Below are 57,671 nucleotides of genomic sequence, written 5' to 3'. Positions count from 1 at the left end.
ATGCCGAAGGAGCTTGCCTTTCGTTTGCTGCAGGAATTCACGTCAAGCAATCCGCAGCCTTCGAAGCGGCAAGCAGGCACAGGGCAGTCGCTGGACAAGCATGCGGCAGTCATAACGACCCCGTTGACGGAAAGAGAAAAGGAAGTGCTGGAACGCGTCGCAACGGGTGCCTCTAACCGCGATATTGCCGGTGTGCTGGGCCTTTCCGAGCATACGGTCAAAAACCATCTCAAAAATATATTGCAAAAGCTGCATCTCGACAATCGGGTACAGCTGACACGTTACGCGCTGGAGCAAGGGCTGGTCGTGTAGGAGGAGCGTTTGACATGATTGTTGAACTCCTCTCACACTCCATTATTTTTATGTTTCTAAATATAAGCACACCTAGCCCGGTCTAAAACAAAGGCGAGAGCAACCGGGCGAAAACTTCTTTCATCTTCTGAATTCCAGGCCGCTTTTCGAATTCTGGCAGCAAAATCTCCTGGCTTAGGCTAAGATCCCTGAAAAAATCTTGTACCAAGCGGTCAATTACCTTTCCGTCAAAAAAGACCGCATTGAGTTCGAATTGGCCGCAAAAGCTGCGTATATCCATATTTGCGCTGCCAGAGCAAGCCAAGTTATCGGAAATAATCACTTTGGAATGGAGGAACCCTTTCTGATAGCAATAAAATCGGGCTCCCGCCTGCAGCAATTCCTGGACATAGGACAAAGATGCATAGTATACAATTTTTTTGTCAGGAACGTCTGGTATAATAATGCGAACATCGATTCCGCTGATGACGGCCGTTTTTAGAGCCAATAAGATGCCGGGATCGGGAACGAAATAAGGCGTCTCAATATAAAGCCGCTTCTTCGCTGAAACGATGAGGGAGAAAATAAGCTCCAGGATCGTCTCGTCCGGACCGCTTTTCACGATTTGCACAAATTCTCTCCCTTGACTTTCCTGAACAGGATAATAGACAGAATCGGTTATTATTTGTTCTTTGACCAAATACCAATCTGTCAAAAAGGTATATTGGATCCACAGTACCGCATCGCCTTTCATACTGAAATGAGTATCCCGCCAATAACCGAATGCCGGATCTTTCCCCAAGTATTCATCCCCAATATTCAATCCGCCCAAAAAACCGATTTTGCCGTCCACAACTACAATTTTGCGGTGATTGCGGTAATTGAGCCGCTTATCGAAGAATGCGGCTACCGGGGGAAAAAAGCACCCCGTTTCCACGCCGGCATCCTGCAGCCTTTTCAAAAAGGCCTTTCCCAATCGACGGCTGCCGAATCCGTCATATAAAAGCCGCACTTGGACCCCTTCCTGCGCTTTCCGGATCAACAACCGCTCAAATCGGGTACCGAGATTGTCGTCGCGGATAATGTAGAACTCAATATGGATATGGTGCCTGGCCCCTGCTATCGATTCGAGCATCGCTTCAAACGCTTGTTCTCCTTCGGCATATATCGTCGTTTCATTGCAAGCGGTAATGGGGATGGACGGCATGTTTTTGAGTAATGCATGCAAGTTGTCCTCTTGGCAAACGGTTTCCTCAACCATATCAATCGCTATTCGCTGCTTGCATCGATGAATGAGGTCTGACTTGAATGATTCCCAGTGCCTGTTTTTTTTCCGCCGAAGGGTACGGTGGCAAAAATATTCTTTCGCTACAAAATAATACAGCAGAAAACCAAATATCGGAAAGAGGAACAAGATGATCAGCCAAGCAATCGCTTTGTTCGAACGGCGATATTCGAGGATGATGATGGATGCGATTTGGATGATAAACAACAAGAGAGCCGCAATGATCCAAAGCAATTGCAATCTCGCCTCCTTAAAAACGCATATTTAAGCATAAGCTTAAGTTTCGAATAACCTTGAAAGGGAATTCCGTTAATTGTTCTTTGTATAGAATGCCTAATTTATACACAAAATACTAACTATGATTTTAGAAAAGGAGCATTGGGATGGAAAATAATTCAAAGCTTTCAGACAGTATAATCATCGGAGTTGACGTCGGTTCGACTACTGTCAAAGCAACCGTAGTCAACCCGGCAAGCAAAGAAATCGTATGGTCGGATTATCAGCGCCACCATACGAAGCAGGCGGAGAAGGTATTGGAATTACTGGTTACGATCGGAAATGAATTTCAAGACGTCAAGCAGGAGAACATTCGTGTGTTTATAACGGGCTCCGGAGCAGGACCGATTGCCGAGCATATCGGAGCAAAGTTTGTTCAGGAAGTGAACGCCGTTTCGATGGCCGTCGAACATCTTCATCCCGATGTGGGCAGTGTCATTGAACTTGGAGGACAGGATGCTAAAATCATCATTTTTAAAGTGAACGAGGAAACCGGCAATAAACAAGCGCTGACGTCCATGAACGACAAGTGCGCATCCGGTACCGGCGCCACGATCGACAAGTGCATGATTAAAGTGGGAATGCCTATGGAAGAAGTGGGGAACCTGCACTTTGACGATTCGAAACTGCACCATGTGGCTGCCAAGTGCGGGGTATTTGCCGAAACGGATATTGTCAATCTGGTGAAGAGCGGTATTCCTTCAGCCGAAATTATGTGTTCTTTGGCTGATGCTATCGTCATGCAGAATCTTTCCGTTCTGACCCGGGGCAATACGCTGCGGCACCGTGTTTTGCTGCTGGGAGGACCTAATACATACCTGCCGTTTCTGCAGGAATGCTGGCGGATGCGCATACCGCAAACTTGGAAGGACCGGGGATATGATTATCCCAAAGACATCCCGCTTGAGGAATTGATTTTCGTACCCGACAATTCCCAGTACTACGCTGCCTTTGGAGCCGTCATGTACGGCATGCATGAACCGGCCGGCGTAGGCAATTACACAGGATTGGAAAAATTGAAACAATTTATCGCGCACGGCCGGAAAGCGAAGTTGGGTGAAAACGCGGGCCCGCCGTTGGCAAGCGGCGTAACGGAGCTGGAACAATTCCGCAAGACGTACAAGATTCCCCGCTTTACGCCGGCAACCTTCGCACCCGGGCAGAAGGTAAGGGCGGCGATCGGTCTGGACGGCGGTTCCACTTCGTCCAAAGCCGTTCTCGTCGATGAAAGCGGAGAGATTCTGCTTAAGGAATATCAGCTTTCCAAAGGCAACCCCCTCGAAGATACGAGAGAAATGCTGAAACGGATCCGCGATAGGGTAACGGGGCAGGGAGCCGAATTGGAAATCATCGGCTTCGGCGCCACCGGATATGCGGCGGATGTATTGGAGAAAACGTTAAAGGCGGACGTCAACATTGTCGAGACCGTTGCGCATATGATGAGCGCCGTTAACGAATTCGGCGATATTGATGTCATTTGCGATATCGGCGGTCAGGACATTAAAGTGTTGTTTCTGAAAAATGGGGATTTTCGGGATTTTAGGCTGTCCAATCAATGTTCCGCCGGGAATGGGATGCTGCTGCAGGCGATGGCGGATCAGTTTGGCATACCGGTACAGGATTACGCGGATACAGCGTTCGCGGCAGACCTTTCACCAAAATTTTCATACGGATGTGCCGTATTTCTCGATGCGGACCGGGTTAATTTTCAGAAAGAGGGGTATTCCAAAGAGGAATTGCTGGCCGGACTCGCGCTTGTCCTCCCGAAGAACATATGGCAGTATGTCGTGCAGATCCCGCGCATGGCGGAACTAGGCCGTAAATTTGTCCTGCAGGGAGGGACGCAATACAACTTGGCAGCCGTAAAAGCGCAGGTGGATTACATTAAACAGCGGGTTCCCGATGCTGAAGTATACGTTCATCCTCACCCGGGGGAAGCGGGTGCGATCGGGGCGGCGAGGGAAACGCTGCGTGTGGTGAAACGGCGCGGATATTCCACGTTTTTGGGCTTGGAAGCGGCGATAATGCTAAGCTATGTATCGCGCAACGACGAATCCACCCGCTGTACGTTCTGTCCCAACAACTGCAGCCGGACTTTTATCGACTCTCAGACGCCGGACGGACAAACCGCCCGTTACATCTCGGGTTTCAGCTGCGAGAAGGGAACCGTGGAAGATCAGGAAGCTGTCACCACATTAACCAAGAAGCGGCAGGAGCTGAAAAAACATTATCCGAATCTGGTGGAATACGAAGCGCGCCGCATGTTCCAGCATTTTTACGATCCGGAGCCGCTGCCCGAATCAGGCGAACAGGCAAATGACCACCTGCCGCAGCGCAGCTGGTTTGGACTGCGCAAAACATCGCACCGGCCGGATTTTGAACGTTCCTCCGCCGAGGCGGCGGAGCGTCGGAACCGTCTGCGCATCGGCATTCCGAAAGTCCTTAACATATGGTCGACTGCGCCTTTTTGGCGGACCTACTTCGAGACGCTTGGCATCGAGCAGCGGAACATCGTGTTCAGCGACAATACGAGTGAGGAAATGTGGCAGGAAGGCGGTAAATACGGATCGATCGATCCTTGCTATCCGTCGAAAGTCGCGCAGGCGCATGTTCACAATTTGTTGTTTAAACATCATGAGAAAAAACCTATCGACTATATTTTCTTTCCGTGTATCACCCACATTCCGACCCATGTGCAGAATGTGATGGATTCGACGAGCTGTCCGATTGTGGCCGGCGCCCCGAATGTAATCAAGGCTGCTTTTACCAAAGAAGTAAACTTCTTTGAAACCAGAGGGGTAGTCTATCTCGATCCGGCGATGACCTTCACGGAACCGAATCTTTTGAAGAGACAGCTATTTGAGGCATTCGGCGACTATCTGTTGATGACGGAGGATGAGAGCGATTTTGCCGCCGATCAAAGCTGGAAGGCGATGGAATTGTTCGATGCCGAAATGCAGGAGAAGGGACGTTTGATTCTGGAACAGATGGAAGAAGAGAACCGTATAGCCATTCTGTTGACCGGCCGCCCTTATCACTCCGATCCGGGCATGAATCACAACGTTTTGGATGAATTTCAGGTGCTTGGCTATCCAATTTTATCCATGCGCTCCATCCCCAAAGATGAAGCATGGCTTCGCCGGTTTTTCAGTGACGACCTGCAAAGCGGACGGGTGGAATATGCGCTCGAAGTGACCGACGTGTGGCCCGAGAACTTCAGTTCCAACAGCGTGCAAAAAGTATGGGCTTCCAAATTTGCCGCGCGCCATCCTCATGTTGCAGTGCTGGACCTATCCAGTTTCAAATGCGGGCATGACGCTCCGACCTACGGTTTAATCGACTCGATCATCTCTGCGTCGGGAACTCCGTTCTCGGCATTACATGACATCGATGCGAACAAACCAAGCGGTTCAATTAAAATACGCGTGAAGACATATGCCCACAGCCTGGGGCTGCATGAAGAACGGCTGCAGGATTTGGCCGCGAGAAAAGCGGAGTTGCAGCTTCGTTTAGAGCAAAAACGTTCCGAACTTTTGAAAAAAACCATTTAAAAGTTCGTACCTCTAAAACATTATAAAACAAGGAGTGAAATCAGTTATGGTGGCAATGGAGAAAAATGTGCTTGAGGACGAGCTCCGCAAGTTTCAGGAGGAACAGGAAAAGGAACTCGGTTTGATTCAGGCAGGCAAGCACCAGTGGTTCGATCCTGTTCCCCGCCGGTTTCTAACCAAAGACAAAGCGTCTACAACCATTTTGTTCGGCGGGCTGACGATGGCTCATGACTACTTGGTGGAGGGCGCTTTGTCCGGGCTCGGCTACCGGGTTCGGCACATGGATTGTCCGGACAGCGATTCGCTGCGTTATGGCAAGGAATTCGGCAACCGCGGACAGTGCAATCCGACATATTTCACGGTCGGAAATTTAATCAAATACTTGCACCATCTCCGCGACGTGGAAGGGAAGTCTAAGGAAGAGATTGTCAGCAATTACCTGTTCGTGACGAGCGGCTCCTGCGGTCCCTGCCGTTTCGGCACTTACGTCACGGAATACCGGAAAGCGCTGCGCGATGCGGGCTTTGACGGTTTTCGAGTGCTTTTGTTCCAACAGACAGACGGTTTGAAGCAGGCGACCGGCGGAGAATCGGCGCTTAAATTGGACACTTCGTTTTTTATCAGCTTCCTGAAGGCCGTCCTGCTCGGGGACATCTTGAATGCGATCGGTTATCGCATTCGTCCGTATGAAGTGGAGGAAGGTACAACCGACGCCGTTCTTGCGCGCTGCAAGCAGCTTATGCATGACGCTTTAAGCCGGCGCAAATCGCTCATTCCGACGCTTATCCGGTGCCGCAAAGAGCTGCAGGCCGTTAAAGTGGACCGGACGCGTGTGAAGCCGAAAGTCAGCATCATCGGGGAATTTTGGGCCATGACGACGGAAGGTGACGGCAATTATCATTTGCAAAAGTTTCTCGAAACCGAAGGGGCCGAGGTTGAAGTTCAATCGGTTACCGCTTGGATCCTGTTCCTCATTTGGTCGGGGCTCTACGATACCCGGAAGCGGATAGGCTTGCGGAAAGCGGATGCTGGAGGTAAAGGTTTGAAAGGTAAGAATCCCGTTAAAACGTTACGTATGCTGGCGCTTGCCGACCGGGGCATTCGGTTGATATTCCATACGTATGCCCGAATGATCGGTTTGCGCGGCTATCATTTGCCCGATATGGAGGAAATCGCCCGGGTTGCGAATGACCACTACAACAACCAGCTGCGCGGCGGAGAAGGGCATATGGAAGTGGGCAAGCTGATTCTGAACGTGGTCAAACGGAAAGTCAACATGACCATCTCCGTCAAACCTTTCGGATGCATGCCGTCTTCCGGCGTATCGGACGGGGTTCAATCCTTGATTACCGAGAGATACCCCGACGCTATCTTTCTCCCGATCGAAACGACGGGTGACGGGGCGATCAATGTATACAGCAGGGTACAAATGATGCTGTTCAAGGCAAAACAGGCGGCACAGAAAGAGTTCGACGAAGCGCTTGCGAGAAAAGGCTTTGCTGCGGAGTCGTTACCCAGCAGATCAACAGTGAACAATCCACTGCGCGCAAGCCGTCACGTCGTAGCTAGTACAGCCGCAAATGCCGTATACGAAATGCCGGGAGGTTTTTTCAACCGGCTTTCCTTCCGAACCAAGAAGAAGGGAATGGAAAACGCATAGCAAAATTGATATTCTAAAGGTCGGGCCAACCAGAGTATACTGGTTGGCCTATTGTGCGCTTTGAAATTGGCGAACGGATAAGTTGGCAAGGCATGTGATTGCACTATCTTAATTGTTGCAACGCTTCAACAGATTGCATATAATAAAGATTAATGTTTCATATTTGCAATAAAGCGATGATGGAGAAAAGTAAGCAGTGCTTTCGCACAGGGAGAAGACGCCGCAGATTGAGAGCGTCTTTCGCGAAATTAGGCTGTCGAAGTTCACTCCTGAGCAGACTCCTGAAACGCCGCAGCGGCTTGCCGCGGGGTGCATGTAGGGATTGTCCGGTTCCCGCCGTTATGGGGCTAAGGAATTACGATTCCCCGACTTAATGCAAGCGGCGGCCGATTATACAGGTTAGCAGTCCGTAAGCAGAGCGGAGCGTAATTCGAATTAGGGTGGTACCACGGTTCTTTCGTCCCTTTAGGGAGAGAGGGCCTTTTTTTTTGTGACATGATGTAAGGATGATGATATGGAGGCGAAGAGGAATGAAGGAAAGATTGGAAGGACTGCGCGGAGAAGCGCTGCAGGAGCTGCAGCTGGTAGACACCCCGCAGCAGCTGAATGATTTGCGCGTGAAGTATTTAGGGAAAAAAGGCGCGTTAACGGAAATTTTGCGTGGAATGGGTGGTCTCAGCGCCGAAGAACGTCCCATAATCGGGCAGGTGGCGAATGATGTTCGCGCTGCGATCGAATCCGTTATCGATAAGAAGCAGGAGGCATTCCGGCAGGCGGAAACGAATAACCGGCTTCTGGCCGAAACGCTTGACGTTTCGCTGCCGGGCAAGCAGCTGCCGAGCGGAGCGGTACATCCGCTTCATAAAGTAGCGCAGGAAATCGAGGATATCTTTATCGGACTTGGCTATACAATCGCTGAAGGACCGGAGGTCGAGGAGGATTACTACAACTTCGAGGCGCTTAATTTGCCGAAAAACCACCCGGCGCGCGATATGCAGGATTCGTTCTACGTGACGGATGAGATTTTAATGCGTACCCATACTTCGCCGGTGCAGGTTCGCACGATGAAAGCGATGAACGGACAAACGCCGGTAAAAGTTATTTGCCCGGGCAAGGTCTATCGCCGCGATGATGACGATGCAACGCATTCGTTCCAGTTCAATCAAATCGAAGGCCTCGTCATCGGCAAAAACATTCGGATGAGCGACCTTAAAGGTACGCTGCTGCAATTCGTGCAGCAAATGTTCGGCGCGCAGGCGCAAATCCGTCTCCGTCCAAGCTTCTTCCCGTTCACGGAGCCAAGCGCCGAGGTTGACGTAACCTGCGTGCAATGCGGCGGCAACGGCTGCCGGATGTGCAAGCATACGGGCTGGCTCGAAATTCTCGGCTGCGGGATGGTGCATCCGCGCGTGCTCGAGATGGGCGGATATGATCCGGAGGAAGTAAGCGGATTTGCCTTCGGAATGGGCGTGGAGCGCATCGCGCTATTGAAATACGGCATTGACGACATTCGTCATTTCTATACGAACGATCTGCGGTTCTTGAACCAATTTGCAAGAATGTAGCGATGAGAGAGGGGAAGAAGCGAAATGAACGTATCCTATAAATGGTTAAGTGAATATATCGACCTGTCCGGTTATACGGGGCAAGAGCTTGCGGAGAAAATGACGCGCGGCGGCATTGAAATTGACGTGGTGGAATCTCTCAACAAGGGCGTAACCGGCGTTGTAGTCGGTTATGTGAAATCGAAGGAGAAGCATCCGGATGCGGATAAGCTGAACGTTTGCAAGGTTGACGTTGGTACGGATGAAGAGCTTCAAATCGTCTGCGGCGCCAAAAATGTAGATGCAGGCCAACTCGTGCCCGTTGCCGTGATCGGAGCGGTGCTGCCTGGCGATTTCAAGATTAAGCGCGCGAAGCTGCGCGGCGTAGAGTCGCAGGGAATGATCTGCTCGGCGAAGGAGCTTGGCCTAAACGACAAGCTGCTGCCGAAGGAGCAGCAGGAGGGTATTCTTGTCCTGCCGGCCGCAACGAAGATCGGTGCGCCGATCGGCGAGGTGCTAGGCATCGACGATGAGGTGCTTGAGCTTGATCTGACGCCGAACCGTTCGGACTGCCTAAGCATGCTGGGCGTGGCCTATGAGATCGCCGCATTGACGGGCCGCGAGGTTAAGCTGCCGAAACATGCGGTTAATCATTCTTCCGAACGCACAGACAGCCTGGTGAAGGTGAGTATCAGCGCAGCAGAGCAATGCTCGCATTACTCTGCTCGTTATATTAAAGGGGTCAAGGTCGGTACATCTCCTTTGTGGCTGCAAAATCGATTGATCGCTGCCGGCATTCGTCCAATCAATAATGTCGTTGACGTAACGAACTTCGTTATGCTGGAATATGGCCAGCCGCTGCATGCATTCGATGCGGATCGCGTGAATAGCGGACGCATTGACGTTCGCCTGGCGAAAGCGGGCGAGACGCTTGTCACTCTGGATGATCAGGAGCGTAAGCTGGAGCCGCATATGCTCGTCATTACCGACGGCAATGAGCCGATTGCGCTGGCGGGCGTCATGGGCGGGGCGAGCACGGAGGTAACGGGCGAGACCGTTAACATTTTGCTGGAATCGGCAAAATTCGATGGCGGTACGGTTCGTAAAACATCGCGTCAGCTAGGCCTTCGTTCGGAATCGAGCATCCGCTTCGAGAAGGAGGTTGATCCGGCTGGAGTCATTCCGGCACTGGACCGTGCGGCATCACTTATCGCGGAGCTTGCGGAAGGACTCGTTACGGAAGGCATCGCAGAAGTGAAGGTCGGAAGCGCACAGCCTGTAAATGTGGATGTTTCACTCGATAAAATTAACGGCTACCTGGGAACGGAGCTTTCGAGGCTCGAGGTACAAACGATTTTCGGCCGCTTGAGCTTTGAATATGACCTGTCTGACAGCAATGTTTTTACCGTCCATGTACCGTCGCGCCGCGGCGATATTACACGTTCGGTCGATCTGATTGAGGAGGTAGCCCGCTTGCACGGCTACGATAACATTCCAACGACGCTTATCCATGGGGATGTGGTGCCGGGATCGTTGACGAAGCCGCAGGCGATTCGCCGCGAGCTTCGCAAGCGTCTGACGGATGCGGGCCTTCATGAGGTCGTCAACTATTCCTTCACCGGACCTGGACGGACGAAGCTGTTCCCGGCTCTGGCGCAGGATACGAATGCGGTTCGCTTAGCGATGCCGATGAGCGAGGATCGCAGCGCGCTTCGCACGACGCTCATCGCGCAGCTGCTCGAAACGGCGGCTTATAACCGCAATCGTAAAAATGAATCGGCCGCGCTTTTTGAAATCGGAAGCGTGTTCCATACGGACGAGGAGCAGCTGACGCGCTTGCCCCGGGAGAAGCATCGCTTTGCCGCTCTGCTCACAGGCAACCGTTCGGAAGCACAGTGGAACGTCAAGGCGGTACCGGTTGATTTTTACGATGCGAAGGGTATTTTGGAGACGGTGTTTGCGGTGCTTGGCTTGACGGCAAGCGTATCGTACGAGGCGGCTCAGCCGGAGCACTTCCATCCGGGAAGAACGGCCGCGGTACTCATAGACACGCCGAATGGTTCGGAAATTATCGGTTATGTGGGTCAACTTCACCCGGCGCTTCAATTGGAAGCGGATCTTGCCGATACGTACGTGCTTGAGATCGGCTTGGATCTGCTATATGAATTGGCTTCCTCGGATATCGAATACAAGGTGCTCCCTCGTTATCCGGCTATGCAGCGCGATATCGCGGTAGTCGTTGATCAGGATGTAGCGGCTGCCAAGCTGACCGGTACGGCATGGAGCATTGCGGGCGAGTTGCTCGAGTCCGTCCGCGTCTTTGACGTGTATACCGGCGAGAAGCTGGGCGCAGGCAAGAAGAGCGTCGCAATCTCCCTCGTATACCGTCACGGCGAGCGTACTTTGACGGATGAAGAGGTTACGGAGCTGCACGGAAAGGTTGTTTTACAATTCGAACAATCTTTTGCAGCGGAATTGCGCAAGTAGGCAGGAAACCCTTAAAGCCGCATCGAAATAGTTCCTAGTGAGCTGAGATGCGGCTTTTTTGCAGCGCTCTACTTGGACAAGGGGAGGATTTTCCTTAATGGATGCTGAACAATTGGTCGTAACGGTTGATATATATGGAGTGCAGTATAAGCTAAAAGGCCACAACAATGTGGAATATATGAAAAAGGTTGCAAGCGCGATCGATGAAAGCATGAAGAAGCTGGCAAAAGGCTACCCACGCCTCGATATGCCGAAGCTGGCTGTGCTCTCCGCCGTGCAGATTACGGAGGAAGTATTCCGGTTGCGCCGGGACAATACGCGGCTTCAAGAAGAGGAGGCCAAGCTGCATGTAATTGAGAAGCAGCTTGAGCAGGCAAGCCGGCAGACGGCCGCGCTTCAGTATGAATTAGCGGAATTGAAGCGCCATGCAGAGACGGAATTGCAAGCGGCCAAAGCTGCTGCCGAAGCAGAGCTGGCCGATATGCTGGCCCTTGCGGAGGAGCAGGCGGCAGCTCAGCAGACTGCGGCTGCCGAGGCGATCAAGGTACAGGAAGAGACGATTTTGCGTTTAACGCAAGAAAATGTAGAGCGGCTAGCCGCGCTTAGAAATAAGAAGGATGAGCAGCTTGCGCAGCTCGACAAGGAAAAAGAAGAGCAGCTTTCAACGCTGCAGCGCGAGAAGGAAGCGGAATTGGCGGAGCTGCTGCAAGCTTTGGATACGCAGCGCGCCGAGCTTATGCGCGAGAAGGACGAGCAGCTGACAGCACTGTTGCAAGAGCAGGAAGAACGGCTGGCGGGATTGGCGGCTGAGCGTGCAGCAGCGCTGGAAGCGGTTCAATCGGAGAAAGAGACGCAGCTCTCCGAGCTGGCTGCCGGCTGGCAGAGCAAATGGGAGGCGCGCGAGCAAAGCTGGGAGGCGGCAGCCGAGGCTGTTCGTTTGGAACAAGATCGCTTAAACGAGGAGCGGGAGCAAGCTTGGAAGGCCGAAGCGGCCGAGACTGAGCAATCGTTCCGCGCTGACCTGGAGCGTCGAAGAAACGGCTGGCTGGAGGAGAGAAGCAGGCTGCAGGCGCAGATTGCCGAGCTTCAGCAAAATTGGGCCGCGGATAAATTGACTTTGGAGCTTCGTATTGCTTCAATGGATGAGCAGCTTTTATTAGCTATGGAGCAGGAGGAGAACTTCCGTACCTCATACGCGCAGCTTGAGCAGCAAAGCCTGGAGCTTGAAGGGCAATTAGAGGTTCTTAACGGCCAATTGGCTGCCGCGAATGATCACCTTACCGAGCTGCAAGGATATAACGGTCAAGCCGAGCTGCACATTCAAGAGCTCGAACAGAAGCTTGCACATGAGCGTAGTCACGTATCAGCCGCGGATAAGCGCTCAACTGAATTGCAGCTTCGTTTGAAAGAGGCGCAAGAGAAGGATATGCAGCAGGCAGGCAAGCTGCTTCAGTACGAAGAGCTGCAAAAGCAGCAAGAGGAGCAGCTTCTGCAGCTGCAGCTGGAGCAGGAGGAATGGGGGTTTATACGCGAGAAGGAGCAGGAGCAATTCCAAAGCCTGCTGCGCGAAGAGCTGGAGAAGCAGCGCGAGTCGATGGAAGAGGCGTATGAACGGCAGCAACAGTTGCATGAGCAGGAGAAAGCTGAGCTTAGTCGTTCTTTGCGCGCGGAGCAGGAGGAGCGGCTGCGGCTCGTAGAAGCGGAAAATGACGAGTTATTCAAGCAATTGGCAGCGGAAAGCAAGGAACGCTGCGAGCAAATACTGGCGGAGCAGCATAAGCAACAATCGGCTCAGTATGAAGAACAGCAAAAGGAAACAGAGCTATATATGTTACAAGCGGCCGAGTACGAGGAGCAGCTTAAGCAGCTTGCGGCGAATCAGGAGGAGCAGCTGCTGCAGCAGCGTCATGATTATGAAACTGCAATACATAAGCTGAAGGCCCAGTTGGAGCAGATCGAGATGATAGCGGCCTCAGCGGCTCAAAGCGAGCAAAGCTATAAGGCGGAGCTGGAGAAACAGGAGGCTAGGGAACTAGAGCTGGTGGAGCAGCTGGAAGTTACGGCAGCCCGCGAACGAATCGCGTCGCAGCAGCTCGAAGCGCTGGCGGCGCGCGAACGAATGGCAGCGCAGCAGCTTGAAGCGGCAGCGGCCCGTGAAAGCGAATTGAGCGAGCGGCTGCAAATGCAGCAGCAGCATATAGAACAAACCGCCGCCGAGGCGAAGCGGCTTGAGCTTGAGAAGCAGACGAAGGAAGCAGACGAGGAAGCGCTCCGGGATCAACTCGAGCGTGCCCTGCGTGAGGCTGCGGCAGCCTCGGAGCTGAAGGAGGAGCTGAGTGAGCATACTTCACAGCTCGCCCATGAGCGTGATGAGGCGGCCCGGATAGCCGAGAAGTTGGCATTTGAGCGTGACGAGGCAGCTCGCGCAGCCGAATCGTTAGTCTATGAGCGTGATGAATCTGCACGTTCCGCAGAGAAGCTCGCTGAGGATCATAAGCAGCTGCTTGAACAGCATCACAAGCTGAAAAATGAGTATTCGAAGCTCCAAACCGAATACAATGAATGGATCGAGCTGATTGAGCAAAGCTAATGAAGAAAGATTCAAACGAATTTCACCCCTGCTGCGACAGCAGGGGTTTTATTGCGTTGTTGAGGTTGAAAGATCATAAGTTTGACGTCCGAAGACTATGAGTTCGTTGATCACGATTTTTACAAACAAAAACGCGACAAACTCCGAACAAAATAGAACCCTAACCGCTGCATGCAACAAAATGGCGAAATGGCAGAAACAACTGTCGGTTCTTCAGCAGAGCTCCTTTAGGTACAATGAAAGCGCATACTGTCCGTAAAGGAGCTAAACGATGAACTTTGACCTGAACGTTGTGCCTTTCAGCCGGAGAGAATCGTTTCTGGCGATCTCTCTTCTGCCTGAAGCAAGCGATAGACAGCAAGGCCTATATCTTCGCACGGTGCGCGGCGGAGATGACAAATTCGGCGAGGCGTTCCTTATTGAAATGCTGGATGAGGGCCGAAATCCAGTGCCGTTCACGACAGAGGCTTCTCCGGAGCTGGTCCGTCTTGAAACGCCGGCAGGCTATGCGGAGATTTGCATTTCCGACTGCCGGACATTCCGGTTCCGCACGAGCGGCTGCGGAATCCGGCTGACGTTCCGTACGGCCGCTTACGATTATGCTTACCAAGACGCTGCGGATAGCTGGGAAGTGAACAGCTTCACCCATGAATGCCGGTTTATGCTGACAACGCTTGTCGGCGGTCTTCAGATGGAAGTGCCGTGGGACAAGATCAAAAGCTCCCGCGTTATCGCCGAATTTGCCCCGGACGCGAATGTCGGAACAGCGGAGTTCGCAGTGGAAGAGTTCCGGACGGTCTGGGAGCCGCGGGCATCATGGGAATCTTTTGACGAGTCGGTCAAGCAAGTAAAAGCGGAATTCGCCGAATGGCTGACTCGCACCCTTCCAGTCCCTGACCGTTTCCAAGAGAGCCGCGAGCTGGCCGCTTATATCACTTGGTCTTGCATCGTTCCGGCCGAAGGCTGTCTAACAAGACCGGCTATGTATATGTCCAAAAATTGGATGACGAACATTTGGAGCTGGGATCACTGTTTCAATGCGATGGCCCTTATCCGCCATCATCCGAAGTTGGCGTGGGATCAGTTCATGATCTTCTTCGACCGGCAGGATGAAAGCGGCTTGATTCCCGATTTCGTCAACGATAAGTACGAGCTTTGGAACTGCAACAAACCGCCGATACACGGATGGACGCTTGCCTGGATGATGGCGAGAACGGACTATATTCAGGAGGAGCAACTGCGCGAGGTTTACGGGCCGTTATCCAAATGGACGAGATGGTGGTTCCGGTACCGCGATGGGGATGGAGACGGTATTCCGCAATATAATCACGGCAACGACTCCGGCTGGGACAACAGCACGGCGTTCAATAACGGAATTCCGGTGGAAAGCCCGGATTTAGCCGCCTTTCTCATCCTCCAAACGGAGCTGCTCGCAGAAATCGCCGAACGTCTCGGGAATACCGAAGAAACGGCTGAATGGCTGCAGCTTGCTAAGAACACACTGGAGAAGATGATTAACCATTTCTGGAAGGACGGCCGATTCACGGCATGCCGTTCCGGTACGCATGAAACATCCGATGGCGATAGCTTGCTTCTGTTCGTGCCCATCCTGCTTGGCAAGCGTCTGCCGGAATCAATTCGCACTGCCCTGCTCGAAGGGCTAAGGGATGAAGGTCGTTTCCTGACGTCGAATGGATGGGCGACCGAGAGCGTGAACAGTCCTTATTATTTGCCGGATGGTTATTGGCGGGGCCCGATCTGGGCGCCCTCGACAATGCTGCTCGTTGAAGGGGTTGCCGCAGCGGGGGATCAAGAGCTTGCGAAGCAAGTCGCCCGCCGGTTCTGTACGATGCTGGACCGCAGCGGAATGGCTGAGAATTTCGATGCGCTTACGGGCGAAGGTTTGCGCGACAGAGCATTTACCTGGACGTCGAGTGTCTTCCTGATTCTGGGCAACGAGTATACAACCTAATTAATATCCGCACTTCCCCTTGCTTTAGCTGGCAGAGGGGAGGTGCTTTTGCGTTTCGGGAAATTCATTCGGAAGGGGCTGGGGGGAAGATACATTGTTCGCTCGAACCGGTCCATGCTACACTTTGAGTATGTTTTTTATGGGGAAGTGAGGGGACAACACAGTCATGATGATCCATTTGCTTAAGCAGCTAAACGTCCGCCTATTGTCCGGTTCCTACCGAAGCATTCGTACCAAGATGCTCTTCTGTTTTCTTATTGTGACGATCATTCCGCTCCTTTCTCTAGGAGCCTTGTCTTATTACCAGTCCGGGAAAGTTATTAATTCTCAGTTTGGCAAGTACGGAGAGAACGCGGTGGCGCAGCTGGAACAGCAGACCAGCTCCTATCTGAACCGGATGAATCAGACGACGGAGACCATATATTCGTACTTGCTTGATCCTGCCCGGGCCGATCTGGGGGACAATATTCCGACAACCTATAAAGAGATTATGGACAAGGATGATTTCGAGGTTCTTCTGAAAGCGCTTAAAACAGATCGGACGTCAGGCATCTATGTCATTACCCGTTCCGGTTATTATTATGGGGAAAATAATCTCGATGTCTCGAAGCTCAGCCGTATTCCCGCTTGGAAATCCATGTCGGATATCCCGGAAGGGAAATACTGGCTAGGATTCTACCTTCAGAATCACGGTATGAATGACTCGGATAGTACTGAACAGCCTGTGCTAGGCTTGGCCGTTCCGATCAACAACCCGTATGGAGCGCTGCGTGGCAGCAAAATTTTGGTTGAGGAAAATGCGGAAGACCTGCTCCATATGTTCCGGCTGTTCGAGAACGATACGAAAGCCCACTTGAAAATATCCGACCTGCAGGGACGGATCGTTTATGAGACAGCATCCGTGTTTTCACCGCAAGACAGCGATATCGTATGGAATAAAACGCTTGCTCTCAACCTCTGGACCATTGAGGCGAGGCTGCCCGCTAAAGCGTTCTATCGTTCTTCAGGTATAATCCGATCCAATACGATTATGGTGGCCGTCGCTTCTTCCCTGCTCGCCTTCGGGCTGGCTTACCTGTTCTCTTCCCGTTTTACGGCACGGATCCGCCGCCTCAAGGATGCGATGCAGAAGGTCAGCTTCGGCAAGCTGCATACGAGGACGCAGGTAGAGGGCAAAGATGAGCTGGGCAGTCTGGATACGAGCTTTAACAGCATGGTGGGCGGCATACAATCATTGATTCAGGAGGTTGAACGGAGCGAGCGGCAGAAGAAGGAAGCGGAGCTGAAAGCCTTCCATTATCAAATTAATCCGCACTTGCTGTTCAACACGTTAAACTCCATTCAATGGAAAGCGAGACTGCAGGGAGCGGAAGATATACGTCAAATGCTGTATCACCTTACGATGGTGCTGGAAGGGAATCTGGACATCTCGCAGGAGCTGATACCGTTCGGAAGAGAGCTCCGCATGATTGAGCATTTTCTGAAAATCCAGGAGGTTCGCTATGGTCCGGTATTCGAATATGAACTGGAATGCGAAGAGCCGCTGAAGCATTATCTTATTCCCCGCATGACGTTGCAGCCGTTGTTTGAGAACATTTTCTTTCACGGCTTCGAGGATGGCAAAGGCGCTATCCGCTTAAACGTACGGGAGGAAGGCAACCATTTGCTGCTCACGCTATCCGATAATGGAGCCGGCATGGCACCCGATAAGCTCGAGCGTTTACTTTTGCCGGGCAGCGCGAAGCGAAAGGGAAGAGGAGGACTCGGCGTGCAAAATGCGAATCAGAAATTCAAGCTGCATTTTGGCTTGCAGCATGGCTTGACGGTGTATTCGACCAAGGGGGAAGGTACAACGATCGTCATTCAGTGGCCCAAGAAGGAGGAGAGTCCGCATGGAAACAGCGCAAACCATTAAAGTGTTGATTGCAGATGACGAAAGCATCGTGCGTAAAGGACTTAGATCCACCGTGCCATGGCAAAAATACGGGATGGAAGTGGTGGCGGACGCCCCTAACGGCCGCAAAGCCTGGGAAGCTTTTCTCGTTCACCAACCCCAAATTGTCATTACCGATATCGTCATGCCCGAGATGGACGGCATTGAATTATCCCGCAAAGTAAAGGGAGCTGCCCCGAATACGAGAATCATCCTGCTCAGCTGTCATCGGGATTTTGATTATGCGCAGCAGGGAATGAAGCTGGGGGCTTCCGGTTATTTGCTCAAAACCGCTTTCGAGGACGAAGAGCTGGAAGGGATGCTGGAGAAGTTTCAAAAAGAGCTCGCGGTTCCTGCCCCGGTTGTTTCCGGGGAAAGTGAGGCGAACGGAGAGCGGCTCAGCCATTTGCTGTATGCTTGGTTGAACGGGCACAGCGACAAATTTATTAACGAGATGCAGAAGCGCTCCGAGGAAGAGTGGCGCTTTGACGGACAGCCGGTTTATGTATACCTGATTAAGACATCCGGGTGCGAGGGAGCTTGGCTGGATCTCTTGAAGGATGCCGTTTATGACGGTCGTCAGCTCTGCGAGCGGGCGGTGATTCCTTTCGGAGAAGAGCGCTTCTACTGGATTTTGCCGGAATCGCATATAGATGCCGCCGAGAGCTTGCTGGTTGAGAAGAAGAGCGCGAGTGCGAAGCTGCAATGGGCCAAAAGAGGACCGCTCACAGGTGCTGAGGAACGGCTGCAAGCCTTCTTATCTTTGCATAAAGAAGCGGAATTGGAGAAAGCCTACGGCGTGTCCGCAACCGATTGGCCGGATCCGATCTGGAAAGCGGTGAAGCTGCTGTACGATCACCCTGCGGCCGAATGGTCAGTCAGTGACGTTGCGGGACAGGTCGGCCTCAGCCGGAGCCATTTCTCTATCCTGTTCAAGAAAGCGGTGGGAGAAAGCTTTGTCGCTTTTCAATATAAAAGGAAACTCAAGCTGGCATACGGATTGCTGAAAGACACGACGCTTACGATGCAGGAAATTGCCGAGCGGACGGGACTTGGCGACAGCAAATATTTCAGTAAATGGTTCAAGCGCTGTACAGGCCAAACGCCAAGCCACTATCGCGCACAACAAAAAGACGGTGTATCTCGAACAGAATGACACCTGTCCCTCATCATCGAACAAAATCGCACAAACAATCGAATAGATATCGGTGTTGAACCGCTTTCATTTCCGATACAATGAAAGCGGTTCAATTATTATCTACTCATTAGATAGGGGAGCTGCCAAATGAAGAAGAAAATTTCTCTCTTTGTCCTTGCAACGACGCTCACGATAACGATGTTGACGGCTTGCGGCGGTAACAATGAAATCGCAAACGGCGGCAAGACGCAGCCTGCGGGCGGTAACGAATCCGCCGAAACGAAGACACTTCGTTTCGCGACCTGGGACACGGGCGACGCGCTCAAGATTCAGCAGGACATCGCCATGAAGTTCGAAGCGAGCCATCCCGGAACGAAGGTGCAGGTGGAAGCTTACGCGGATGGTTTCGACCAGAAGCTGGCCGCGGGCTTTGGCGCGACGAATCCTCCGGATGTGATGTACATGTGGGACTTTCCGACCTACCACCAGTCGCTCGAACCGCTCGATAGCTACGCCTCCGAGGATAAAGACCTTAACAAGGAAGACTTCTATGCCGGCTTGTTCAATTATGGCACAATCGACGGCAAGCTTTACGGCATACCGGCTGGCTTCACGACTCGCGTTATGTACTACAACAAAAAAATGTTCGATGACGCGAATATCCCGTACCCGCAAGACGGTTGGTTATGGAGCGACTTCCTGGATATCTCCGAGAAGCTGACAGACAAAACGAAGAAGCAGTATGGCTTCGGTGTTCGTGCCGAGAACGATACGTATGATCTGCAAGGATTTGTTTGGAGCAACGGAGGCTCTTATATTTCCGATGACGGGAAGACCATAAATGGCTACATGAACAGCAAAGAAACAGCTGAAGCCATTCAAATGTTTGGCGACATGGTGAAGAACGGTTCGGCGGTGCTGACTGGCGGCAAAGGACAGCAAAGCGGAGAGGATATTTTCAAAGGCGGCAAAATCGCCATGTGGGAAAGCGGTATATGGCCGTTGGAATCATTCAAGCAAGCGGGCATTGATATAGGAACCGTGGAAATGCCAGCTTTCCCGGGCAAACCGGTCAAAGGTGTGGTTGCCGAATCGGCTCTATCGATTGCCAAAGATTCGAAGCAGAAGGATTTGGCTTGGGAGTTTATTAAATATTACGTCTCTAACGAAGCCATCAAGATGCGCGTCGCCGATTTACCGGTAAGGATCAGCGTCGTAAACGAGCTCAAGAAGGATCAGGATCCTCTATACAAGCCTTATTACACGATGCTGGAGCGATCCGACAATACGCCGGCGTTCTTGATGAATACCAAGTGGAATGAAGTAAACCGGCAGCTGTCGGCGGCAGTGGAAGCGGTCGTGCACGGCAGCGATGCGCTGGATGCGCTGAACCAGGCGGTTAAAGATAGCGAACGGTATTTGAAATAACGATTTCAGTTTCAGAAAGAAGGTTGGGAGATGGCTCAGACCTACCCGCAGGTTGCAGGGGAACTAACGGTCAGCTTCAAGCCTAAAAGGAAACGCAGATGGGGTGGAGTTGTTCCCTGCCTCTTCATCTTCCCTTGGATCTTCGGATTCCTCGTTTTCACTTTAGGGCCGTTGTTGTTCTCGCTCATCATCTCTTTTTTCGATTGGCCGATTGTAGGGAAGGTGCGCTTTATCGGTTTAGGCAATTACGTCGACATGTTTACGGACGATCCATTGTTCTGGAAATCCTTAGGTGTTACGCTCAAGTTCGCAGCCCTGTTCGTTCCGCTCAATATTATTGTTGCGCTCGGACTCGCCATGTTGCTGAATCAGAAGACACGAGGCAGTGCGATATTTCGAACAGCGTTCTATTTGCCCTCGGTCATTTCGGGAGTTGCGCTCGCTATGATCTGGTCTTGGGTGTACAGCGGAGACTACGGAATTTTTAATTATTTTCTGTCTTTATTGGGTGTGCAAGGTCCTGACTGGTTGAACGATATACACTGGTCTCTGGTGGCGATGGTCGTCGCCAGCCTGTGGGGACAAGGCTCGATGATGCTGGTCTTTCTGGCCGGACTCAAAGGGATACCGAAAGATCTTTACGAATCCGCTTCGATTGACGGCGCCGGGATGCTTAGGCAGTTTGTCAGCGTAACGATTCCGATGCTCAGTCCAACGATTCTATTCAATCTCATTACTTCTATTATCGCGGCCTTTCAACAGCTGACTCTCGCGCTATTGCTCACGGGAGGCGGCCCGATGAAAGCAACCTATTTCTATGCCATGTACATGTACGAAAATGCGTTCAAATTTTTCAAAATGGGCTATTCCGCTGCAAACGCATGGTTCATGTTTCTGATTGTGCTCAGCCTGACTTTTCTTGTATTCAAATCGTCGGAGGCTTGGGTGTTCTATGAAGGAGAAATGAAGCGGAAGCCGCATAAGAAGTCTAAGCCGGACGGAAGGAGGCGTTCTGCATGAGAAAAACGATCGTGTATGCGATGCTTATTTTCTGTACACTGCTATTCGTCGCTCCGCTGTTCTGGGCGGTAACGACAGCGCTGAAATCGCAGTCCGAGCTGTACCTTTTTCCGCCGAAGTGGATTCCTTCCGTTTGGAAGTTCGGCAACTTCGCCGAAGCGTGGACGGTTCAGCCCTTTAACCTGTTCCTGAAAAATACGGTCGTGGTGACGCTGATGTCGACGCTCGGCCAACTCCTATCGTGTACGCTTGTCGCTTACGGCTTCGCGAGGTTTCAATTCAAGGGGCGCGACTTCCTGTTCCTCGTCGTGCTCGCGACGATGATGATCCCTTGGGAAGTGACGATGATTCCGCTGTATATGGAGTTTAATTATCTCGGGTGGATCAATACACTTAAACCGCTTATTGTTCCGTCGTGGTTCGGCTCGGCTTACTTCATCTTTTTGCTGCGGCAGTTTATTCTGACCCTGCCCCGCGAGCTCGATGAGGCGGCGACGATTGACGGGGCGAATAAGCTGGGCATTCTCGTAAGGATCATTGTTCCGCTCATGGCTCCCTCGCTTATTCTCGTCGGGGTGTTTCATATGATGAACAGTTGGAACGATTATTTGGGGCCGCTCATCTTCCTGAACGATCAGTCGAAGTACACGCTGACGCTTGGTTTGTCGCAGTTCAAAGGAATGTTCGGCGTAGATATGCAATCCATTATGGCCATCACCTGCCTGATCTCGATCCCGCCGCTGGCCGTATTCTTCTTCGCTCAGCGTTATATTGTCGGCGGAATCGCAGGTACGGGGATTAAGGGATAGGAGAAGGAACGATGCGAAACGAAAAGATCGGGCGCGATTGGGACAACCTTGAGGTGCTGGAACGCAACCGGGCGAAAAGCCGGGGTTACTTTATCCCGTACTCCGATCGTGACGCTGGATCACCTAAATGCGCATTGGAGCGTGACGGTAGATGGGCGGACGGTTCAAAGCGGTGTGCTGGCACTTCCGCTAATCGGTCCAGGCGAAAGCGCGGAGCTGGACGTACAGCTTCATGCGAAGCAGCCGCTTGTCCCATTCGAGCACGGCGCGGAGGGATGGCTGAATATCGGCTTTACACTTGCGGCGGATTGCATTTGGGGAGAGCAAGGGCATGAGCTTGCTTGGGCTCAGTTCGCTATGCAGGCAGTCTGGCAGGATGATACGAGTGACCGAGAAACACAAGAAACAAACGCAACCGGCAGCTTGCCAATAACTCGGAGTTTGTCTTGCACAGAGGAAGGACTTCAGCTCGTGCTGGCGAATGATATGTTTCGAATCGCTTTCGACACCTTGCGGCCTGGGATCGCCTCGCTCCGGATAAACGGGAAGGAGCTTGTTAACACGGGACCCCGACTCAATTTCTGGCGGGCACCGATCGAAAACGATATGTATGTTTTGGCTGGCTGGCGGAAGGCGCACCTTGATAGGCTCACAGAGCGGATCGACGGTTTTCGTTGGAACCGGCTGGATGAAGGGACGATTCGTTTAAGCTGGAGTTCGCGCATTGCACCGCCGGTATACGATTGGGGCTTTCGTTGTGAAACGACCTATACCGTCACTGGATCGGGACTTGTCGTTATCGATTTGCATGGCGTTCCCGAAGGATCACCTCCGTCCATGCTGCCCTAGATTGGGCTCCAAATGGAGATACCGGGAGACATGGATTTGGTTAAATGGTACGGCCGCGGTCCTGGGGAAAGCTATTCCGACAGCAAGGAGGCGGGCCGGTTCGGGGTTTATAAGAAATCCGTCGACGGATTGTTCACGCCTTATATTTATCCGCAAGAGAACGGCAATCGCACCGATGTCCGTTGGGTGTCGATCACGGACGGAGCCGGCATCGGCCTGCTTGCGGCGGGTGCACCGACGCTTGAATTCAGCGCACGCCGCTATACGGACAGTGACTGAGAAGCAGCAAAGCATGCAAGTGACCTTGTTCCGCGGGATTTCATTACGCTTAACTTGGATTACCGGCAGAATGGTCTAGGCAGCAATAGCTGCGGACCTGTGCAATCACCGGAAAACACAGTCACGTCAGAGCCATTCCGTTTCCGCATGCTGCTTAAGCCTTATCTATCGGAAGACGCCGCTCCCGAGCGGCTCAGCCATCACATGAGTTTAGAAGCGAAACAAGTACAAAAGGAGGAAACAAACCATGCTTAGCGCACATGATGTTTTGAATTTAACGGGGAAAGTAGCGGTCATAACCGGCGGAGCGTCAGGCATCGGCCTGGCGACAGCCGAGCTGCTCGCCAGCTTTGGGGCGCTCACAGTCCTGCTCGATATTAACGAGGCGCAGGGGATACAAGCGGTAACGGGCATCAAGGAAAAGGGCGGCCGAGCGGGCTTTTATCGCTGCGATGTGTCCTCCTCTGCGGATTGCGAGCGCGTCGCATCGGAGATTGCCGGGTCCTATGGAAGAATCGATATTCTATTCAACAATGCCGGAGTCATACGTCGCAAAACGGTTGTCGAGCTGGAGGAACGCGATTGGGACCTCGTCTTGGACGTCTCGCTGAAAGGCGTATATCTGCTTTCTAAATATGTCATCCCCATCATGGAGCGTAACGGTGGAGGCAGCATCATCAACTCGGGCTCAGGCTGGGGCCTTAAGGGCGGAGACCGTGCCGCTGCTTACTGCGCCGCCAAAGCCGGCGTCGTGAATCTAACCCGGGCGATGGCCATCGATCACGGCGTTGCCAACATCCGCGTGAACTGTGTATCGCCTGGCGATACGGACACGCCATTGCTGCGCGATGAAGCCAAGCAGCTCAAGCAGGACGAAGCTGCGTTCCTGGTAGCCTCTGCAGGCGGACGACCGCTTGAACGGCTTGGAACACCGCGGGATATCGCCAATGCGGTACTGTTTCTGGCTAGCGATCTGTCGTCTTGGGTAACCGGAAGCGTGCTTGTGGTCGACGGCGGAGGAATTGCTTAAGACCGCAGCCATTATAACTTGGCAGCTGCGAATCAATGCCTGGCAACTGAGACCGGCGATTTGGCTGCACAACATAACCTATACTGACCATTATGATTGGAGGCGTTAACCTTGTCTGAGAACAGAACTTATGCCCATCCCTATATTCCAAACACGGTGCCGGAGGTTCGGGATGCGATGCTGAAGGAAATCGGCCTCGCGTCGATGGAACAGCTCCATGATGCTATTCCTGACAGTTTGAAGCTGAAGCGGGAGATGAATCTGCCGCCTGCTATGACAGAACACGAGCTTCGCCGGCATATTGACGGCTTATTGGCCAAAAACAAGCATGGCGCTGCTTATCTCAATTTTCTCGGAGCCGGCTGCTGGCAGCATTTTATACCCGCCATCTGCGACGAGGTTAATCAACGGTCCGAGTTCGTGACGGCTTATGCCGGCGAACCCTATGAAGACCATGGACGATTCCAATCCCTGTTCGAATACCAAAGCTTGATGGCAGAACTGGTCGATATGGACGTTGTCAATGTTCCTACCTTTGACTGGTCGCAGGCAGCCTCGACGGCGATTCGGATGGCCGGCCGCATCACTGGTCGCACTGTCGCATTGCTTCCTAAGTCCGTCGATCCCGACAAAGTAATGATTATCCGCAACTACTGCACGCCAGTGATGGAGCTGCGGTTCGTTGAAATCGACGCCGAGACCGGCCGCATGGACTTGGATGATCTGCGAAGCAAGCTTTCCAGCGACACGGCGGCGGTATACTTTGAGAACCCGGGGTACCTTGGCATTATCGAAGATCAAGGTAACCAGATTTCCAGCCTTGCCCATTCCGTGAATGCTGTCTCTATCGTTGGTGTGGATCCGATTTCGCTCGGCGTGCTTGAGCCGCCGAGCCGATATGGCGCCGACATCGTTTGCGGGGATTTGCAGCCGCTGGGGATGCACATGAATTATGGCGGCGGGCAGGCCGGATTTATTGCAACGCGCGACGAGGAAACCTATGTGATGGAGTACCCTTCCCGGTTGTTCGGCATCGTGCCGACTGAGGTCGAAGGCGAGTATGGCTTCGGTGATGTAGCTTACGAACGCACGTCGTTCGCCCATCGCGAGAACGGGAAGGAATCGGTCGGTACCCAGACGGCATTATGGGGGATAACGGCAGGTGTATATTTGTCCCTGCTTGGGCCAAGCGGCATGCAGGAGGTCGGCGAGACTATCATGCAGAAATCGCAGTATGCCGCGAAGAAGCTTTCCGCCATTCCAGGCGTCTCCCTTCGTTTCGGTGGAACGGCTTTTTTCAAGGAGTTTGTCGTTGATTTCAACGATACTGGGCTAACTGTCGCCCAAATCAACCAACGGTTGACGGCGGCAGGTATTTTCGGAGGAAAAGATTTGTCCGACGCTTACCCGCATTGGGGCCAATGCGCGCTCTATTGCGTTACTGAAATTCATTCTCAAGCGGATTTGGACAGGCTTGCAGATGCCATTCAAACCATCGTTCACAAACCATAATTGACCTATACAGAGGAAGGATTGAATGCCATGAAACGGATTCGCAGAGACCATAAGGTTCGTCAATTCCATCAAGCCAAATGGGATGAGCCAGTCATTTTTGAACTTCACCGTCCAGGCGAGCGGGGCGTAATCCCGCCTGCGGCGGAAGCGGGTATTACAGCTGAGGTTGGTGACGGAATCGGACGCATTCCGTCATCCATGCGACGCAGCATCGCGCCGCGTCTGCCTGAAATCGGCCAGGCAAAGGTGCTCCGGCATTATTTGCGGCTGTCCCAGGAGACGCTGGGATCGGATCTGAACGTGGAGATCGGACAAGGAACCTGCACGATGAAATATATTCCGCGCATCAATGAAATGCTCATTCGTAACCCGAATATGACGGAGCTTCATCCGCTGCAGGACGGGGAATCGGTTCAAGGGATGCTGGAAATTTTCTATAAGCTTGATCTTGCGATGCGGGAGATTTCAGGGATGGACGCCTTTTCGTTTCAACCGAGCAGCGGAACGCAGGCGCTGCTCGCCATGGCATCGATCGTCCGCGCGTATCATGATTCGCGCGGCGAGGGTGACAAGCGGGATGAAATCATCACGACTATTTTCTCCCACCCTTCCCAAGCCGCGACCGCTGCCGTCAAAGGATACAAAATCATTACGCTGCATCCGGACGAGGACGGCTTCCCAGATTTGGAGAAGCTGAAGGATGCCGTCTCCGAACGGACGGCCGGTTTTGTCGTCGCGAACCCGGAGGATACGGGAATCTATAACCACCGAATCCGTGAGTTTACCGAAATCGTTCATGAAGCGGGCGGGATCTGCTTCTATGATCAGGCGAACGCCAACGGTTTACTCGGCATTACCCGGGCGAAGGAAGCGGGCTTCGACATGAGCTTCTTCAATCTTCACAAAACGTTTGCTGCGCCTCATATGTGCGGCGGTCCCGCTACAGGCGCTCTTGGGGTGACGGAGTCGCTCAAACGTTTCTTACCCGGGCCGCTCGTGGACTTTGACGGCAGCCGTTACGTATGGACTAATCAAACGGACGAAAGCATCGGCAAAGTCCGCAGCTTTCACGGCGTTACGCAGACGGTGCTGCGCTCCTACGCCTGGATTATGAGCCTGGGGCCGGATGGGCTTAAGGATGTCGCCCAAATAGCTGTACTGAACAACAACTATCTCTATCATAAAATCCTGAAAATCCGCGGAGCGAGCGCACCTTATATGAAAGGACGCCGCCTTGAGCAGGTCCGCTACAGCTGGAAGCAGCTTACGGATGAGACGGGTGTGACGACGGAGGATATCACTCGCCGGATGTGTGATTTTGGCCTGCACTATTGGACTTCGCACCATCCGTATATTGTGCCGCAGCCGTTCACTTTGGAGCCGACGGAGTCGTATTCCAAGGAGGATTTGGACGAATATATTCATGCGCTTGAGCATATCTCGAATGAAGCCTATACACAGCCTGATATCGTGAAGTCGGCTCCGCATAACAGCACGGTTCACCGGAATGACGAATCGTCCTTGGACGATCCGAAGCAATGGTGCATTACTTGGCGGGCCTATTTGAAAAAGACACAACCGGAATAATCGTACGCAGCGATGCCTCTGCCGTCATCATCTATCAATTTTCGCTGAGAGGACTCCCACTTCTGCAAGTGGCGAGGTGAATCAGCGATCTCCTGAATACGCTCACAAGATGTACTTTCCTTCCTCATTATTTAGCGGTATAATAAAAAGGAACATACATTCGTATTTTTTGGTTGGAAGGAGGTGAAGTCATGTCAGATTCAAAGCCCATGTATAGGACCCATCAAGTGTGGATCAAACCCGGTCATCGGTTGTTTGCGTACCTGGATCAAGCGTTTCAGAACGCCAAGATGAAAGCGCATTATACCGGTATTCTTCGTCAAGGCAATGAACCGCACGAAGGGGCGCATTTGTCAAGACGATTGGAACGATTGCATCTTAAGCGCCATCGCCGGATCAAAGACTTGTTCCACAAAGCAAGTCATCACATCGTCAAGCTGGCCGTGGAGCAACATATCGGCACAATCGCCACCCGCGCATAACGATGGATGGAAGCAACCGTCTGCTATGGGACGGCGAAACAATCTGTCCTTCTGCCACATCCCACACCGGATGCTCATCGCGATGATCCAGTATAAGGCGGCTGAACAGGGGATAGCGGTCCTCCTGACCGAAGAAGCATACACCTCGAAAGCCAGCTTCATAGATCAAGACCCATTGCCGCGTTATGACGGAAAGGGGGCATGGACCTTCTCCGGCAAGCGAATATGTCGCGCGCTGTATACGAACACGAAGGGCTTGATTCATGCCGATGTGAACGGCGCCGCCAACATTTTGCGCAAAGTATTCCCAAACGTATCCGCCAAAGGAACCGATGGGATAGAGAGGTTGGACGGTAAACAGTCCGTCAACGTGTCAACTCCACTGGTGTTAAGCATCCTGAAATAAGTAAGGACGATACATCAGAAACCCCTATTTCAGCCGAAGCGATAGCATCGGTAAGTGGTGGGAGTATTCATAGTTATTCCTTATTGAAGAGAAGGGCTCCGTGCGGAGCCATTTCTGTTTGTGATCAGAACCGCATGAACAAGCCCAAGCACGAAATCATGCATGGGCTTTGAAGATCTGCCAGCGGATAGAAAAAAATAGCCTTATACCAAGCCGAATGGGATAGAGGATAAATCCTAAGGCTTTGGTTAAAAGGCTATTAACTCCGCTTCATTAAAGGAATGAGTCTACCCGTAGGAAACGATCGTGCCTGTAGGGCCGCCGATAGGCAAGCTGGCGAGCCGGATCAGGTCCGGCGTTACGATAGCGGGATCCTTGCCGGTAGCATGCATTTCCGTGCGCAAGGTGCCGGGATTGTAGAGATTAACGAGAATGCCGTGCTCATGCTCCTCGTCTGCCAGCGTTCTTGTCAAGGATTCCAAGCCGGCTTTAGCAGCGCTGTAGGCAGCGTATCCGCCTGCTCCGTTCCAAGACAGCCCCGAGGTTATATTAATAATTCGTCCGTATTTCGCTTTGCGCATAGCCGGCAGCACCGCCTTCGTCAGCAGAAATGGGCCTGTTAAGTTTATTGCAATTTGATTTTGCCATTCATTCGATGTAAGCTCAAGCACGGTGCCCGGCTCGAAAACGGCAGCGTTATTTACGATGACATCAATTCGGTTGAAGTGGCGAATAGCAGCGGCGATAGCCTCTTGGACCTGCGCTTCATCGGATACGTCCGTCTGCAAAATAAGCGCTTCCTTGCCCGTACGCTCCTTCACGGCAAGAGCCGTTTCCTCGAGCTTCGCTTTGCGCCTACCCAATAGGACGACATCCGCGCCGGCCGAAGCGAAAGAAATTGAAGCAGCGCGGCCCAGCCCCGTACCGGCTCCGCTAATAATGGCAACTCGATCTTGTAAGGCTCCCATCACCATTCCTCCATTCACTGTTCGTATTGTGATTATCTTATCAGAGGCAGAGCGACAGGGGAAGAGGAATATCCATCAGACTTTTTTACTTAAAAGGTAAGGAATGTTTATAAAAGCAAGTTAAGTTATATAGAAGAATGACGAATCTAACTGGAAAAAATCCCGCTAAACTTGCTTCATCAGCGAATATTCTGGCCTAACTGGAATTTGTCCCGCTAATACTTTACCCGCTAGCCCACCATTAGGCGCTCTATAGTGGATTTATCCAGTAACTTAACTCACGAGCACACCATCTGATGCTTTGTGCTATTTATATGATCGTCCGGCACTAAATAAGAAGGGACTGCCCCAAAGCAGCAATTAGCTGCTTATGAGACAGTCCCTCCTCCGTAGGTTATTCAACTATCAGCTTGGCAACCATAGTACGGTGACCTTGTCCGCAAGGCAAGCTGCAAATCATATCGTATTCGCCTGGCTCGCTAAAGTTCACGGATACCGTTTTGCCATTATCAATTTCATATTTGGTTTTTTTGATTTGCACACCGTGCATGCCGTCGATGGAATCAAGCTTAAGGTTAAAGGTTTCGCCAGCCTTGATTTTATATTCCGTTTTGTCGAATTTCCAGTTCGAAGCCGTGATCACAAGCTCGGAAGTCGCCGCTCCGCTATCGGCAACGGACGTATTAACCTGCTGGTTTGCTCCGCTGTTCGCTCCGCATGCCGCAAGCACAATGACAAGACAGATAGCGCTCGCAAATAATAACCATTTTTTCATCTGAATGGATGCTCCTTTCTATTGCTCAACCTTATTTTGCAACTAAAGTATGTCTATTGTAACGCATCTTTCCCAAGAATGCAGTGACCGCCCTATGACAAACTGATGAAAAACCTGTGAAGAATGTATCGAAACTGCTTCTATCTTCATACGCAGCAAAGCCCTTGACCGCCGCTATCGGGCAATCAAGGGCTGCCGCTTGCTGATTGATTAATTGCGCGTGCGTCTGCCTGCTTCGTACGGGGTCCTGACCGGAATGAACAGGTCGATAAGCCCGATAACGAGAGCCGCTAAAATTGCGCCAAGCATCGTTATCGTCACGCCTCCGACGATGAATTGCGCAATCCAAATGACCGCTGCGCTGGCAATAAAGCCGACGATTCCGCGGCCGAACGGCGTAACCCTTTTGCCGAAAATGCCTTCAATGATCCACCCTAGAGCGGCGATTACGAGAGCGAGAAAAAATGCGCTCCAAAATCCTCCGACGTTAAATTGCGGAACGATAAACCCGACTAGCATTAATACTAGCGCGGCAACGATAAATCGTACGATATGCCCTAAAAAAGTCATACCCTAAACCCTCCTTAGCGTTAATTTCCTTTCATATTGCTAAAGTGACATTGTAAGGCGGTTCAATCGTTTATATTGTGACCAAATGAGCATCATTTATGTATGAAACCGTTGCTTAAGATCGTGCATCACGATCGCGGTTCGGCTATAATAGGAATGCGAGAGGAGTGTTAATTGTTGGACACTAAAATTTTGGCGACACTTGAATTTCCAAAAATCATATATAGATTGTCGCAGCATGCCGCCACGTCTTTGGGCAAAGAGGTTGCCGAGGCGCTGCAGCCCGTTTCCGATTTGGAAGCGGTTAAGAGCTTGCTTCAAATAACGGACGAGGCATATGCGGCAGACCGGCTGAAGGGAAGCGCTCCTTTCGGCGGAGTTGCGGATATTAAAGCACCGCTGCACCGCGCGCGTATCGGAGGCACGTTAAATCCCGCCGAGCTGTTGGATATCGCCGCTACGGCGCGCGGCGGCCGGCGCGTAAAGAAGCATATCGGCGTATTGCATGAAGAACATCCGATTCCGATGCTTCAGCAAACAGCGGATCAAATAAGCGAGCATAAGCCGCTCGAGGATGCGATCTTCGATTGCATCGACGATCAAGCGGAGGTAATGGACAGCGCCAGCGCGGCTTTGGCCTCGATCAGACGCGAGCTTCGCAGCGGCGAATCGCGCATACGCGAGAAGCTGGAGCAAATGATTCGTTCTTCTTCCGTGCAGAAGATGCTGCAGGACGCGATCATCACGCTGCGCAACGACCGTTATGTTATTCCCGTTAAGCAGGAATACCGCTCGCATTTCGGAGGCATCGTCCATGATCAGTCGGGCTCCGGCGCGACCTTGTTCATCGAGCCGGAAGCGTTGGTCGCGATGAACAACAAGCTCAGAGAGCTTAAAGCGGGAGAGCTGCGCGAGATCGAGAAAATTTTACAGAAGCTTTCCGCTTTAGCCGCCGACCATGTCGAGGATCTCGTTATCAACTTGGATTTACTTGGCCAGATCGATTTTGCTTACGCAAAGGCCAGGCTCGCCCATGAAATGAAAGCGTCGCTGCCGCGAATGAATGATAGGGGTTTCATGAAGCTGAAGCGCGGACGGCATCCTTTGATTGCAGCGGATATGGTCGTTCCGATCGATGTGGAGCTAGGCAATAACTACTCGGCGATCATTGTTACGGGCCCTAATACAGGCGGTAAAACCGTCTCTCTCAAAACGATAGGATTACTCAGCCTTATGGCCATGTCGGGCTTGTTCGTGCCCGCTGAGGACGGAAGCCAGCTGTGCGTGTTCGATGCCATTTACGCCGATATCGGCGACGAGCAAAGCATCGAGCAAAGTCTCAGTACGTTCTCCAGTCATTTGAAGAACATTATTCGCATTCTGAGTTCCATGACCTCCAAGAGTTTGGTGCTGCTTGACGAGCTTGGCGCAGGAACGGATCCGGCTGAAGGCTCGGCGCTTGCGATTGCCATATTGGAGCATGTCCATGCGCTGGAAAGCCGAATTGTCGCTACGACGCATTATAGCGAGCTTAAGGCTTATGCTTATAATCGGAAGGGCGTTATTAACGCAAGCATGGAGTTTGATGTCGCGACGCTAAGTCCAACCTACCGATTGCTTGTAGGCGTACCAGGCAGAAGCAATGCTTTCGCCATTGCCGAGCGGCTGGGGCTGCCCCGTTCAATTATTGATCATGCGCGCGGCGAGGTGAGCGAAGAGGATCAACGGGTCGAGAATATGATCGCTTCTTTGGAAGAGAACCGGTTGGGCGCCGAGAACGAGCGTCAGACTGCGGAATCGCTCCGCCGTGAGGTAGAGACGCTTCGAGCTCGCCATGAGGCGGAGCGTCAGCGATTCGAAGAGCAGAAGGAAAAGCTGCTGCTCAGGGCGCAGGAAGAAGCGCGTGAAGCCGTCGTGAAAGCGAAGCGCGAGGCCGAGCAAATTATTTCGGATCTGCGCAAGCTCGCTATGGAGGAGGGCGCTTCGGTCAAAGAGCATAAGCTTATAGAAGCCCGCCGTAAGCTTGACGAGGCTGCGCCTGAGCAGCAGAAGGCGAAGCGCGGTGCGGCGAAAGCATCGAATAAACCGGCTAATATAGAAGCCGGCGACGAAGTAACGGTGTACAGCCTGAATCAAAAGGGAACGGTGGTCGAAATTCATGGCTCCGATGCGACCGTACAGCTTGGCATTATGAAAATGAAGGTGGCTCTGGATGATTTGGAGCTGTTAAAATCGACTGCTGCCGTGAAGGCGAAGCAGCCGAAGCAAGCGGCTAGCCTGAAGCGGTCCCGCGATGAGAACGTGAAGTTGGAACTCGATTTGAGGGGTGAGAATTTAGAGGAAGCGATCCTTGAGGTGGATCGTTTCCTGGACGAAGCCTTTTTGTCCGGGCTGGGTCAGGTCGCGATTATCCACGGGAAAGGTACCGGCGTTCTTCGCGCCGGCATCCAGCAGTATTTGCGGAAGCACAGCCATGTAAAAAGCTTTCGGTTAGGCAATTACGGCGAAGGCGGCGTTGGCGTTACGGTTGCAGAACTAAAGTAACGGAATGAAGCGGTCTTGCAATTGACGATAATGCTTGACGATGGAGGTTAACAAGGAATGGAACATGAAGTCGATAAGCTGCTCAGCAATCCGTATGCCGCGTCGCTCGTTTACGTGTCGGTAACGGTATTATCTCTTATCGTGTTTTTATCTGTCTTCGAGCTGGTTACAAGGTATAGATGCTGGAGTGAAATTAAAAAGGGGAATTTAGCCGTAGCGTTAGCCACGAGCGGTAAAATATTCGGCATTTGCAATATTTTCCGCTTCTCAATAGAAGCAAACGATTCCGTTTACCAAAGTTTGATATGGGGGACGTTCGGATTCGTTATACTAATGGCCGCTTATTTTCTATTTGAGTTTTTGACGCCGGTCTTTCGAATAGACGATGAGATCGTACGCGATAACCGCGCCGTCGGGCTTATCGCGATGATTATTTCCGTTTCACTCTCCTATGTGATCGGAGCGACTGTCATTATTTAAATGGGGGAAGTCCTTATGAAATACTTATGGAAAATATTAGCCGTTGTTTCTGTTTTATTTTTTGTGTTCGGCATCGTTTATATCTTGAACAATTAGAGAGGAAGTACAAGAATGGAAGAGCATGTAATTTGTCCGTGGTGCTTGACGGAAATCGTATGGGATGAAGAGATCGGTCCGGAGAAGCATTGCCCGCATTGTGACAATGAGCTCAGCGCGTACCGAACGATTGAGCTCGGCTATGACGAGGATGAGGTCGAAGCTGACGAATATGAGCGGGCTGTTCAGACGCTGAAAGCGAGTGATGCTCAAAAGGCGGCCAAACAGCATCAGGGTAATTGGCTTGAGGATGAGGTATCCGAAGAAGAGGATGAGGATGATTCGGATCACCCTAATCATAAGCGCTGGACCGAGCAAGGCGATGGCTTCCGAAGCGCAGACAGCTCCAGATTCGCAGTCGAAGAGAAGGTCCAGCGCATTCTCGATGATCAGGATGAAGTGCCGGAATGTCCGTCTTGCCGTGAATATATGCTGGAAGCAGGCACTCAGACGGTAAACGATCAGCAGTTTGAGCCGAAGTTCGCGCCATCCATTGTCGGTCCGGTATTGACAACTCCTTTTCAGCTAACCTTATATGTTTGTCCTTCCTGCTTCCAAACCTCAACATGGCTCAGCCAAAAGGATCGTGATCATTTGCTGGCGCGCCTTGCTCCGAACGACTAGTGCGCTGCTGGCAAAAATGGACGGGCATGGCTTGCCGCGGATAAGGGAATCTTACAAAACGTAATTCTAACCACGTGAACGGATAGCAACGCTTAATCGCGTTCTATCTTACGGAAGGAGAATCGTTTTGGCAAAAGCTTTAGGCGGACAAGGCGTGCTGCTGCTGATCGTCCAAGCGCTTTATGGCGTGGCGAACGCATTGTCCGGCACTTTCGTGCCGGTGTACTTATGGAAAGCAAGCCAGTCTTACATGCTTATCGGCTGGTTCACGTTAGGTCAGTATGTGATGGGCGGATTAACGTTCTATGTAGCCGGAAAATGGGTCAAAGAGCATGACAAAATGATAAGCCTGCGCATCGGCATTATATTGTCAGGCGTCTTCTACAGCACGGTGCTGCTGCTCGGACAGCAAGCGAAGGCATACGGCGTGCCGCTCGGCATTTTGAACGGAATGGCGCTTGGATTTTTTTGGATTGCATTTAATGTCGTTTATTTCGAAGTGACCGGTCCGGATAATCGCGACCGCTATAACGGCTGGGCAGGTCTTCTCGGCTCCGCTGCCGGCATTGTTGCCCCCTGGGTTTCAGGCTTGCTAATTACGTCAATGCAGGGCGAGAAGGGGTATCGATTCATATTTACGCTGTCGCTCATTATTTTCTCGATAAGCGTCGTGTTAAGCTTCTGGTTAAAGAAAAGGCGTGTTCATGGAACTTATAATTGGAAGCACGGCGTTCAGCAGCTCCGGCAAAAAGGAAATCCATGGAGGCGCATGCTGCCGGCAATCGCGGCACAGGGCGTGCGCGAGGGAGTTTTTGCGTTTCTTGTCGGGCTGACCGTCTATGTTGCGACACAGGACGAGAGTAAGTTGGGGACGTTCTCGTTGATCACATCGCTTGTTGCCTTAATCAGCTTCTGGATTATCGGTAAAATGCTGAATAAAAACAACCGTAAAATCGTGATGCTAGTCGGCGTTGTGATGATTGCCGTCGTTATTTTACCGTTATTTTGGGAAGTATCGTATATTACCTTGCTGATGTTTGGTATCGGCACTTCCTTGTTTATGCCGTTATACATTATTCCGATGACCTCCAGAGTATTCGATCTCATCGGGCAATCGGAGGAAAGCGCGAGGGAGCGCGAGGAGTTTATCGTTCTGCGGGAAGCGGGACTCGTCATCGGCAGAATTATCGGTTTATCCTCGTATTTGATCGTTTTGCCGCTGAACCATTCTCCGGTTGCGATTACTTGGCTTCTGTTTGCCGTCGGTGTCGTTCCGATCGCGGGCTGGTGGTTTATGAAGCCGTTTTTGCAGCAGCAGCAACAACAACAACAACAACAATAACAACAACAACAACAACAAGGATAAACACTTGAAGAAGGGAGGTGAGGCTATGCCAAGAATCGTTTCTGACATTACGCAGTTGATAGGAGCAACGCCGGTCGTTCGGCTGAACAGGCTTCAGGAGGCGGGCAGCGCCGAGGTTTTGGTCAAGCTGGAGCGGTTTAATCCGAGCGGGAGCGTGAAGGACCGCGCTGCTTTCTCTCTTATTCAAGATGCCGAGAAGCGCGGGCAGATTCGGCGGGGCGACATGATTATCGAGCCGACAAGCGGTAATACGGGCATCGGGCTTGCCATGAACGCGGCTGCAAAAGGCTATAAAATGATTCTGGTCATGCCGGACAATATGTCCGCGGAGCGGATTAAGCTGCTTCAGGCCTACGGCGCCGAGGTCGTTCTGACGCCCGCTGCGGAGCGGATGCCCGGAGCGATCCGCAAAGCGCTGGAGCTGCAGGCCGAGCATCCGGGCAGCTTCATTCCCAATCAATTCGAGAATGAAGCCAATCCTAATATTCACAGAGTAACGACGGCTGCGGAAATTATGAGGCAAACGGATGGAAAGCTGGATGCTTTCGTCGCAACGGCCGGAACCGGAGGAACGATTACCGGGACAGGCGAGGTGCTCAAAGATCTTATTTCGGACGTATATATAGCAGTCGTCGAACCGCAGGGCTCGCCGGTACTGTCGGGAGGACAGCCCGGACCGCATAAGCTGGTCGGTACGAGCCCGGGCTTCGTGCCGGCTATTCTTAACACTTCCGTTTATGATCAAATCATTCAAGTATCCGATGAAGATGCCTTGACGACGATGAGAAGCCTGGCTGCTCGCGAAGGCTTGCTGCTTGGACCTTCGTCAGGTGCGTCCGTGTGGGCGGCTATGCAAATTGCTAAGCGGCTTGGCGCTGGTAAGCGTGTGTTATGCATCGCTCCAGACACGGGTGAACGTTATTTGAGCATGAATATATTTTAAGCATCGAATGGGGCTTCTTAGCCCCACTCCCGCAGCGATTGCTGCAAAATTTCACGCCGTTCCATAATATATTCATGGATGAATGCAGGCTCCGAGAGAAAAGTATCGAAGCTTGCCTTGCGGGTATAATCATTGCGAATAGCCGGTGACAGCTTGATATGCATGTTGTGAATAACCGGCTTAAGCTGATCGACCGTGAAGGCCGTTTGAAGAAGCCTCTTCATTATGCTCTTGTACTTTCTGCGGCAGGCCGGAAACATAAACAGCTTTTTGGTCAGCTTATTATAGCCTTGGAAACGAACAAGATCGCTGCCGCATGGCTTACCATAGCAATTCCTTCCCCAGGTTCCCTCGTAATCCCACGGAATGATCCGATATTTTCCGCTTAATCGATGCTCGTATAAAGCGTAGTTTTGATCAAATCCGTCATAATTCCCAGTCAGTACAGCACCTGCCAGCCATAATAAATATTGGGAAATATCCAGTCTGCGGACGGTAAAGACGCCTAAGCTTTTGCCGGACCTCCGGTTTAAATGGCGTACAAACGATACTAATCTGCTCTTAGTGCCGGTCTTCCCGTGTACGATTTCATAACCATCGAATAACGAAGGCTTTAAGGCCTTTGATTCCGGATCAATTAAGCTAAAGTCAGCACTGTCGTTCACGGCATAAATAAGCGAGCGGTAGCCTATGCGCCTTTTCTCGAAAAATAACCGGTCAACCGCTTCGATCTCTAAGTATACGCCCTGCGGCACATCATTAATAATAAGCCAAAAATGTTTCGTTTCAGGCGAGGGTACCCCGATTTTATTGAAAAAGTAGAAAGACAACGCGTTTCGCATCATCGATGGATCATCGTACTCAGCATTCCAATGAAGCGTTTTGCCATCCTTTATTCGTACTTCATACGATTTCTTAGAATAATTACGCGTGTGACCGCCCCGCAGCCCGAACATAGCTTTATAGGTTTTCTCCCCTAGCTTCAGCTCGGCCGGCTTGAACGCTTTACCCCATGCATTGCTTCTAATTTCTTGCAGATCGGCTTCATCGATCCGAATGGAGCGGACAGGCAATATTTCAGCAGCCATCTAATCATCTCCCGAGGCAAAAGATAAAGCCTACCGTTAAACGATAGGCTTTTTATCTTATTTACCGTATTCAGCCGATGCCTGGATGGTCACCGTTTTTTAAAAATATAAGAAAGTCGTTTACGCTTGTTAAAGCGTAATTTCAAACACTAAGCCGGAATCTATGCTAGTTGCTTCTGTTTGGACGGCTGGATCGACACCGTCAGAGCGGTTGCCGAGTGACTGGTTGCCGCCGCTTTTCGTACCAACGGATTTATGCCCTCCGGATTGGTTGCCGCCGCTTTTCGTACCAACGGATTTATGCCCCGCGGATTGGTTGCCGCCGCTTTTCTTACCGACAGATTTATCACCCCCGGATTGGTTGCCGCCTGTCCGGTTGCCGTCAGTGCGGTTACCTCCAGTATTCTTTGCATTTACGTTTTGCTTTTCTTTACCGTTCTTTTTTTTGGACAATTCAAACAACTCCTTATATGAAGATACTATAAGCTATGACTCAACTCTAGTATTCGTAACGGGTTATTTGCTTAATCTTTAATAAATAGATAGTAATCTAGTACCTCAGCTATGTGGGATACATATAATTATATTGCATATCGACTCCCATGATAAATGAAGAAATCAAGAATCGGAGGGATGCTCACGATAATTCAAACATCATGCTCGTTACAAGATTGATAGGTGTCGGCTGTGATGAAAGATTTCAAATCTATTATTAACGAAATTATCGGAGGGATTTATTTATGAATTATTGCTGGAACTATCGTAATGTTGCGGGACAAATGGATATGTATGACAATCGCTTCAAAAGCTTCAATCATCATAAGAGCAATACCTGCATCAACGAAAACTTCGTTGATAGCTTAGTCGGAAAATGCGTAAAGATCAACCGCGGCGGCCCGGACAAGATTGAAGGCAAATTGCTGGCTGTCAAAAGCGACTACTATGTGGTAAAAACGAAGAAGGGTATCGTATACGTTGCTGCCAGCCACGTAAAAAGCATTACCGAAACAAATGGCAAACAAGACTGCAACAAAAGCGGACACAAAAGCGGACATAAATCCGACAAAAAATACTGCCATAAATCCGATCACAAATGCTGCCATAAATCCGGACACCATAAGCATGACTTTATTAAGGCCGACAACTTTAAAGAAGTCCTTCGCGCGTTAAATCAAACTTTCGTACAAATCAACACGGGCGGACCCGAAAAGGTAGAGGGCTTTCTCGCGCAAGTATGCAAGGATTCGGTCCTGCTCGTTGACGGCGAAGATACGCTGCAAATTCCGATTGAGCAAATCAAATCGATCAAATCAACAAATGACAAGAAATCCGACGGCCATAAAGACTGTAACAAAAATTATAAAACACAAGGCAACCGTACAGGCGGCAGCCGTACTGGCGGCAACCGCAGCGGCGGAAAGAAAAGTGCCAATGCAGCTTCTGTAATAACAACTCCAAAAACGACTCGCCGTATGATAAATAAAGTTTAATGGATTTCCGGGCAAAGGTAAGTACCCTTGTCCGGTTCTTCTATCTACTCGGATGAAAGGAGGTTGATCGCATGAAAAACCGTCATCCGCTGCTGGACCGGCAGGTTGAATTGGTGATTTCAGGGAAAGTGGCACCGATACGCGGAAAATTAATCGAGTTTGGCCAGGATATTTTAGTACTGCACAACGGAACGCAATTTTTGTATGTACCGCTTATTCATCTTCAGCAGCTTCGTATATTGTCACAGGATGGAGAAAAGTTTGAAGTGCCTGAAATGCCCTTTGAGCCTTATAATGAGCCGATCTCTTATCGAAAAATATTAATGAATGCCAAAGGCATGTTTTCGGAGATTTACATTACCGGGAATCAACCCATCCACGGTTACTTGACGACCGTCATGAATGATTTTTTTGTCTTTTACTCCCCTGTTTATCATACCGTCATCATTTCGCTCCAACATTTGAAATACCTGATTCCGTACAACCCGAACGTAACGCCGTACACCTTAACGCCAGAGCAATTTCCGCTTAAGCCTTCGCCTTTAACGCTCGCCAGAACGTTCGATCAACAGCTGCGCAAACTAATCGGTGAATTTGTCGTGCTCGATTTAGGAGAAAACCCGAATAAAATCGGCGTATTGAAAAGCCTTGATCAAAATATGATCGAGCTTGCGAACGCAAGCGGAAACGCCGTTTTTTTACACTTTGATCATGTAAAGACGGTGCATATTCCGTAACCCAAAAGACTGCTCTCTCAGCTAATGCGTTGGCTTAGGGAAGGTCTTTTTTTGTTTTACTGCTAAGTTCAAGCTGATCCAATCCGGAAAATTAGAACTGAAGCAAAACAAATAAAAAAAGGAAATCTGGTCATAATACGCATGGCACTGAAATAAGGAGAAAGACTTTGTGGAGGGTGACAGATGAAGCCAATGACTGCAAAAGAGCTCGAGTATATCGCAGACTCGATGTCGAATGAGGAACTATTGATTAAGCAATGCACGGCATTAGCGGTAACGGGAACAACTCCCGCATTACAAAATCTAAGCTTACAATTTTTGCAAACGCACCAAAACCACTATGATTCGCTGCTTCACGCGATTCAGCATCATCAACAAATGGCACCGACTCAACCGCAGCAATAAGCGGCATAAACGCACGGAAATAGACGATAGGAGGATTTCGCTATGTATCAGCAGCAACAAAAACAGTCCATTTTGACAGAGGAAGATTTGGCGGGCGCGATCCTGTCCGATTTGAAGCGAGTCGTTCGCGAATATGCAACGGCAGCAACGGAATCGACTTGTCCGGATATCCGTCAATTGTTCACGAAGCTAATGAACAGTACTTTGACTCTTCAAGGTCAGCTATTCCAGGCAATGCAGCAAGCCAATATGTATAATGCAGCCTCGCCGGCGCTTCGTCAGGAGCTTGACAAGCAAATGAAACAGTATCAGCAAACGAAGCAAAAGACGACGCAATTCGTGCAGCAAAATCTTGGACAGCAGCAGAACCAGACTTTCTATACGCCTGCGATGCAGCAGCAAACCAATCAGCAGCAGCAAGGAAATCAACCTTATTACATGTAAAGGCCCTTCGGGGCCTTTCGTTTTTTTACTTTGCAGTAAAATTGAATTCGTTGTAAAATATTCTTTATAATCGCAGGCGTTACCGGAAGGAGTTATACGATGAACGAATTACAGTTGAAGGTGTTAGAGCTGCTGAAGGAAGACGCGAGAAGGGATGCCGAGTTAATAGCAACCATGCTTGCCGTTCCGGCAGTGGAAGTGAAACAGGCGATCGCCGAGCTTGAGAACGAACATATTATTGTCAAGTATGCGACAGTCGTCAATTGGAGCAAGATCGACGACCAGAAGGTGACGGCACTTATCGAAGTTCAAATTACACCAGAGCGCGGGCGCGGGTTCGAAGGAATCGCGGAGCGCATTTATTTATATCCGGAAGTAAAATCGGTATACTTAATGTCTGGCGCGTACGATCTGCTTGTTGAAGTAGAAGGCAAAAATTTGAAAGAGGTTGCCTCTTTCGTTTCCAATAAATTATCGCCGATTGATGCGGTATTATCGACCAAGACATTTTTCATATTGAAAAAATACAAACAAGACGGCATTATCTTCGAGGAGCATGAAGGTGACCATCGGTTGATGGTTTCGCCGTAAAAAAGGGTGAAGGCCATGATTAGAGATGAACAGAAACAACCCTCCGTATCCGTGCAGCAACAAACGATGGCTGATTATTTGTCCCCGCTCGTTCGGGGCATCAAACCGTCGGGTATCCGCCGGTTTTTTGATTTGGTCAGCACGCGTAAGGATGTCATCACTCTAGGAGTCGGAGAGCCTGACTTCGTCACGCCATGGCATGTTCGGGAAGCAGCGGTTTATTCGCTGGAAACGGGAAAGACGCAGTATACGTCAAACGCCGGTATGCCTGAGCTTCGCGGGGCAATCGGCCAATATTTGCATGATCAATTCTCGGTGGAATATAATCCGGCAACAGAAGTTCTTGTTACGGTAGGCGGCAGCGAAGCGATTGATCTTGCGCTTCGGGCCTTAATTGCGCCTGGCGACGAAATACTCATTCCAGAGCCATGCTATATTTCTTATTCCCCTATAACGGCTCTCAGCGGGGGGAAACCCGTAGGGATCGAAACCTATGCGAAGGATGAGTTCAAGCTGAAGGCGGAGTCGCTGAAGGCTGTTATTACACCGCGTTCGAAAGTACTCATTTTATGTTATCCCAGCAATCCGACAGGCGGAACGATGACGTTCGAGGATTGGCTGCCGATTGCCAAGCTTGTTGAAGAGAATGACCTTATTGTCATTTCTGATGAGATTTATGCGGAGCTTTCTTACGGCTCGAAGCATGTGAGCTTTGCGGCAATGCCGGGTATGAAGGACCGTACGATTCTGGTCAGCGGCTTTTCCAAAGCCTTTGCGATGACGGGCTGGCGGATGGGCTATGCTTGCGGTCACAGCGACCTTATCGCAGCGATGCTCAAGATTCATCAGTACACCGTCATGTGCGCTCCGATTATGGCGCAATACGCTGCACTTGAAGCGCTGCAGCATGGTCTGGAAGAAAAGGATAGGATGGTTGAGGCTTATAATCAGCGGCGGCGCCTCGTGGTAAAGGGCTTCCGGGAAATCGGGCTTTCATGCCACGAGCCGCAAGGTGCATTTTATGCCTTCCCATCGATTGCGTCGACAGGGCTGACGAGCGAGCAGTTCGCGCAGCGGTTGCTTGACGAGGCAAACGTTGCGGCAGTGCCGGGCGATGTATTCGGTCTCGGGGGCGAAGGGCATCTTCGCTGCTCGTACGCGACCTCCGTCGCGAATCTGACCGAAGCGATAGAGCGGATCGGACAGTTCGTCTATAAGCTGAAGCGGCAGGGCTAGGAATGGATGATGCTTACACGTATCGAACAGCAGGTCAGGAGCAAATCCGGCCTGCTGTTTGCATAAATGCAATCAATCGGATGACCGAGAGGAGCTAAGGAATATGAGATTATATACGAGAACGGGAGATAAAGGTCAGACATCGCTTATAGGCGGGCGTGTTCGGAAGGACGATATTCGCGTGGAAGCCTATGGTACGATCGATGAGCTGAATTGCTTTGTCGGCCAAGCGGCCGCCGAGGCGGCGAAACACGGGGAGCTGGCGGAAATGGCAGGCTGGCTGGTCGATATCCAGCAGGAGCTGTTTGATTGCGGCTCGGATCTTGCCTATGCCAAGGAAGGCGCTCCCTTGAAAATATCGGCGGAGCCGGCCGTGCGATTAGAAGGCTGGATTGATCAATATATTGCGGAAGCGCCGGAAATTACGAGATTTATTTTACCAGGCGGAAGCTCGGTAGCAGCGCTGCTGCACGTATGCAGAACGGTTTGCCGCCGCGCGGAACGCCGCGTCGTGACTTTGGCGGCCGGGCAAGAGATTAACGGTGAGGTTCTGACCTATCTAAACCGCCTGTCGGACTTTTTCTTCGCGGCTGCGAGAGTCGCGAACGCGAAGCTCGGAGTGCCCGATACCGAGTATGTCCGGAGCGCGGAAGTGTTCCGGAAGCCGAAAAAATGATGGAATCGCTAGATCAATTTTATTATAAACCGTTAGTGGCCGTCGTTACCGAAGCGGAGCATGGTAAGACGGTACGGACGGTGCTTGAGCGGCAGTTAGGCGTATCGCGAAAGCTGCTTTCGCAGGTTAAGCTAACAGAGCATGGTCTCACGGTCAATGAGAAACGTGCTTATACGACAGCGCCAGTCGTGCAAGGCGATATCATTCGCGTCCGGATGGAGCGGGAAGTGTCTGGAGATATTTTGCCGCAGCCTATTCCGATTCAAATCGTATTCGAGGATGAGGATTTGCTTATCGTGAATAAACCGGCGGGTATGATCGTGCATCCGACCCATGGTCACTATACAGGCACGATGGCGAATGGCGTCGTCTATCATTGGCAGGAGCGTGGAGAGCGGGTTCGATTCAGACCTGTTCATCGTCTGGATGAAGAAACGTCCGGCCTTGTCGCCATTGCGAAAACCTCTTATGTGCATCAGCAATTATCCGGGCAAATGCAAGCGAACGGTTTCTTGAAGTTATATCGGGCTTATGTGTATGGTTGTCCCGAGCCGATTAAAGGAACGGTCGATGCACCGATTGACCGTAATCCGGACGAGCCTCATATTCGAATCGTAACGCCGGAAGGCTATCCATCGGTTACGCATTACGAAACCGCAAAGCGTTTCCGGGCCGAGGGAGAGAAGCCTGCCGCGGCAGCCGTCAGGCTGAAGCTGGAGACTGGAAGAACGCATCAAATACGCGTGCATATGCAGCATATCGGTTGTCCGCTCATCGGCGATAAAATGTATGGGCCGAAGGACGGGGCAATCAACGATTGGGAGAATGCTGTCGGCAGACAGGCGCTGCATGCCGAAACGCTCGGCTTTAGGCATCCGATTACGAAATCATGGATGGAGTGGCAGGCGCCTCTTCCTCCTGAGCTTGAACGACTGGAGCAGATCCTTGCGCAGAATAAGGCGAAACCGTAATTGGAATAAACCTTCATAATTATGAAGGGAATTAGGAGGATTCGCAGCTATGAACAGACAAAATCAATTAACGATTATACAATATCCGAAATGCGGTACATGCAGAGCGGCCGTTAAATCATTGCAAGGCAAAGGGTATGAGGTTATTTCGAGGAATATCGTAGAACAAACGCCGACAGCCGGCGAGCTGAAGGAATGGGTAGCGAACAGCGGACTGGAGCTGAAGAAGTTTTTTAACACTTCCGGCGAAGTGTACAAGGAGCTTGGCTTGAAGGATAAGCTGGCCACGATGTCTGAGGATGAAAAATATGCGCTGCTTGCCTCGAACGGTATGCTCATTAAGCGACCAATCGTAACGGACGGCATGAAGATAACCGTAGGGTACAAGGAAGAGCAGTATGAACAAGTTTGGAACAACGGAAAAGGGTGAGTGGGCAAATGTCGCAACCGAAATGGAGATCCGCGAGGCTGTCGCAGCTTGGATCATCTATATTTGCCGAAGTAGCTGTCTGGAAAATGGAGGCCGCGGCGAGCGGACTCGATATCATCGATCTCGGAATCGGAAGTCCGGATCAGCCGCCTTCTCCTGCCGTGCGGCAAGCGCTTAGCGAAGCGGCGCTTCGTACCGATATGTACGCCTATCCGGCAACAAAGAGCGGGCTGCCCTTCCGGCAAAGCGCGGCCGATTGGATGAGGCATCGATTCGGCGTCGGGCTTGATCCGGCGGACGAGATCGTTACGCTGCTCGGGTCGCAGGATGGCCTTGCGCATCTGGCGATGTCGCTGTGCGATCCCGGGGACATGGCCTTGCTCCCTAATCCGGGTTATCCGATCTATTCGGCATCTTTAGCGCTTGCAGGCGTAGAATGCGTGCTTATGCCTCTGCGCGAAGAAAATGGCTTTATGCCGGATTTGGATGCCGTTCCCGATGAGGAATGGGACCGAGCGTCATTTATTTTGCTCAATTATCCAAACAATCCGATATCCGCCGTCGCTGACCTCGCATTTTTTGAGCGTCTGCTGGATAAGGCGCGGCGTCATCATGTGCTTGTTGTGCATGATTTAGCTTATTCCGAGATGGGCTTCGACGGCTGCGAGCCGCCGAGCATTTTGCAAATTCCAGGGGCCATTGACCAGGCGGTCGAGTTTCATTCGTTATCCAAAAGCTTTAATATGGCAGGCTGCCGGATCGGCTTCTTGGCGGGCAATCGGGAGGCCGTCGGCGCGCTGCGCGAGCTGAAGGCCAATATCGATTACGGCGTATTCGATCCCGTTCAAGAGGCGGGAATCTTTGCTCTGAAGGAAGCGATGGAAAGTCCGAATGCTCCGAAAGCGGGCAAGCTTTACGAGCTGCGGCGAAATACGCTTATCGAGGCGCTTCAAGCAGAGGGCTGGTCGGTTGCCGCGCCGAAAGCGACGATGTTCGTATGGGCGCAGCTTCCGCCGATGCAATGGTCGCTTGATGAACCATGGAGCTCAAGACGAATTTCCCAGGAAATGCTGAAGAAAACCGGCGTGGTCGTAGTGCCGGGAGAGGCGTTCGGCTCAGAGGGCGAAGGTTACGTGCGAATTGCACTTGTAGAGAGCGAAGATCGTCTGAAGGAAGCGGCGAGAAGAATTGGATGCTTCATTCGTGGCAATAAATGATAGAATATGTTTTAGAGAGTTTGAAGGGAGCCTGAAGGGATGAATGAACAGCGATTGCTGTTGGTAGACGGAATGGCTATTTTGTTTCGCGCGTATTTTGCTACGTCATTCGGCGGCAGCGTTCGTAAAACGAGCGCAGGATTACCGGTAAATGCAGTACACGGCTTTGTTCGTTATTTTATGGACGCGGTCAATACCTTTAATCCCACTCATGTGGCATGCTGCTGGGATATGGGAAGCAAGACGTTTCGTACCGCGCAATATGACGGCTACAAATCGAACAGGCCGGCGGCCCCTGAGGATTTAATTCCCCAGTTCGATCTGGTGAAGGAGGTCGTTGCCAGCTTTGACGTGCCGAATATCGGCATTGAGGGTTTCGAGGCCGATGATTGCATCGGCACGTTGGCAGCAGCGCTCAAGAGCCAGGCCCAAATCTTCGTCGTAACCGGCGATCATGACATGCTTCAGCTCGTCGATGACCGCGTATCGGTTGCGATTATGAAGAAGGGGATCGGCAATTACATGGTCTATACGCCCGCGAGCCTAATGGAGGAACGTCAGCTGACGCCCGCACAAATTATCGACCTAAAAGGACTGATGGGCGACACGAGCGACAACTATCCCGGCGTCAAAGGAATCGGCGAGAAAACGGCGCATAAGCTCATACAGGAGCATGGCTCGATCGATAGCTTGCTGGCTAACCTCGATGCCATATCCAAAACGGTTCGCGCGAAAATCGAGGCCGATCTCGAGATGCTCCATCTATCCCGCGATTTGGCAACGATGCTGCGACGCTCCTGTGGCCGCCGAGCTGGCCGGCTGCTGCTGGGCATATAACCGCGACAGCGTGCTGCGGAAGTTTGAGGAATTGGAGTTTAAGAGCTTGGTTTCCTTAATCGGCTAGTGAAAATTTAATCTCCATATTGAAGGTTGATGTCTGTCATTCAGGCATCAACCTTTTTTTAGCGGGAGCTGGATCTTTATGGATTAGCGTACCGGTCGAATAAATGGTATATCGCTGCGTATTGTCACAGGAGACAGGCTGTACGAACATTTCGCGTCGATCGTATGCAGCAGCTTGTCGAAACCGGGCGCACATTCCATGTTCCGCCGGACTTTTCCGTAAAGACTTATTTTGAACAAGTTACTGCCGTACAAGAAACCAGCGGCGATGAAGCCTGCTTCGTGCTTATTGAGGGAACAGCAGATAGTCTGAAGCGGCTTTCCGGCCATTGGTATTTGCGGAACTGCGTAGTAAAGCGCGACGGCCAAACGCTTGGGCTTAGTATAGATGAAGAGGTAATGATGAAATATTTGCCGGCATTGTTGTTATCCTATACTTCGACCGTCCGCGTCCTGGAGCCTCAAAGCTTGAAGCTTGAGATTGGCAAAATCGTGCGGGAGCTTTATGGTTTCTACGCCACCGAATAAATTGGAACAATCCGGATTCCATGCCATTGAAAACAAATTGATGTCATTGTATAATTGAAATGCCACATATTATAATTTCTGTCACTTAATAAGGAGGCATGGAATATGGAACAAACTCCGATTAAGCTTGGAGAAGGCGGCCGAATTGTCATCCCGTCTGAATTTCGGAAAGCTCTCGGCATTAAAGTGGGTGACGAGTTGCTTTTGCATCTTGAAAAGGGAAAAATGATACTAATGACTCGAACACAAGCAATCGAATATGTTCAGGAACAATTAGCAGGATACGCAGTCGACGGTCGGATCCTTTCAGAAGAACTCATTGCAGAACGAAAGGAACAATCCGATCATGATTAAAACGGTTGTTCTTGATGCATCCGCCCTTTTGGCATTGTTATACAAAGAACCTGGACATGATGCGGTTTCTCAACATATGCACAATCTGACAGTTCTATCTGCTGTTAACTTAGCGGAAGTAATCGGGAAAACTCAACATATCGGGTTGTCATCCGATCAATTAATGCCATTGCTACAGTTGCTCGGAATTCAAGTGTTTGATTTGAATGCATCTTTAGCCGTTCAAATCGGCTTGATGAGGGCTGTAGCCAAACCTTTTGGCCTATCCTTGGGAGACTTGGCTTGTTTGACGTTAGGCAAACATTTAGCATGTCCTGTGTTAACTGCTGATCGCGCTTGGATAGAGACCGACTTCGGTGTGGAAATCATCCTGATTCGCCCATAATAAAAAGTAGTTGATGAGGCTTTCAGCACTCTGCTCAACTACTTTCTGATTTTTTTATTAGCTGTTTGACTCCGGCTCCATGACGGTATTGTCTTGATGTGCTTCAATAAAGCTTAGCCCCTCTTATGATCCCCTTCTCCTGCAGCGCTTCAATCTTCACTTACACGACGATAGCTGCCATGGCCGTTCTCCATCGTTTCTTCATGGTCGTCCACCTATTCTTCTTGTTCGTTGCTTTCTATCCTTAGAACGTCTACGCGCCAAAAAAGGTTGCAGCATGGCTGTATTTTGAGACAGTCGAACATGCATAAATCGTACGCTATTTCCTCGATTTCTCCGTTCTCCGTTACAGGCTGCAATAGAGCGAGTAATCAGTCTTTTTGGATGAGAGCTGTTCGCTACCCCGGCAGTGCCCAATTGAGCTAATTTCTAGCTCTATATTTTCAATTTTTGGTTAGTTTGGATGAAATAGAGCTAGTTTCTAGCTCTAATTCAGAGCAGTAGGTCATGGCGTGTTTGAGGTCGGTTTGATGGCCGGCGGTACACAATAGACCACAAATTACCGCTAGATAGCCTCACCCAACACCTTTGGTTCTTAATCGACAGTCTCCAAAATCCATTTTAAAAAAGTAGTCCATTCGTTAGGGAAATTTCTATTGTAAAAGGAAGCTAAAATCAATTGATTCCACCTTCTACCATGCCTAACATTTACAAATTCATTGCAATTTCTAAATAATAGGATAATAAAAGGTTGTTATTATTTGATAGTAAATGATCGAACAAGCACGAAACGTTCCGAACAAACACTGCCTGGGAGGGATAAAGCCTACATACATACCGACAGAGGCCGTCGGACATTCGGTTTTTAAAAAAATATTCGATATGAGAAAGGTGACCCCATTCCATGCAAATGAAAAAAGCAATGGTTATCTCCATGATCGCAGCAGCTTTAAGCGCAACAGCCGTCACTCCCGTATTGGCACAAACCGCTGCCGCAATGCAGGCTGTTCAAATCGGCAGCAAGACGTTTGTCGTCAATGCGAATCCGGTTGCCATTCGGACCATCACAGACGCCAGCGTAACGCTTGCTTCGGTTCGTGACATCGTTAACGCTATCGGCGCAACGCTGCATATTAACAAAGACGGCACCGTTGTCGTTAAGTTTGGTCAAAACACAGTGAAGCTAAAGGCTGCTTCGAAAACAATTACGGTTAACGGCGTTGCCGTCTCCCTTCAGCACCCGGCAAAAGCAGTAAGCTACACGACTTTCATTGAACCGGCAGCATTTGTGAAGGCTTTGGGCGGAACATATTCTGCGGACGCGGAAAGTGCATCCATCACAACAATCGAGCTTCTTGCAGGAGCAGAGCATGCGGTATGGATCAACTCCTCGAAGCTGCTTGTATCGAATACGAATGAAACCGGGCGCGAAGATTACTTGGTTGACGCTGCAACCGGCAAATACGAGCTTCTGCTCACTTCATCCGATACATCTGACCTTATCGTTTCCCCGGATGGCATGAGCGTTGCCTACTCCGATGCGAATGGCGCTGTCTACACGATTGATTTGAGCACGAAGAAATCGGTGCAGGTAAGCACGGACAGCTCGATCAAGAACGAGCTGCAATGGTCGCAGGACGGCTCGTCCCTCTTCTACCTGCAAGGCGAAAAAAGCTCCGTAATCGCGAAGCTGAAGCTGGCAGACGGAACTGTCTCTAAAATGCTTGAGGACAAAGTCGATTACAAAGCGAACCTGGAAGTATCGGCAGACGGCACGAAATTTGCATACTACGTGTTCAAGCAGCCGAAAGTAACGGCTGACAGCAGCAAAGACGTTGAGCTTGATGACGTAGTGATCGATGCGACTGGCACTGAGCCGCAAATTTACTTCTATAACTCTGCTGTTGCAGGCAACAAACCGGTCCAGCTTACAAAGGATGCAACCGAAAAAGTGTTTCTGAAGCTGGCGGCTGACGGCTCCAAAGTGAACTACGTGAGCATAAGCGCAGACGATGCAAGTGTCGGCCAATTGGTTTCCGTAGACAACACGGGCAAAACTAGCATAACTGTCTTCGCTGACAAGGATGTGTACCAGCTCGTTCAGGGCGGAAGCAAGCTTTACCTCTTAACTGCAGAAGGTGACAGCACCAACGCGATCTACAGGATCAACAGAATCACTGGTGCCAGCACACTCATTCAAACCGTATCCGACAGCGTTTCTGAATTGATCGTATCCGGCAATGCGAATATCGCAGTGCTTCTGGACGGACAGCTTGCTGTTTTCGTCAATGGCAAGTGGAAAAACATCACTAACTAATTAACGGAGGTCATACCAAATGAAATGGTTTAAACAACTTACAATAGCTGCGCTTATTGCCGTAATCGGCTTCAGCTCAGTACCCGCTTCCACTCCTACTGTTACCGCAGCAAGCAAGCTTAGCGGCAAAATCGTCATTAACGGCTCATCTGCCCTTCTTCCGTTGACATTACAAGCAGCCAGCGAGTTCAAAAAGCTGCACCCTAAGGTTAAAATTTCCGCATCCGCTGCCGGTTCGATTACAGGACCGCAAGCTGTCCGCAAAGGCATCGCTAACATCGGCGCCGTAGACTGGGATGCTTCGAAAGACGTTCCCGGCTTCAAAAGATTCGAAGGTCAAGTCGCTCACAAAGTAGCTATTATTCCTTTCGCAGCGGTTGTAAACAAGAATGTTACCGTAACTAACCTTACGACAAAAGATTTGCAAGGCATCTTCTCCGGCAAAATTAAAAACTGGAAGGAAGTTGGCGGAAAAGATGCTGAAATCATCGTCGTTAACCGTACTTTCGGTTCCGGTACACGCGTTAATTTCCAAGACAAAGCGCTTAATGGTACAAATTTCATGACAAAAGGCGATAACTACAAAGAAGTAAAAACGAGCGGCGACATGAAGTCCACGATCGAAACAACGCCTAATGCGATTGGCTATATGGACCTTGCCTACGTAACCGACAAAATGACTGCCGTAAAAATTAATGACATTGCACCAACGGAAGCTAACGTTATTAACGGTAAGTACAAGGTATGGGGCTACGGTTACTACATGACTAAAGGCCAGCCTACCGGTGCAACAAAAGAATTCATCAAATATGTGCAAGGCACGAAGTTCCAAAACGGATCGCTGAAAAAGCTGAAATTCATCCCGATCTCGGCATTTAAATAACCTTCATTTACTGCTAGAACGTAAATAAATTGAGTTTGGAAGAGCGGCCGGCTTGCGCGAATAGGCGCCAAAGCCGGCCGCTCTTTATCGGAGGAGCCGATTATCATGTTGGAATCATCTCACGCCGGACGGCAGCCGCGACTCGCTGCCGAGCTCGGCAGCGCTATCAAGGCTGGGAGCAGCAAGCCGTTTGACCGGAGATCCCGCCTGTTTTTCACGAACCGCTTGTTCCGTTATTTATGCGTAGCCTGCGCCGGCTTTGTATGCCTTATTCTCTTTATGATTTTGTTTCTCATGTTCCGTACAGGCGTCTTAACCTTCAGCCAAATTTCATTCGCGGACTTCTTCTTCTCTGCGGAATGGAACCCTGAAAATGAACAATACGGTGCTCTTATTTTCATATTCGGCACCTTTGCTTTAACAGCGTTAACGCTGCTTATATGCGTACCGATCTCCCTGATTATCGCCGTCTTCCTGTCCGTATTCGTGCCTACATGGCTGAAAAACATGCTCCGGCCCGTTCTCGATCTGCTTGTAGGCATCCCGTCAGTCGTCTATGGCTATCTTGGATTAACGGTACTCATTCCTTTGATACGTGATGTAACAGGCACCGGTATGGGCGATGGCCTGCTCGCTGCAGCATTAGTGCTGACGATTATGGTGCTCCCTACGGTAAGCCGCATAAGCGACGATGCGATTAGTGCGGTTCCTGCAAAATTCAGCGATGCCTCCTACGCATTAGGCGCCACCCGTTTCCAAACGGTATGGAGAGTGCTTCTGCCTTCGGCAAAGGGCGGCATCATGTACGCCGTCATTCTCGGCATGGCCCGTGCAGTCGGCGAGACCATGGCCGTTGTTATGGTTATCGGTAATACGCCGCAGCTGGCTGATAGCCTGTTCAAGCCAACATCCGTGCTAACGAGCAACATCGTTATGCAAATTTCGAACGTTCCTTTTGACTCCACCTGGAACTATGCCCTTTATTTGATGGGCTTCCTGCTTCTCGTTATTTCACTGGTTATGATCGTTGCCATCCGCTGGCTTCAAAGAAAGGGGATGCAAGCATGAAGCAAGCCGTTACCACGAACCCCTTCGCGAATCCGTTCAGCGGCAAGAAAAGTTTAAACCGGCTAAAAGACCGCCTATTCACTTCCGTTGTATGGTCGCTCGGCATTATTATCATTGCATTCATATTTGGTCTTCTCTATCTTATTCTTCAGGACGGTCTTCCCAAGCTGACGTGGGACTTTCTGTTCGGACTGCCCAGCGAGATCGAAGAAGGCGGCGGTATTGGTCCGACCCTGCTGAACTCGTTCTACATTTTGTTCATTTCATTAGCAATCGCGATTCCGCTCGGGATGGCCGCAGGCATTTATTTGGCCGAATTCGCGCCTGACAATAAGCTGATCGGCTTCGTACGCATTTGTGTAGAAGGACTCGCTTCCGTACCATCCATTATCTTCGGCTTATTCGGTATCGCGCTGTTCGTCGAATATTTCCAGATCGGCCTGACCATTCTCGGCGGCGGCATCAGCCTTGCGTTTCTCAACCTGCCTGTATTGACACGGGTTACGGAGGAGTCGATCCGGGCCGTTCCAAAGGAGCTGAAGAGCGCTTCCTTCGCGCTTGGCGCCACTCACCTGCAGACCATTTCACGCGCACTTATTCCTGCTTCGCTGAACGGCATTATAACGGGCATCTGTCTTGTTGCCGGACGGGCATTTGGCGAGAGTGCCGTCATTATTTTGACTGCCGGCGTAACGACTTCAGGCGAAATGTGGGATTTCAGTCTGTTCTCCCCCGGCGCTACGCTAGCCGTTCATTTATGGTACGTGCAATCCGAGGCCATTGTCGGCGATGCACAAGAAATTGCTCAGAAAGCGGCAGCCGTACTCGTATTCGTTGTGCTGCTCATCAATTTACTTTTCCGCATTCCTTTATGGCTTAACGCCCGCCGTACGAAGCGGTAGAACGCAAAGCCTCCAGCCCATACCTTTATGGTATAGCTGGAGGCTTTTCCTTTGCCAATATTGTATTCCCCTGCTTGACCGTTTTTTCTGATAAAATGGAAAACACAAGCTATCGCCATCAATCGGGGGTTACTATTTTGGATTATATTATTTTGGACATTGAATTCAACGGCCGCAAGTTTGCAAGCGATTTACCGATGGAGGTCATCGAGATCGGAGCAGTCCGCTTAGACTCCTCCTTGTAGCAAACGGTTGTGTTCTCCGCCTTGATCAAACCGGTTTATTTCTCCAAGCTGAACAGCTTTATAAAGAAGAAGACCGGCATTCCGCAGGAGGAGATCGATCAAGCAGACCGTTTTCCGAAAGTAATAGCTGCGTTCACCGCATGGCTGAACCGAAGCGATGCTTTCATGTAGGGGGCGGAAAATTTGATTAAGGATACGGAACTGTTGTCTGGACGGATATTTACGAAATAGGAACTGGAGGACATTAAGTTCATCGTCCGCCAATTCTCACACTTAACGCGAAACGAGTTAGCTCAAACGATTTGTGAGGGATTGGAGTGGATTTCTCCCAATGGAAAGTACATCTGAAGGCGCTTTTTCCAGAGTTGGAAAGCTTGCCGCATCTTTCAAAACTACCTGATTAAGAAACGGTACCTAATCGCGGTAGACGGCACACAAAAATTCGTGACGGAAACGTGTTTGGCCGAAGAGCAATTGCACCGGAAGCCGGGCGGTAAAGAAGAACCGCACTATTACGTGTATCTGCTGGAAGCTAAGTCAGTGTTTCCAAATGGCTTGGTATTGCCGCTCATGAGCGAATTTCTCGACAACACGGTGGACGAAGTCAGCAGTAAGCAGGATTGTGAATTGAAAGCTTTTTACCGGCTGGCGGATCGGCTTAAAGCGGCGTTTCCCCGCTTGCCGATTACGCTCTTGCTAGATGGGCTGTATGCCAATGGACCAGTCATAGCGCTTTGCCGCAAGAACCGGTGGGAATTTATGATCGTGCTGCAACACGATTCGCTGCCCAGCGTATGGAAAGAAGCGAACGCCTTGCAGAAGCTTCATCCTGATCAGGTGATCGCCCGCACATGGAAGGGAAGAAACCAAACCTTTCGGTTTACGAATGACATCGAATACGAATATGGCTCCAATGCGCGGTCGAAGCAAACCGTACATGTTGTCGTCTGTGAAGAAACGTGGGAAGAAGTGGATGCTAATGCGAAAGTCGTCACGAAAACCTCTCGTCATGCATGGCTGTCAAGCGTTCCGCTCCATGAACGCAATCTGCATGCGCGTTGCAACGAGATGGCCCGAAGCCGTTGGGGGCTGGAGAACGACATCCTGCCAGAGAAACGGCAAGGGTACCAATACGAGCATGTTTTCGCCTATGATTGGAATGCGATGAGAGGATACCACTATCTCATGCATCTGGCTCATTTGATGAATGAGCTGATTGGACTGGTTGAAGTTGTAGCGGAACTCATCTTGGAACTCGGCATTCGAGGATTTATCCGGCTGTTACGCGGTACCATTGAGGGACCGTGGATAGACTACAAACGGATTCGGCACCTGCAGGAACAGAAGCCGCGACTTCGTTTTGCTTCTTGACTGGCAATTTCGCATAAAAAATCCATCGAATCCATACGACGCTACTGGTCTGCCCATTTGATGGGAAAAACGCGGTCAAAAACGAAAGTATACCTCGAAAAGGTGGTGATGCTGCTGCTCAGCCGGGAATTTGCCGGAAAAATTCATATGGTGCCATGAAAAAACCGGTATTTTAGCCATTCGCAAGATCTACAAACTTTTTCGTGCGTCAGCTCTGAGAATCAAGGCATAGGCTTGACGACAATAGCTGAATCCTCCTATAATTAAGAAAAATGATTGCGTAATGATTAAGCGGAACGAACACGAGTAAAATCCGATAGTACTTGTATAAGTTTTACGTAAACGATTACGTAATGATTAGGATGAGGAGAAGAACAAGCATATGCGAATTGGAGCAATTGAAGCGGGCGGCACGAAGTTTGTATGCGGGATAGGTAATGAAAATGGAGTGATTGAAGATCGGGTTAGCTTTCCTACTGAGCACCCGGAGCGGGTAATGGAGCAGGTTATCTCCTATTTTAAAGATAAAAATGCAAAAGCGATCGGCATCGGGACGTTCGGGCCTATCGATATTGATCGTGCGAGCGTAACGTATGGAAGCGTGACAACAACGCCAAAGTCGGGCTGGTCGGGCTTTCCTTTTCTGAAAACGTTGAAGCAGGAATTCAACGTGCCGTTCGGATGGGACACGGATGTGAATGCCGCCGCGTACGGCGAAGCGGTTTGGGGCGCTGCACGGGGACTTGATAGCTGCGTATATTTTACGATTGGTACAGGAATCGGAGTTGGCGTATATTCCGAGGGCAATCTCGTACACGGCTTGGTTCATCCGGAGGGCGGGCATATATTGCCGAGACGCCACCCGGAGGACCGCTTTGAGGGCAACTGTCCATATCACGGCGATTGTCTAGAGGGCATGGCTGCGGGTCCCGCTATCGAGAAGCGCTGGGGCGTGAAGGGCAGTGAACTTGGGGCGGATCATCCGGCATGGGCCATGGAGGCGTATTATCTCGGACAAGCAGTGACGACTACGATACTCATGCTTTCACCGAAACGTGTCATCTTAGGCGGGGGGGTCATGCATCAGAAGCAGCTCTTGCCTATGATTCGCAACGAGGTGGGTAAAAATTTAAATGGTTACGTCAGTGCGGCGCCGCTGCTAACCGGAATTGACGAATACATCGTATCCCCGGGGCTTGGCGACAATGCCGGCTTATGCGGCTCGCTTGCGCTTGGTCTGGCAGCTTTGGAGGGAAAGGAAAAAGGGGCTGACTAGGCAAAGCCATGCAGCATATAGGATAGCATGATCTGCAATGCGATACTTGTCATAGAAAACGGAATTATTCAAAACACAGCCTGGGGAGGCCGCCTGATTTTATTTAGAATCAGGCGGCCTCTTCCACGATTTTAGTATTGCTTTCTGTATGGGACTTGAGGATTTGCAGATCGTAAAGGATGAGATATAACGATTAATATGATATAATTCATTTAAAGTTAAAGGGGGCGAACAAGATGCAATTTAGTCTAAGAGGTCCTGATGGAACAGTCATTGATTCCTATCATAAAGACCACAAAGAATTCATTCGAATTGCAGGCATGGAATATGAAATTTATAATCCCGTTCATGATCTGGATTCAGACCCCGAAATTAGACAAATGATTGAGGATTCTGAAAAGGACATCAAGAATGGGAAGGTTTATTCCACAGATGACATAATTGAAGCGATAAAGCGTGGTGAATTGTAATTGATCGTTCAATGGACCGAAACGGCTCGGCGTCGAATCCAACAAATCAAGAGCGATCGTTACACACAGCAGGAAACAATCGATTACAAAATTAAATTAATACGGCGAGTGGAAACAACAGTCGTCAACATGGGAACGACAATGCCTTCGCGTGAATATCGCAACACCTATTACTGCATAGTTGATCGTTATGTCGTGTCTTATAAAGTTATGGATAAGGGTGAGAGATACGTGATCACTTCATTCAAGCATGGTGCGATGAAACGAAATCTTAAATATTGAACGGAAACCGTCTCATTTTTGAGTCGGTTTTTTTGGTGCGCCACGCAGTCGCACAATCTAGGCGGTTCAAATCCATCCGGTAACCCTTTGAAGTGCAGCAGCCGAAGTAGAGGTCCGGTCAAACCGGGAGATAAAGTCGCTTTGAGCGGGGTTCCTTTTTGCGGCATCTGTGAATTTTGACAAACGGAACAGGTGAACCTGTGCGAATCTGCATTCGGTCCAATGTTTGCCGGAACGCTCTTAGATGGCACGTCACGATTGAGCCATGACGGACAAATGATATACCACAACTCACTTCTCATCACGTTCGCTGAATATGCAGTTGTCCCCGAAACGAGCTGCATCAAGATGCCGGACGAACGTCGAAGTGATCACGGATGAAGACCAGCACGTTAAAATATCAAGAAATACAAGTGTGAATGAAGTAAACGCCGTCCTGCAAGCCGCAGCTCACCTTATATTGGATTTTCAACGGAGCCGCTCGTGTCCGCCGACTATATCGGCTGTGCCAAATCGGCTATTGTGGATGGGCTTTCGACACTGGTGATGAACGATGAAATAAAGGTGCTGGCATGGTATGACAACGAATGGGCGTATGCTTGCCGCGTGGTCTATGTTGCAAATATGGTAAGAGAAAGGGTGAATTGCACATGGAAAATAAGTGTATAGATTTGGGGGTTATTATTTGTAAGCATTGCATGTCGGTCATCGATACGCTTCCAACGGAGAGAGTAACGACCTATTACTCGGATTTCCAAGAACAGGAATGTCTAAAAACGAGAAGGACGGATGTTATTCAGATTAGAAATCAATGTCAACAGGTTAAGGCCTATCGATGCCTAGGGTCAACAATTCACCTTGCGATTATGATGGAATTTGGATTTTCTGGGTGAAGGATTTCTAG

The 57,671-nt window shown here is 50.6% G+C and carries 50 protein-coding genes, 4 pseudogenes and 1 other annotated feature (1 of these 55 running past the window's edge); of the genes and pseudogenes, 48 read left to right on the top strand and 6 right to left on the bottom strand.

Features of this window, described 5'->3' with window-relative positions:
- Nucleotides 1-312 carry the 3' end of a response regulator gene (locus L1N85_RS14540; RefSeq protein WP_235239709.1) on the top strand. Its footprint begins 390 nt before the window's first position, so 312 of the gene's 702 nt are visible here — the last part of the coding sequence; its start codon lies off the left edge, out of view; its stop codon occupies nt 310-312.
- Between the two features lie 82 nt (nt 313-394).
- Here the strand turns inward: L1N85_RS14540 and cls are convergent, their stop codons facing one another.
- A complete protein-coding gene (gene cls, locus L1N85_RS14535; RefSeq protein ID WP_235239749.1) occupies nt 395-1,810 on the bottom strand; it encodes a cardiolipin synthase in 1,416 nt (471 codons plus the stop codon).
- A 149-nt stretch (nt 1,811-1,959) separates the two neighbouring features.
- Between cls and L1N85_RS14530 the strand changes: the two genes are divergently transcribed.
- From L1N85_RS14530 to L1N85_RS14450, 17 genes and pseudogenes are all read left to right on the top strand, one after another.
- A complete protein-coding gene (locus L1N85_RS14530; protein WP_235239707.1) occupies nt 1,960-5,403 on the top strand; it encodes a BadF/BadG/BcrA/BcrD ATPase family protein in 3,444 nt (1,147 codons plus the stop codon).
- 46 nt (nt 5,404-5,449) lie between these two features.
- Nucleotides 5,450-7,063 (top strand): 2-hydroxyglutaryl-CoA dehydratase, encoded by a 1,614-nt coding sequence (locus tag L1N85_RS14525; RefSeq protein ID WP_235239705.1) that lies wholly within the window; start codon nt 5,450-5,452, stop codon nt 7,061-7,063.
- Nucleotides 7,064-7,230: 167 nt separating this feature from the next.
- Nucleotides 7,231-7,531: a binding site (T-box leader), on the top strand.
- A 62-nt stretch (nt 7,532-7,593) separates the two neighbouring features.
- The gene (gene pheS, locus L1N85_RS14520) at nt 7,594-8,628 is read left to right on the top strand and encodes a phenylalanine--tRNA ligase subunit alpha (RefSeq protein ID WP_235239703.1); all 1,035 of its coding nucleotides are present in this window, start codon (nt 7,594-7,596) and stop codon (nt 8,626-8,628) included.
- A gap of 24 nt (nt 8,629-8,652) precedes the next feature.
- Nucleotides 8,653-11,094: a phenylalanine--tRNA ligase subunit beta gene (gene pheT, locus L1N85_RS14515; RefSeq protein ID WP_235239702.1), complete on the top strand. Its 2,442-nt coding sequence runs from the start codon at nt 8,653-8,655 to the stop codon at nt 11,092-11,094.
- Between the two features lie 97 nt (nt 11,095-11,191).
- Nucleotides 11,192-13,684 (top strand): hypothetical protein, encoded by a 2,493-nt coding sequence (locus L1N85_RS14510; RefSeq protein ID WP_235239701.1) that lies wholly within the window; start codon nt 11,192-11,194, stop codon nt 13,682-13,684.
- 271 nt (nt 13,685-13,955) lie between these two features.
- The gene (locus tag L1N85_RS14505) at nt 13,956-15,656 is read left to right on the top strand and encodes an amylo-alpha-1,6-glucosidase (protein WP_235239700.1); all 1,701 of its coding nucleotides are present in this window, start codon (nt 13,956-13,958) and stop codon (nt 15,654-15,656) included.
- A gap of 166 nt (nt 15,657-15,822) precedes the next feature.
- Complete coding sequence (locus L1N85_RS14500; protein ID WP_328285216.1) at nt 15,823-17,571, top strand: sensor histidine kinase; 1,749 nt, start codon at nt 15,823-15,825, stop codon at nt 17,569-17,571.
- A complete protein-coding gene (locus tag L1N85_RS14495) occupies nt 17,549-18,745 on the top strand; it encodes a response regulator transcription factor (RefSeq protein WP_235239699.1) in 1,197 nt (398 codons plus the stop codon). Before L1N85_RS14500 ends, L1N85_RS14495 begins: the two co-directional genes overlap by 23 nt.
- Before the next feature lie 129 nt (nt 18,746-18,874).
- On the top strand, nt 18,875-20,155 hold the full coding sequence (locus tag L1N85_RS14490; protein ID WP_235239698.1) for an ABC transporter substrate-binding protein: 1,281 nt from the start codon (nt 18,875-18,877) through the stop codon (nt 20,153-20,155).
- Between the two features lie 30 nt (nt 20,156-20,185).
- Nucleotides 20,186-21,175, top strand: a complete 990-nt coding sequence (locus L1N85_RS14485; RefSeq protein WP_235239697.1) for a carbohydrate ABC transporter permease — start codon at nt 20,186-20,188, stop codon at nt 21,173-21,175.
- Entirely contained in the window at nt 21,172-21,984 is an 813-nt protein-coding gene (locus tag L1N85_RS14480) for a carbohydrate ABC transporter permease (protein WP_235239695.1), read from the top strand. The genes L1N85_RS14485 and L1N85_RS14480 overlap by 4 nt, the downstream gene beginning before the upstream one ends.
- Before the next feature lie 108 nt (nt 21,985-22,092).
- A pseudogene (locus L1N85_RS14475) lies at nt 22,093-23,367 on the top strand (beta-galactosidase small subunit-related protein).
- Nucleotides 23,360-24,142: an SDR family NAD(P)-dependent oxidoreductase gene (locus tag L1N85_RS14470; protein WP_235239693.1), complete on the top strand. Its 783-nt coding sequence runs from the start codon at nt 23,360-23,362 to the stop codon at nt 24,140-24,142. The pseudogene L1N85_RS14475 and the gene L1N85_RS14470 overlap by 8 nt, the downstream one beginning before the upstream one ends.
- Before the next feature lie 111 nt (nt 24,143-24,253).
- Nucleotides 24,254-25,654, top strand: coding sequence for an aminomethyl-transferring glycine dehydrogenase subunit GcvPA (gene gcvPA / locus L1N85_RS14465; protein WP_235239691.1), 1,401 nt, complete (start codon nt 24,254-24,256; stop codon nt 25,652-25,654).
- A 30-nt stretch (nt 25,655-25,684) separates the two neighbouring features.
- Nucleotides 25,685-27,244 (top strand): aminomethyl-transferring glycine dehydrogenase subunit GcvPB, encoded by a 1,560-nt coding sequence (gcvPB, locus tag L1N85_RS14460; RefSeq protein WP_235239689.1) that lies wholly within the window; start codon nt 25,685-25,687, stop codon nt 27,242-27,244.
- A gap of 191 nt (nt 27,245-27,435) precedes the next feature.
- Complete coding sequence (locus L1N85_RS14455; protein WP_235239688.1) at nt 27,436-27,726, top strand: transposase; 291 nt, start codon at nt 27,436-27,438, stop codon at nt 27,724-27,726.
- An 82-nt stretch (nt 27,727-27,808) separates the two neighbouring features.
- Entirely contained in the window at nt 27,809-28,132 is a 324-nt protein-coding gene (locus L1N85_RS14450) for a transposase (RefSeq protein WP_235239687.1), read from the top strand.
- Between the two features lie 287 nt (nt 28,133-28,419).
- Here L1N85_RS14450 and L1N85_RS14445 read toward each other — a convergent pair whose 3' ends face one another.
- The 3 genes from L1N85_RS14445 to L1N85_RS14435 form a co-directional block, all read right to left on the bottom strand.
- The gene (locus tag L1N85_RS14445; protein WP_235239686.1) at nt 28,420-29,100 is read right to left on the bottom strand and encodes an SDR family NAD(P)-dependent oxidoreductase; all 681 of its coding nucleotides are present in this window, start codon (nt 29,098-29,100) and stop codon (nt 28,420-28,422) included.
- Nucleotides 29,101-29,494: 394 nt separating this feature from the next.
- Entirely contained in the window at nt 29,495-29,875 is a 381-nt protein-coding gene (locus tag L1N85_RS14440; RefSeq protein ID WP_235239685.1) for a plastocyanin/azurin family copper-binding protein, read from the bottom strand.
- 210 nt (nt 29,876-30,085) lie between these two features.
- Entirely contained in the window at nt 30,086-30,445 is a 360-nt protein-coding gene (locus L1N85_RS14435; RefSeq protein ID WP_235239684.1) for a phage holin family protein, read from the bottom strand.
- Between the two features lie 177 nt (nt 30,446-30,622).
- Here L1N85_RS14435 and L1N85_RS14430 point away from each other — a divergent pair, with 177 nt between their 5' ends.
- The 5 genes from L1N85_RS14430 (at nt 30,623) to cysK (ending at nt 36,498) form a co-directional block, all read left to right on the top strand.
- Complete coding sequence (locus tag L1N85_RS14430; protein WP_235239683.1) at nt 30,623-32,989, top strand: endonuclease MutS2; 2,367 nt, start codon at nt 30,623-30,625, stop codon at nt 32,987-32,989.
- Between the two features lie 57 nt (nt 32,990-33,046).
- Nucleotides 33,047-33,469, top strand: a complete 423-nt coding sequence (locus L1N85_RS14425) for a DUF350 domain-containing protein (RefSeq protein ID WP_235239681.1) — start codon at nt 33,047-33,049, stop codon at nt 33,467-33,469.
- 111 nt (nt 33,470-33,580) lie between these two features.
- Nucleotides 33,581-34,189: a hypothetical protein gene (locus L1N85_RS14420; protein WP_235239679.1), complete on the top strand. Its 609-nt coding sequence runs from the start codon at nt 33,581-33,583 to the stop codon at nt 34,187-34,189.
- A 127-nt stretch (nt 34,190-34,316) separates the two neighbouring features.
- Entirely contained in the window at nt 34,317-35,531 is a 1,215-nt protein-coding gene (locus tag L1N85_RS14415; RefSeq protein ID WP_235239677.1) for an MFS transporter, read from the top strand.
- Nucleotides 35,532-35,580: 49 nt separating this feature from the next.
- The gene (cysK, locus tag L1N85_RS14410) at nt 35,581-36,498 is read left to right on the top strand and encodes a cysteine synthase A (RefSeq protein WP_235239676.1); all 918 of its coding nucleotides are present in this window, start codon (nt 35,581-35,583) and stop codon (nt 36,496-36,498) included.
- A 17-nt stretch (nt 36,499-36,515) separates the two neighbouring features.
- On the opposite strand, the gene L1N85_RS14405 is transcribed toward cysK, so the two are convergent.
- Both L1N85_RS14405 and L1N85_RS14400 read right to left on the bottom strand, forming a co-directional pair.
- Nucleotides 36,516-37,586, bottom strand: coding sequence for a CotH kinase family protein (locus L1N85_RS14405; RefSeq protein WP_235239675.1), 1,071 nt, complete (start codon nt 37,584-37,586; stop codon nt 36,516-36,518).
- Nucleotides 37,587-37,715: 129 nt separating this feature from the next.
- On the bottom strand, nt 37,716-38,039 hold the full coding sequence (locus L1N85_RS14400) for a hypothetical protein (RefSeq protein WP_235239674.1): 324 nt from the start codon (nt 38,037-38,039) through the stop codon (nt 37,716-37,718).
- A gap of 287 nt (nt 38,040-38,326) precedes the next feature.
- On the opposite strand from L1N85_RS14400, the gene L1N85_RS14395 reads away from it, so the two are divergent.
- The 25 genes and pseudogenes from L1N85_RS14395 to L1N85_RS14280 form a co-directional block, all read left to right on the top strand.
- Nucleotides 38,327-39,076, top strand: coding sequence for a hypothetical protein (locus L1N85_RS14395; protein ID WP_235239673.1), 750 nt, complete (start codon nt 38,327-38,329; stop codon nt 39,074-39,076).
- 71 nt (nt 39,077-39,147) lie between these two features.
- On the top strand, nt 39,148-39,813 hold the full coding sequence (locus L1N85_RS14390) for a DUF2642 domain-containing protein (RefSeq protein ID WP_235239672.1): 666 nt from the start codon (nt 39,148-39,150) through the stop codon (nt 39,811-39,813).
- 183 nt (nt 39,814-39,996) lie between these two features.
- On the top strand, nt 39,997-40,218 hold the full coding sequence (locus L1N85_RS14385) for a hypothetical protein (RefSeq protein WP_235239671.1): 222 nt from the start codon (nt 39,997-39,999) through the stop codon (nt 40,216-40,218).
- Between the two features lie 42 nt (nt 40,219-40,260).
- The gene (locus L1N85_RS14380) at nt 40,261-40,662 is read left to right on the top strand and encodes a spore coat protein (protein ID WP_235239669.1); all 402 of its coding nucleotides are present in this window, start codon (nt 40,261-40,263) and stop codon (nt 40,660-40,662) included.
- Between the two features lie 99 nt (nt 40,663-40,761).
- The gene (locus tag L1N85_RS14375; protein WP_235239667.1) at nt 40,762-41,253 is read left to right on the top strand and encodes an Lrp/AsnC family transcriptional regulator; all 492 of its coding nucleotides are present in this window, start codon (nt 40,762-40,764) and stop codon (nt 41,251-41,253) included.
- A gap of 15 nt (nt 41,254-41,268) precedes the next feature.
- Nucleotides 41,269-42,489, top strand: a complete 1,221-nt coding sequence (locus L1N85_RS14370) for an aminotransferase class I/II-fold pyridoxal phosphate-dependent enzyme (protein ID WP_328285215.1) — start codon at nt 41,269-41,271, stop codon at nt 42,487-42,489.
- A 103-nt stretch (nt 42,490-42,592) separates the two neighbouring features.
- The gene (locus L1N85_RS14365; RefSeq protein ID WP_235239665.1) at nt 42,593-43,165 is read left to right on the top strand and encodes a cob(I)yrinic acid a,c-diamide adenosyltransferase; all 573 of its coding nucleotides are present in this window, start codon (nt 42,593-42,595) and stop codon (nt 43,163-43,165) included.
- Nucleotides 43,162-44,136: an RluA family pseudouridine synthase gene (locus L1N85_RS14360; protein WP_235239663.1), complete on the top strand. Its 975-nt coding sequence runs from the start codon at nt 43,162-43,164 to the stop codon at nt 44,134-44,136. Before L1N85_RS14365 ends, L1N85_RS14360 begins: the two co-directional genes overlap by 4 nt.
- Before the next feature lie 49 nt (nt 44,137-44,185).
- The gene (locus L1N85_RS14355; protein WP_235239661.1) at nt 44,186-44,566 is read left to right on the top strand and encodes an arsenate reductase family protein; all 381 of its coding nucleotides are present in this window, start codon (nt 44,186-44,188) and stop codon (nt 44,564-44,566) included.
- A gap of 8 nt (nt 44,567-44,574) precedes the next feature.
- Nucleotides 44,575-45,783, top strand: a complete 1,209-nt coding sequence (locus L1N85_RS14350; protein ID WP_235239659.1) for an aminotransferase class I/II-fold pyridoxal phosphate-dependent enzyme — start codon at nt 44,575-44,577, stop codon at nt 45,781-45,783.
- A 39-nt stretch (nt 45,784-45,822) separates the two neighbouring features.
- A pseudogene (locus L1N85_RS14345) lies at nt 45,823-46,687 on the top strand (5'-3' exonuclease).
- Nucleotides 46,688-46,755: 68 nt separating this feature from the next.
- A pseudogene (locus tag L1N85_RS28170) lies at nt 46,756-46,851 on the top strand (WYL domain-containing protein); the annotation flags it as partial.
- Nucleotides 46,852-47,214: a hypothetical protein gene (locus tag L1N85_RS14340; RefSeq protein WP_456238769.1), complete on the top strand. Its 363-nt coding sequence runs from the start codon at nt 46,852-46,854 to the stop codon at nt 47,212-47,214. It abuts the pseudogene before it with no gap.
- 105 nt (nt 47,215-47,319) lie between these two features.
- Nucleotides 47,320-47,568, top strand: a complete 249-nt coding sequence (locus L1N85_RS14335) for an AbrB/MazE/SpoVT family DNA-binding domain-containing protein (RefSeq protein WP_235239657.1) — start codon at nt 47,320-47,322, stop codon at nt 47,566-47,568.
- Nucleotides 47,561-47,953 carry a PIN domain-containing protein gene (locus L1N85_RS14330; protein ID WP_235239655.1) on the top strand — a complete coding sequence of 131 codons (393 nt, stop codon included), beginning with the start codon at nt 47,561-47,563 and terminating at the stop codon, nt 47,951-47,953. Before L1N85_RS14335 ends, L1N85_RS14330 begins: the two co-directional genes overlap by 8 nt.
- A 904-nt stretch (nt 47,954-48,857) precedes the next feature.
- Nucleotides 48,858-50,270 (top strand): stalk domain-containing protein, encoded by a 1,413-nt coding sequence (locus L1N85_RS14325; protein WP_235239653.1) that lies wholly within the window; start codon nt 48,858-48,860, stop codon nt 50,268-50,270.
- 19 nt (nt 50,271-50,289) lie between these two features.
- Entirely contained in the window at nt 50,290-51,153 is an 864-nt protein-coding gene (locus L1N85_RS14320) for a phosphate ABC transporter substrate-binding protein (protein WP_235239651.1), read from the top strand.
- A 105-nt stretch (nt 51,154-51,258) separates the two neighbouring features.
- Nucleotides 51,259-52,221 carry a phosphate ABC transporter permease subunit PstC gene (pstC, locus tag L1N85_RS14315; RefSeq protein WP_235239648.1) on the top strand — a complete coding sequence of 321 codons (963 nt, stop codon included), beginning with the start codon at nt 51,259-51,261 and terminating at the stop codon, nt 52,219-52,221.
- Nucleotides 52,218-53,123, top strand: a complete 906-nt coding sequence (gene pstA / locus L1N85_RS14310; protein WP_235239646.1) for a phosphate ABC transporter permease PstA — start codon at nt 52,218-52,220, stop codon at nt 53,121-53,123. The genes pstC and pstA overlap by 4 nt, the downstream gene beginning before the upstream one ends.
- A 266-nt stretch (nt 53,124-53,389) precedes the next feature.
- On the top strand, nt 53,390-53,539 hold the full coding sequence (locus L1N85_RS14305) for a 3'-5' exonuclease family protein (RefSeq protein ID WP_235239644.1): 150 nt from the start codon (nt 53,390-53,392) through the stop codon (nt 53,537-53,539).
- Between the two features lie 273 nt (nt 53,540-53,812).
- Nucleotides 53,813-54,739: a hypothetical protein gene (locus L1N85_RS14300; RefSeq protein ID WP_235239642.1), complete on the top strand. Its 927-nt coding sequence runs from the start codon at nt 53,813-53,815 to the stop codon at nt 54,737-54,739.
- Between the two features lie 382 nt (nt 54,740-55,121).
- Entirely contained in the window at nt 55,122-56,015 is an 894-nt protein-coding gene (locus tag L1N85_RS14295; protein WP_235239640.1) for an ROK family protein, read from the top strand.
- Nucleotides 56,016-56,251: 236 nt separating this feature from the next.
- Nucleotides 56,252-56,485, top strand: a complete 234-nt coding sequence (locus tag L1N85_RS14290; RefSeq protein ID WP_235239639.1) for a hypothetical protein — start codon at nt 56,252-56,254, stop codon at nt 56,483-56,485.
- Nucleotides 56,486-56,767, top strand: coding sequence for a type II toxin-antitoxin system RelE/ParE family toxin (locus L1N85_RS14285; protein WP_235239637.1), 282 nt, complete (start codon nt 56,486-56,488; stop codon nt 56,765-56,767).
- A 453-nt stretch (nt 56,768-57,220) separates the two neighbouring features.
- Nucleotides 57,221-57,436 (top strand): annotated as a pseudogene (locus tag L1N85_RS14280) (type I glyceraldehyde-3-phosphate dehydrogenase); the annotation flags it as partial.
- Nucleotides 57,437-57,671: the final 235 nt, after the last annotated feature.

The sequence above is a fragment of the Paenibacillus alkaliterrae genome (assembly GCF_021532375.1).
Lineage (GTDB): Bacteria > Bacillota > Bacilli > Paenibacillales > Paenibacillaceae > Pristimantibacillus > Pristimantibacillus alkaliterrae.
The sequence above is the reverse complement of the archived record's forward strand: the minus strand, read 5'-3'. Positions and strand labels throughout refer to the sequence as shown.

Coding starts and splice junctions, on each gene's coding strand:
- L1N85_RS14530 (WP_235239707.1), top strand. CDS start 1,960: ATGGAAAATAATTCAAAGCTTTCAGACAGTATAATCATCGGAGTTGAC.
- L1N85_RS14525 (WP_235239705.1), top strand. CDS start 5,450: ATGGTGGCAATGGAGAAAAATGTGCTTGAGGACGAGCTCCGCAAGTTT.
- pheS (WP_235239703.1), top strand. CDS start 7,594: ATGAAGGAAAGATTGGAAGGACTGCGCGGAGAAGCGCTGCAGGAGCTG.
- pheT (WP_235239702.1), top strand. CDS start 8,653: ATGAACGTATCCTATAAATGGTTAAGTGAATATATCGACCTGTCCGGT.
- L1N85_RS14510 (WP_235239701.1), top strand. CDS start 11,192: ATGGATGCTGAACAATTGGTCGTAACGGTTGATATATATGGAGTGCAG.
- L1N85_RS14505 (WP_235239700.1), top strand. CDS start 13,956: ATGAACTTTGACCTGAACGTTGTGCCTTTCAGCCGGAGAGAATCGTTT.
- L1N85_RS14500 (WP_328285216.1), top strand. CDS start 15,823: ATGATGATCCATTTGCTTAAGCAGCTAAACGTCCGCCTATTGTCCGGT.
- L1N85_RS14495 (WP_235239699.1), top strand. CDS start 17,549: ATGGAAACAGCGCAAACCATTAAAGTGTTGATTGCAGATGACGAAAGC.
- L1N85_RS14490 (WP_235239698.1), top strand. CDS start 18,875: ATGAAGAAGAAAATTTCTCTCTTTGTCCTTGCAACGACGCTCACGATA.
- L1N85_RS14485 (WP_235239697.1), top strand. CDS start 20,186: ATGGCTCAGACCTACCCGCAGGTTGCAGGGGAACTAACGGTCAGCTTC.
- L1N85_RS14480 (WP_235239695.1), top strand. CDS start 21,172: ATGAGAAAAACGATCGTGTATGCGATGCTTATTTTCTGTACACTGCTA.
- L1N85_RS14470 (WP_235239693.1), top strand. CDS start 23,360: ATGCTTAGCGCACATGATGTTTTGAATTTAACGGGGAAAGTAGCGGTC.
- gcvPB (WP_235239689.1), top strand. CDS start 25,685: ATGAAACGGATTCGCAGAGACCATAAGGTTCGTCAATTCCATCAAGCC.
- L1N85_RS14455 (WP_235239688.1), top strand. CDS start 27,436: ATGTCAGATTCAAAGCCCATGTATAGGACCCATCAAGTGTGGATCAAA.
- L1N85_RS14450 (WP_235239687.1), top strand. CDS start 27,809: ATGATCCAGTATAAGGCGGCTGAACAGGGGATAGCGGTCCTCCTGACC.
- L1N85_RS14445 (WP_235239686.1), bottom strand. CDS start 29,100: ATGGGAGCCTTACAAGATCGAGTTGCCATTATTAGCGGAGCCGGTACG.
- L1N85_RS14440 (WP_235239685.1), bottom strand. CDS start 29,875: ATGAAAAAATGGTTATTATTTGCGAGCGCTATCTGTCTTGTCATTGTG.
- L1N85_RS14435 (WP_235239684.1), bottom strand. CDS start 30,445: ATGACTTTTTTAGGGCATATCGTACGATTTATCGTTGCCGCGCTAGTA.
- L1N85_RS14425 (WP_235239681.1), top strand. CDS start 33,047: ATGGAACATGAAGTCGATAAGCTGCTCAGCAATCCGTATGCCGCGTCG.
- L1N85_RS14420 (WP_235239679.1), top strand. CDS start 33,581: ATGGAAGAGCATGTAATTTGTCCGTGGTGCTTGACGGAAATCGTATGG.
- cysK (WP_235239676.1), top strand. CDS start 35,581: ATGCCAAGAATCGTTTCTGACATTACGCAGTTGATAGGAGCAACGCCG.
- L1N85_RS14405 (WP_235239675.1), bottom strand. CDS start 37,586: ATGGCTGCTGAAATATTGCCTGTCCGCTCCATTCGGATCGATGAAGCC.
- L1N85_RS14395 (WP_235239673.1), top strand. CDS start 38,327: ATGAATTATTGCTGGAACTATCGTAATGTTGCGGGACAAATGGATATG.
- L1N85_RS14390 (WP_235239672.1), top strand. CDS start 39,148: ATGAAAAACCGTCATCCGCTGCTGGACCGGCAGGTTGAATTGGTGATT.
- L1N85_RS14385 (WP_235239671.1), top strand. CDS start 39,997: ATGAAGCCAATGACTGCAAAAGAGCTCGAGTATATCGCAGACTCGATG.
- L1N85_RS14380 (WP_235239669.1), top strand. CDS start 40,261: ATGTATCAGCAGCAACAAAAACAGTCCATTTTGACAGAGGAAGATTTG.
- L1N85_RS14375 (WP_235239667.1), top strand. CDS start 40,762: ATGAACGAATTACAGTTGAAGGTGTTAGAGCTGCTGAAGGAAGACGCG.
- L1N85_RS14370 (WP_328285215.1), top strand. CDS start 41,269: ATGATTAGAGATGAACAGAAACAACCCTCCGTATCCGTGCAGCAACAA.
- L1N85_RS14365 (WP_235239665.1), top strand. CDS start 42,593: ATGAGATTATATACGAGAACGGGAGATAAAGGTCAGACATCGCTTATA.
- L1N85_RS14360 (WP_235239663.1), top strand. CDS start 43,162: ATGATGGAATCGCTAGATCAATTTTATTATAAACCGTTAGTGGCCGTC.
- L1N85_RS14355 (WP_235239661.1), top strand. CDS start 44,186: ATGAACAGACAAAATCAATTAACGATTATACAATATCCGAAATGCGGT.
- L1N85_RS14350 (WP_235239659.1), top strand. CDS start 44,575: ATGTCGCAACCGAAATGGAGATCCGCGAGGCTGTCGCAGCTTGGATCA.
- L1N85_RS14340 (WP_456238769.1), top strand. CDS start 46,852: ATGCAGCAGCTTGTCGAAACCGGGCGCACATTCCATGTTCCGCCGGAC.
- L1N85_RS14335 (WP_235239657.1), top strand. CDS start 47,320: ATGGAACAAACTCCGATTAAGCTTGGAGAAGGCGGCCGAATTGTCATC.
- L1N85_RS14330 (WP_235239655.1), top strand. CDS start 47,561: ATGATTAAAACGGTTGTTCTTGATGCATCCGCCCTTTTGGCATTGTTA.
- L1N85_RS14325 (WP_235239653.1), top strand. CDS start 48,858: ATGCAAATGAAAAAAGCAATGGTTATCTCCATGATCGCAGCAGCTTTA.
- L1N85_RS14320 (WP_235239651.1), top strand. CDS start 50,290: ATGAAATGGTTTAAACAACTTACAATAGCTGCGCTTATTGCCGTAATC.
- pstC (WP_235239648.1), top strand. CDS start 51,259: ATGTTGGAATCATCTCACGCCGGACGGCAGCCGCGACTCGCTGCCGAG.
- pstA (WP_235239646.1), top strand. CDS start 52,218: ATGAAGCAAGCCGTTACCACGAACCCCTTCGCGAATCCGTTCAGCGGC.
- L1N85_RS14295 (WP_235239640.1), top strand. CDS start 55,122: ATGCGAATTGGAGCAATTGAAGCGGGCGGCACGAAGTTTGTATGCGGG.
- L1N85_RS14290 (WP_235239639.1), top strand. CDS start 56,252: ATGCAATTTAGTCTAAGAGGTCCTGATGGAACAGTCATTGATTCCTAT.